The 57,346-nt window shown below is 45.9% G+C and carries 57 protein-coding genes and 2 pseudogenes (2 of these 59 only partly in view); 19 read left to right on the forward strand and 40 right to left on the reverse strand.

Features of this window, described 5'->3' with window-relative positions:
• Together ODZ53_RS01585 and ODZ53_RS01590 are read right to left on the reverse strand one after the other, a co-directional pair.
• Positions 1–327, reverse strand: partial view of a DUF4129 domain-containing protein gene (locus tag ODZ53_RS01585; RefSeq protein ID WP_372675684.1) — the 5' portion only. The gene continues 300 nt to the left of window position 1, outside the view; the window shows 327 of its 627 coding nt (coding positions 1–327); the start codon lies at positions 325–327; the stop codon falls past the left edge of the window.
• Positions 320–1,357, reverse strand: a complete 1,038-nt coding sequence (locus ODZ53_RS01590; protein WP_173624864.1) for a DUF7847 domain-containing protein — start codon at positions 1,355–1,357, stop codon at positions 320–322. The genes ODZ53_RS01585 and ODZ53_RS01590 overlap by 8 nt, the downstream gene beginning before the upstream one ends.
• A gap of 176 nt (positions 1,358–1,533) precedes the next feature.
• Between ODZ53_RS01590 and ODZ53_RS01595 the strand changes: the two genes are divergently transcribed.
• Entirely contained in the window at positions 1,534–2,085 is a 552-nt protein-coding gene (locus tag ODZ53_RS01595) for a hypothetical protein (RefSeq protein WP_372675685.1), read from the forward strand.
• A 247-nt stretch (positions 2,086–2,332) separates the two neighbouring features.
• Here ODZ53_RS01595 and ODZ53_RS01600 read toward each other — a convergent pair whose 3' ends face one another.
• The 4 genes from ODZ53_RS01600 to ODZ53_RS01615 all read right to left on the reverse strand — a co-directional run bounded on the left by ODZ53_RS01600 (position 2,333) and on the right by ODZ53_RS01615 (position 9,136).
• Positions 2,333–3,481: a glycosyltransferase family 4 protein gene (locus tag ODZ53_RS01600; protein WP_372675686.1), complete on the reverse strand. Its 1,149-nt coding sequence runs from the start codon at positions 3,479–3,481 to the stop codon at positions 2,333–2,335.
• A 33-nt stretch (positions 3,482–3,514) separates the two neighbouring features.
• Positions 3,515–5,359, reverse strand: coding sequence for a CotS family spore coat protein (locus tag ODZ53_RS01605; RefSeq protein WP_372675687.1), 1,845 nt, complete (start codon positions 5,357–5,359; stop codon positions 3,515–3,517).
• Positions 5,360–5,541: 182 nt separating this feature from the next.
• Positions 5,542–8,814: a DEAD/DEAH box helicase gene (locus tag ODZ53_RS01610; protein WP_372675688.1), complete on the reverse strand. Its 3,273-nt coding sequence runs from the start codon at positions 8,812–8,814 to the stop codon at positions 5,542–5,544.
• Positions 8,815–8,914: 100 nt separating this feature from the next.
• The gene (locus tag ODZ53_RS01615) at positions 8,915–9,136 is read right to left on the reverse strand and encodes a DNA primase (RefSeq protein WP_372675689.1); all 222 of its coding nucleotides are present in this window, start codon (positions 9,134–9,136) and stop codon (positions 8,915–8,917) included.
• 281 nt (positions 9,137–9,417) lie between these two features.
• Here ODZ53_RS01615 and pdaA point away from each other — a divergent pair, with 281 nt between their 5' ends.
• A complete protein-coding gene (pdaA, locus tag ODZ53_RS01620) occupies positions 9,418–10,203 on the forward strand; it encodes a delta-lactam-biosynthetic de-N-acetylase (protein ID WP_015891959.1) in 786 nt (261 codons plus the stop codon).
• Positions 10,204–10,272: 69 nt separating this feature from the next.
• Here pdaA and aspA read toward each other — a convergent pair whose 3' ends face one another.
• Entirely contained in the window at positions 10,273–11,697 is a 1,425-nt protein-coding gene (gene aspA, locus ODZ53_RS01625) for an aspartate ammonia-lyase (protein ID WP_015891960.1), read from the reverse strand.
• Between the two features lie 159 nt (positions 11,698–11,856).
• Here aspA and ODZ53_RS01630 point away from each other — a divergent pair, with 159 nt between their 5' ends.
• Positions 11,857–12,363 (forward strand): Gmad2 immunoglobulin-like domain-containing protein, encoded by a 507-nt coding sequence (locus ODZ53_RS01630; RefSeq protein WP_372675690.1) that lies wholly within the window; start codon positions 11,857–11,859, stop codon positions 12,361–12,363.
• A 361-nt stretch (positions 12,364–12,724) separates the two neighbouring features.
• Positions 12,725–13,471: a YwaF family protein gene (locus tag ODZ53_RS01635; RefSeq protein WP_372675691.1), complete on the forward strand. Its 747-nt coding sequence runs from the start codon at positions 12,725–12,727 to the stop codon at positions 13,469–13,471.
• Position 13,472: 1 nt separating this feature from the next.
• Here the strand turns inward: ODZ53_RS01635 and ODZ53_RS01640 are convergent, their stop codons facing one another.
• Positions 13,473–14,351, reverse strand: coding sequence for a LysR family transcriptional regulator (locus ODZ53_RS01640; protein WP_372675692.1), 879 nt, complete (start codon positions 14,349–14,351; stop codon positions 13,473–13,475).
• A 145-nt stretch (positions 14,352–14,496) separates the two neighbouring features.
• On the opposite strand from ODZ53_RS01640, the gene ODZ53_RS01645 reads away from it, so the two are divergent.
• Positions 14,497–15,393 carry a DMT family transporter gene (locus ODZ53_RS01645; RefSeq protein ID WP_372675693.1) on the forward strand — a complete coding sequence of 299 codons (897 nt, stop codon included), beginning with the start codon at positions 14,497–14,499 and terminating at the stop codon, positions 15,391–15,393.
• A 124-nt stretch (positions 15,394–15,517) separates the two neighbouring features.
• A complete protein-coding gene (locus ODZ53_RS01650; protein ID WP_372675694.1) occupies positions 15,518–15,991 on the forward strand; it encodes an SRPBCC family protein in 474 nt (157 codons plus the stop codon).
• Positions 15,992–16,078: 87 nt separating this feature from the next.
• Here ODZ53_RS01650 and ODZ53_RS01655 read toward each other — a convergent pair whose 3' ends face one another.
• Positions 16,079–17,677: an amidohydrolase gene (locus ODZ53_RS01655; RefSeq protein WP_372675695.1), complete on the reverse strand. Its 1,599-nt coding sequence runs from the start codon at positions 17,675–17,677 to the stop codon at positions 16,079–16,081.
• 222 nt (positions 17,678–17,899) lie between these two features.
• Between ODZ53_RS01655 and ODZ53_RS01660 the strand changes: the two genes are divergently transcribed.
• Complete coding sequence (locus ODZ53_RS01660; RefSeq protein ID WP_372675696.1) at positions 17,900–19,210, forward strand: MFS transporter; 1,311 nt, start codon at positions 17,900–17,902, stop codon at positions 19,208–19,210.
• 173 nt (positions 19,211–19,383) lie between these two features.
• On the opposite strand, the gene ODZ53_RS01665 is transcribed toward ODZ53_RS01660, so the two are convergent.
• The 4 genes from ODZ53_RS01665 to ODZ53_RS01680 form a co-directional block, all read right to left on the reverse strand.
• On the reverse strand, positions 19,384–19,665 hold the full coding sequence (locus tag ODZ53_RS01665) for a hypothetical protein (RefSeq protein WP_015891969.1): 282 nt from the start codon (positions 19,663–19,665) through the stop codon (positions 19,384–19,386).
• A gap of 281 nt (positions 19,666–19,946) precedes the next feature.
• Complete coding sequence (locus ODZ53_RS01670) at positions 19,947–20,297, reverse strand: YolD-like family protein (RefSeq protein WP_015891970.1); 351 nt, start codon at positions 20,295–20,297, stop codon at positions 19,947–19,949.
• Positions 20,294–20,665: a YhjD family protein gene (locus tag ODZ53_RS01675; RefSeq protein ID WP_041749518.1), complete on the reverse strand. Its 372-nt coding sequence runs from the start codon at positions 20,663–20,665 to the stop codon at positions 20,294–20,296. Before ODZ53_RS01675 ends, ODZ53_RS01670 begins: the two co-directional genes overlap by 4 nt.
• Positions 20,662–21,903 carry a DNA polymerase IV gene (locus ODZ53_RS01680; protein WP_372675697.1) on the reverse strand — a complete coding sequence of 414 codons (1,242 nt, stop codon included), beginning with the start codon at positions 21,901–21,903 and terminating at the stop codon, positions 20,662–20,664. Before ODZ53_RS01680 ends, ODZ53_RS01675 begins: the two co-directional genes overlap by 4 nt.
• Positions 21,904–22,251: 348 nt before the next feature.
• Here ODZ53_RS01680 and ODZ53_RS01685 point away from each other — a divergent pair, with 348 nt between their 5' ends.
• From ODZ53_RS01685 to ODZ53_RS01695, 3 genes and pseudogenes are all read left to right on the forward strand, one after another.
• Entirely contained in the window at positions 22,252–22,785 is a 534-nt protein-coding gene (locus ODZ53_RS01685; RefSeq protein WP_372675698.1) for a hypothetical protein, read from the forward strand.
• Positions 22,786–22,899: 114 nt separating this feature from the next.
• A pseudogene (polYB, locus tag ODZ53_RS01690) lies at positions 22,900–23,076 on the forward strand (DNA polymerase IV); the annotation flags it as partial.
• A 41-nt stretch (positions 23,077–23,117) separates the two neighbouring features.
• Complete coding sequence (locus ODZ53_RS01695; protein ID WP_372675699.1) at positions 23,118–23,555, forward strand: YhjD family protein; 438 nt, start codon at positions 23,118–23,120, stop codon at positions 23,553–23,555.
• Between the two features lie 148 nt (positions 23,556–23,703).
• Here the strand turns inward: ODZ53_RS01695 and ODZ53_RS01700 are convergent, their stop codons facing one another.
• The 4 genes from ODZ53_RS01700 to ODZ53_RS01715 all read right to left on the reverse strand — a co-directional run bounded on the left by ODZ53_RS01700 (position 23,704) and on the right by ODZ53_RS01715 (position 28,252).
• Complete coding sequence (locus ODZ53_RS01700) at positions 23,704–23,928, reverse strand: hypothetical protein (protein WP_372675700.1); 225 nt, start codon at positions 23,926–23,928, stop codon at positions 23,704–23,706.
• A 661-nt stretch (positions 23,929–24,589) separates the two neighbouring features.
• Entirely contained in the window at positions 24,590–25,711 is a 1,122-nt protein-coding gene (locus ODZ53_RS01705; RefSeq protein ID WP_372675701.1) for a Ger(x)C family spore germination protein, read from the reverse strand.
• A complete protein-coding gene (locus ODZ53_RS01710) occupies positions 25,708–26,805 on the reverse strand; it encodes a GerAB/ArcD/ProY family transporter (protein WP_372675702.1) in 1,098 nt (365 codons plus the stop codon). Before ODZ53_RS01710 ends, ODZ53_RS01705 begins: the two co-directional genes overlap by 4 nt.
• Positions 26,783–28,252, reverse strand: coding sequence for a spore germination protein (locus ODZ53_RS01715; protein ID WP_372675974.1), 1,470 nt, complete (start codon positions 28,250–28,252; stop codon positions 26,783–26,785). The genes ODZ53_RS01710 and ODZ53_RS01715 overlap by 23 nt, the downstream gene beginning before the upstream one ends.
• 443 nt (positions 28,253–28,695) lie before the next feature.
• Between ODZ53_RS01715 and ODZ53_RS01720 the strand changes: the two genes are divergently transcribed.
• Together ODZ53_RS01720 and ODZ53_RS01725 are read left to right on the forward strand one after the other, a co-directional pair.
• Positions 28,696–30,129 (forward strand): FAD-binding protein, encoded by a 1,434-nt coding sequence (locus tag ODZ53_RS01720; protein WP_372675703.1) that lies wholly within the window; start codon positions 28,696–28,698, stop codon positions 30,127–30,129.
• A gap of 3 nt (positions 30,130–30,132) precedes the next feature.
• Positions 30,133–30,699 carry an MFS transporter gene (locus tag ODZ53_RS01725; RefSeq protein ID WP_173624880.1) on the forward strand — a complete coding sequence of 189 codons (567 nt, stop codon included), beginning with the start codon at positions 30,133–30,135 and terminating at the stop codon, positions 30,697–30,699.
• A 416-nt stretch (positions 30,700–31,115) separates the two neighbouring features.
• Here the strand turns inward: ODZ53_RS01725 and ODZ53_RS01730 are convergent, their stop codons facing one another.
• Positions 31,116–32,828, reverse strand: a complete 1,713-nt coding sequence (locus ODZ53_RS01730) for a methyl-accepting chemotaxis protein (protein WP_372675704.1) — start codon at positions 32,826–32,828, stop codon at positions 31,116–31,118.
• A 124-nt stretch (positions 32,829–32,952) separates the two neighbouring features.
• On the opposite strand from ODZ53_RS01730, the gene ODZ53_RS01735 reads away from it, so the two are divergent.
• Complete coding sequence (locus ODZ53_RS01735) at positions 32,953–33,090, forward strand: hypothetical protein (protein WP_372675975.1); 138 nt, start codon at positions 32,953–32,955, stop codon at positions 33,088–33,090.
• 117 nt (positions 33,091–33,207) lie between these two features.
• Here the strand turns inward: ODZ53_RS01735 and ODZ53_RS01740 are convergent, their stop codons facing one another.
• From ODZ53_RS01740 to ODZ53_RS01760, 5 genes are all read right to left on the reverse strand, one after another.
• Positions 33,208–33,726 (reverse strand): hypothetical protein, encoded by a 519-nt coding sequence (locus tag ODZ53_RS01740; protein ID WP_372675705.1) that lies wholly within the window; start codon positions 33,724–33,726, stop codon positions 33,208–33,210.
• A 249-nt stretch (positions 33,727–33,975) separates the two neighbouring features.
• Positions 33,976–34,161 (reverse strand): SGNH/GDSL hydrolase family protein, encoded by a 186-nt coding sequence (locus ODZ53_RS01745; protein ID WP_372675706.1) that lies wholly within the window; start codon positions 34,159–34,161, stop codon positions 33,976–33,978.
• A 351-nt stretch (positions 34,162–34,512) separates the two neighbouring features.
• Positions 34,513–36,252, reverse strand: a complete 1,740-nt coding sequence (locus tag ODZ53_RS01750) for an amidohydrolase (protein WP_372675707.1) — start codon at positions 36,250–36,252, stop codon at positions 34,513–34,515.
• Between the two features lie 103 nt (positions 36,253–36,355).
• Positions 36,356–38,170, reverse strand: a complete 1,815-nt coding sequence (locus ODZ53_RS01755) for a PucR family transcriptional regulator (protein ID WP_372675708.1) — start codon at positions 38,168–38,170, stop codon at positions 36,356–36,358.
• A gap of 254 nt (positions 38,171–38,424) precedes the next feature.
• On the reverse strand, positions 38,425–39,249 hold the full coding sequence (locus ODZ53_RS01760) for a MerR family transcriptional regulator (protein ID WP_372675709.1): 825 nt from the start codon (positions 39,247–39,249) through the stop codon (positions 38,425–38,427).
• An 82-nt stretch (positions 39,250–39,331) separates the two neighbouring features.
• On the opposite strand from ODZ53_RS01760, the gene ODZ53_RS01765 reads away from it, so the two are divergent.
• On the forward strand, positions 39,332–39,793 hold the full coding sequence (locus ODZ53_RS01765; RefSeq protein ID WP_372675710.1) for a GNAT family N-acetyltransferase: 462 nt from the start codon (positions 39,332–39,334) through the stop codon (positions 39,791–39,793).
• 3 nt (positions 39,794–39,796) lie between these two features.
• Here ODZ53_RS01765 and ODZ53_RS01770 read toward each other — a convergent pair.
• Both ODZ53_RS01770 and ODZ53_RS01775 read right to left on the reverse strand, forming a co-directional pair.
• Positions 39,797–40,048, reverse strand: a pseudogene (locus ODZ53_RS01770) (Y-family DNA polymerase); the annotation flags it as partial.
• A gap of 46 nt (positions 40,049–40,094) precedes the next feature.
• A complete protein-coding gene (locus tag ODZ53_RS01775; protein WP_372675711.1) occupies positions 40,095–40,964 on the reverse strand; it encodes an AraC family transcriptional regulator in 870 nt (289 codons plus the stop codon).
• Between the two features lie 120 nt (positions 40,965–41,084).
• On the opposite strand from ODZ53_RS01775, the gene ODZ53_RS01780 reads away from it, so the two are divergent.
• Both ODZ53_RS01780 and ODZ53_RS01785 read left to right on the forward strand, forming a co-directional pair.
• Positions 41,085–41,447: a VOC family protein gene (locus ODZ53_RS01780; protein ID WP_173604727.1), complete on the forward strand. Its 363-nt coding sequence runs from the start codon at positions 41,085–41,087 to the stop codon at positions 41,445–41,447.
• A 5-nt stretch (positions 41,448–41,452) separates the two neighbouring features.
• The gene (locus ODZ53_RS01785; RefSeq protein ID WP_372675976.1) at positions 41,453–41,965 is read left to right on the forward strand and encodes a GNAT family N-acetyltransferase; all 513 of its coding nucleotides are present in this window, start codon (positions 41,453–41,455) and stop codon (positions 41,963–41,965) included.
• Here the strand turns inward: ODZ53_RS01785 and ODZ53_RS01790 are convergent.
• The 8 genes from ODZ53_RS01790 to ODZ53_RS01825 form a co-directional block, all read right to left on the reverse strand.
• A complete protein-coding gene (locus ODZ53_RS01790; protein ID WP_372675977.1) occupies positions 41,937–43,436 on the reverse strand; it encodes a hypothetical protein in 1,500 nt (499 codons plus the stop codon). The genes ODZ53_RS01785 and ODZ53_RS01790 overlap by 29 nt on opposite strands.
• 155 nt (positions 43,437–43,591) lie before the next feature.
• Positions 43,592–45,646 carry an ATP-dependent DNA helicase RecG gene (recG, locus tag ODZ53_RS01795; RefSeq protein WP_372675712.1) on the reverse strand — a complete coding sequence of 685 codons (2,055 nt, stop codon included), beginning with the start codon at positions 45,644–45,646 and terminating at the stop codon, positions 43,592–43,594.
• 1 nt (position 45,647) lies between these two features.
• Complete coding sequence (gene sdaAA / locus ODZ53_RS01800; protein WP_007728344.1) at positions 45,648–46,532, reverse strand: L-serine ammonia-lyase, iron-sulfur-dependent, subunit alpha; 885 nt, start codon at positions 46,530–46,532, stop codon at positions 45,648–45,650.
• 38 nt (positions 46,533–46,570) lie between these two features.
• Positions 46,571–47,236: an L-serine ammonia-lyase, iron-sulfur-dependent subunit beta gene (sdaAB, locus tag ODZ53_RS01805; RefSeq protein ID WP_372675713.1), complete on the reverse strand. Its 666-nt coding sequence runs from the start codon at positions 47,234–47,236 to the stop codon at positions 46,571–46,573.
• Positions 47,237–47,425: 189 nt separating this feature from the next.
• Positions 47,426–47,917 (reverse strand): hypothetical protein, encoded by a 492-nt coding sequence (locus ODZ53_RS01810; RefSeq protein ID WP_372675714.1) that lies wholly within the window; start codon positions 47,915–47,917, stop codon positions 47,426–47,428.
• Positions 47,918–48,000: 83 nt separating this feature from the next.
• Positions 48,001–48,858, reverse strand: a complete 858-nt coding sequence (locus tag ODZ53_RS01815) for a DegV family protein (protein ID WP_015891979.1) — start codon at positions 48,856–48,858, stop codon at positions 48,001–48,003.
• A gap of 47 nt (positions 48,859–48,905) precedes the next feature.
• A complete protein-coding gene (locus ODZ53_RS01820; RefSeq protein WP_372675715.1) occupies positions 48,906–50,612 on the reverse strand; it encodes a DAK2 domain-containing protein in 1,707 nt (568 codons plus the stop codon).
• A gap of 13 nt (positions 50,613–50,625) precedes the next feature.
• Complete coding sequence (locus tag ODZ53_RS01825; RefSeq protein ID WP_007728362.1) at positions 50,626–50,991, reverse strand: Asp23/Gls24 family envelope stress response protein; 366 nt, start codon at positions 50,989–50,991, stop codon at positions 50,626–50,628.
• 249 nt (positions 50,992–51,240) lie between these two features.
• On the opposite strand from ODZ53_RS01825, the gene rpmB reads away from it, so the two are divergent.
• Complete coding sequence (rpmB, locus tag ODZ53_RS01830) at positions 51,241–51,429, forward strand: 50S ribosomal protein L28 (RefSeq protein ID WP_005831020.1); 189 nt, start codon at positions 51,241–51,243, stop codon at positions 51,427–51,429.
• 99 nt (positions 51,430–51,528) lie between these two features.
• On the opposite strand, the gene spoVM is transcribed toward rpmB, so the two are convergent.
• The 6 genes from spoVM to ODZ53_RS01860 form a co-directional block, all read right to left on the reverse strand.
• Positions 51,529–51,612 carry a stage V sporulation protein SpoVM gene (gene spoVM / locus ODZ53_RS01835; RefSeq protein ID WP_005831022.1) on the reverse strand — a complete coding sequence of 28 codons (84 nt, stop codon included), beginning with the start codon at positions 51,610–51,612 and terminating at the stop codon, positions 51,529–51,531.
• Positions 51,613–51,635: 23 nt separating this feature from the next.
• Positions 51,636–51,809, reverse strand: coding sequence for a hypothetical protein (locus ODZ53_RS01840; protein WP_007728365.1), 174 nt, complete (start codon positions 51,807–51,809; stop codon positions 51,636–51,638).
• Between the two features lie 188 nt (positions 51,810–51,997).
• A complete protein-coding gene (gene thiT / locus ODZ53_RS01845; RefSeq protein ID WP_015891981.1) occupies positions 51,998–52,558 on the reverse strand; it encodes an energy-coupled thiamine transporter ThiT in 561 nt (186 codons plus the stop codon).
• Between the two features lie 314 nt (positions 52,559–52,872).
• Positions 52,873–53,595: an amino acid ABC transporter ATP-binding protein gene (locus ODZ53_RS01850; protein ID WP_372675716.1), complete on the reverse strand. Its 723-nt coding sequence runs from the start codon at positions 53,593–53,595 to the stop codon at positions 52,873–52,875.
• A complete protein-coding gene (locus ODZ53_RS01855; protein ID WP_372675717.1) occupies positions 53,588–54,247 on the reverse strand; it encodes an amino acid ABC transporter permease in 660 nt (219 codons plus the stop codon). The genes ODZ53_RS01850 and ODZ53_RS01855 overlap by 8 nt, the downstream gene beginning before the upstream one ends.
• A gap of 51 nt (positions 54,248–54,298) precedes the next feature.
• The gene (locus ODZ53_RS01860) at positions 54,299–55,105 is read right to left on the reverse strand and encodes a transporter substrate-binding domain-containing protein (protein ID WP_372675718.1); all 807 of its coding nucleotides are present in this window, start codon (positions 55,103–55,105) and stop codon (positions 54,299–54,301) included.
• 243 nt (positions 55,106–55,348) lie between these two features.
• Between ODZ53_RS01860 and ODZ53_RS01865 the strand changes: the two genes are divergently transcribed.
• A complete protein-coding gene (locus tag ODZ53_RS01865) occupies positions 55,349–56,482 on the forward strand; it encodes a M20 family metallopeptidase (RefSeq protein ID WP_372675719.1) in 1,134 nt (377 codons plus the stop codon).
• 127 nt (positions 56,483–56,609) lie between these two features.
• Positions 56,610–57,032: an RDD family protein gene (locus ODZ53_RS01870; RefSeq protein ID WP_372675720.1), complete on the forward strand. Its 423-nt coding sequence runs from the start codon at positions 56,610–56,612 to the stop codon at positions 57,030–57,032.
• Between the two features lie 189 nt (positions 57,033–57,221).
• Here ODZ53_RS01870 and ODZ53_RS01875 read toward each other — a convergent pair whose 3' ends face one another.
• Positions 57,222–57,346, reverse strand: partial view of a protease complex subunit PrcB family protein gene (locus tag ODZ53_RS01875; protein ID WP_372675721.1) — the final stretch only. It continues 340 nt past the right edge of the window; the window shows 125 of its 465 coding nt (coding positions 341–465); its start codon lies beyond the right edge, outside the window — the gene reads right to left on this strand; its stop codon occupies positions 57,222–57,224.

Genomic DNA, 57,346 nt, shown 5'->3' on the forward strand with positions numbered 1-57,346 from the left:
CAAATAGTCTGCATGAGAACGTATTTTTTCTCCGTCCATAAACAGCGGTCGATGCTTCTTCTGTTCCCAAATCATTCTGCGGAACAACCAGTAAATGATGCCGACCAGTCCCAGTACTGCCAGAATGAGCACGAGTGTAGATACGGTATTAGCCGCACCCGATGGAATGTGGGTCCACTGAAATAGCTCGGCGATCAACTCGATCACATACTCCACCGCTCTTTGAATCCAGTTCTCTCCACTTCCTTGGGGCAAATTGAACTCGTCTCTGGCTAGAATCTCTTGTAAATGCTCCTTGTCATCTACCCAAGGACTCGTGCTAATCATGTGTAACTCCCGGCTCTTGTGCAGGGGTAGGATTTGCTGGTTCTACTGGTGCGGATGTAGCAAGCTGACGGCTTACTAGCTCTTGTAAATCTGTCCCTTCTTTTCTCACACGTAGATCAAAGTAAGCCAAAGCGTAAACAATGGCCATCCAAGGGGTCAAGAGGCAGGTAAGTACAACCAGAATCAATTGCGTAAGGATCGATGTACCCAAGACGCCAGTGAGTACTAATTGGATGCCGCTAGAGAACATCGAGTAGATCACACTCAGAACAACAAAAATACCGAATAAGCGCCAAAAGTTTCCTTTTGTCATATTCCAGCTCTGACCAATTCCGACACCATCGCGTTCGAACAGAACGAGCGGCATATAAAAACCCCAACGAATTAAGAAAAAGCCTGGTACGAGCATCATCCCAGCAATTAAAAATAAATAGCCAAATAAAACCAGAATGATCATAAGCACAATGCTGCCTTCCTCTGACGGATTAAACATGGTTTCCAATGTCATTCCACCAGCGAAGGCGATCAGAAAGAAAATCAATCCATATACGATGACAAATGCTGTTGATACTGCAAATGCGATGACTCCATATAGGAAAGTACTACCCGCGAGCGGCCAAAATCGGCGAAGTGCCCCCTTCAACGCATCTTTTAAGCTCAAGATCTCTCCCTCGAGGGCAGCCTTCGTCAGTAAAATCGAACCGGAAATCATTTGCGGATAGGCGATAATCCAAAGGATCGGTGCGACAAGGAAGAAGAATATGAGCAACATAGGCAGGCTTTGTGTCATAAATTCTTCTTGTCCGGCAAATCTTGCGCCTAACGATTCTGCAAAGTCCAGACCTTCTGTATCTTGTGCGAGCAAAGGCACTCTGGTAAAGTCAACCAGAAGCAGTTGCTGCAGGAGTAATAATGGACCGAACCAAATTAAAGCCAACAAAAAGAATGCTCCAAAATGCTGGCGATACACTGAAAAGCTCTTGTCCAACAGCTTCCCCACTCCCATGGGGGCAATCGGCGTACGATTCATGAGAAACCTCCATCTTTCTTTTTGAGATTACCTGATAAGTATACACGATTTTCCTGTTTTTTTAAAAAAATCATCTAATTTTGCTAATGTTTCCCTGCCTGATTTTGTCAAATCAGGTGTTAGTCCAATGCGGTCATCCCCCTGTTGAATATGATATTGCATGCATAGTTAGGAGGGTGTTGCCTTTGAAAGCATTGAGAAAGAAGAAGCAAAAAGCAAAGCAAGCCCGTTGCCGCTGCAAGAAGCGATCTACCAAACGCAAATCCAATAGTCTGCTCAGGAAACTACGCCGTTTTGTGCGTATCCACGTTCGCGCACCTCAAGTGAATGTGACCACCCCCACACCTCAAGTAGAAGCGCCTGTCGTGCAAGTAGAAGCACCTGTTGTACAAGTAGAATCGCCTGTTGTACAAGTAGAGGCACCTTATGTACAAGTAGAAGCTCCGAAGCCAATCGTCATCCCGGCACCATTAGTGAAGGTTGCTGTCGAAAAGGAAGAATCAGCGGATCAAGCATCTATAGAGGGGCTTCGCCAAGAGCTCAGCAAATGCATGAGAAACGATCAACGTGTGGAGGTCTTACTGACGACAGAATGGGGACCCGAGAGTCGTTCTTACCGAGTCGGCAAGCTTCTTAGAGTGGAAGAAGGAATCATTGAATTACAGACCTCTTCACGATCAATCGTTATTCCTATCACCCATATCGTCGCGATTATTCCAAATGCATAAATCCAATTGAACAAGCTTATATTCTGCGAGGCTTTAGGATGGCCTAAAGATGCGGGGAATCTGTGCGCAGTAGATTCCCCGCATCTCCCTCCATTTCGTTCAAACACATGCGGGACTAGCCCTTATGTTCAGACAGGCCAGTCCACTCTGGCGGCATTGCATGACTCTTCGTCCTTAAGGTATGAATAAACGCCCACTTCTCCGTTCTCTCTTTAGGGAAGTGGGCTGTAGCATTCACTTTTTGGTTTTACCTACCTCTGTTATTCCATACGTCTAACACATCTCTTGCGACTCGATCCCATGTAAATCTCTGTTCGGCGAGCTGGCGTCCACTTCTCCCCATTTGACGTTGGAGGTCGCGGCTAGACAATAGTTGTTTCAGTTGTACTGCAAACGCTAGAGGGTCTTCCGGCTGCTCGACCAACAGACCATTGTCTCCGATGATCACCTCAGCATTTCCACCCCGCTTGGTCGTGACAAAGGGCAGTCCGGCAGCCATTGCTTCATAATGAACACGTGCCAGTGGTTCCTCCCATTGCGATGGACAGACAAAAACGTCCCCCGCCCAGAACCAGTGGTGAATCTGATCTGCTGGAACAAATCCCGTTGTAATAACCGGAACAGGCGAACGATTCGCTAAAGAGCGTACATATGCTGCATAGTCACTGATTTTATTTTCTCCGTACCAGGACCCTCCAACCAAGACGAGGGCGATGTTGGAATGATAGGAGCGGAGTTCATTCATCGCACGAACCAGAATGTCGGCCCCTTTTTTCGGTGTCAGTCGTCCTACAAACAAGATCACTTGTTTGTTGCCAAGATTGTGCGTCGCCCGCAGTTCCTGCCGTATCTTTTGCGCCGTCTTGGACCCTTCCACCGGAACGAACGTTTCCAAGTTCACACCTGAATAAATCGTGCGAAGTTTATTTGCGGCTTCAGGATACAACGAGGCAATGACCCGACCGACATAATCACTAATGGTGATGATCTGTTCTGTTTCAGCAACGGCTCTAGCAGCTTCTGCCTGCCCAATTTTTACTGGATCAAACATATCATTGTGCATACTTAGAATGATACGTGCGTTCGGGCATACCTCACGAATGATGGGAACCATCCGCGGTCGGTTAAAAACATGGATGACATCATAGTTGTTCGCACTCAGAAAAGCGGCTACTTCGCGCGCATAGATCTCGAACACCCCTTGACCATCTACCCGGACATAACGCGCATTGCGAACCATTTCATCCTTCGGTAGCGTGGGATCCGACGTTCCCAGGATAGTTAGCTCATGATGCCTCCCTAGAATATCTGCAATCCCCGCAATATATGTCTGAATCGCTCCCCCTCGTATAGGAGGGACTGGCAATTTTTCTGTACAGACCATAATAACTTTCATCCGTATTCTCCTTTCCCGTACCGACCTCTCACATTAGTTGCCTTTCGATTTCTTTGATTTTTGACGCTGCTTCTTTATCGGCGTATTTCGGATTGGTTTCGCTGTCTTGGCAACCTTCTTGCTTTTATTGGAAGTGACGGTCCGGGACTGCTGTTTAGATGTCCACACAGTTTCTTTTTTGTTTTTTCCAGCTTGACTAGCGGGTTTTACTTTTGGTGATTTGTTCTTTACTTCAATAGTGACCCGAACTTTGCTTAGAGGCTTACTTGACTTTTTGCTGCTTTTTGAGACAGCAGAGCTCATTACCCGCTTCTTGCTTTGACGGACGAGTTTTCGTACGTTACTTGGAGCAAATGGTGCTGACGGTGTAAACGGAGCACTTCCCGAAAATGAGATCGGACCTCTGCGGGTTGTGCTGCTATTTTCCGCCCCTGCCCCTTCTTGCTGGCTTTCTTGCGGTTTATTTAGCGCTTTCTCGGAAGTCGGACGGGAACTGGCTACCTTGTCACTTACAGGCTTTTTGTCTTTGGACTCCTTGAGTTTTGGCTCTTTGAGTTTGGGCTCTTTGAGTTTGGACTCTTTGTCTTTGGATCCCTTGACCTTTGACTCTTTATCCTTAGACACTTTGATCTTCGTAGACTTTTTGTCTTTCGGCTCTTCGACCAAAGCCTCTGTTGTTGGTTTGGACAACGCAACTGGTAACAATTCCTTGATATCGGATGCCAACCTTTGCGGTTCAACCACTTCCGTTATTTGATCATAGTTGCCTGGTTCGTATTTATTGATGTCTTTCGCGAGCTCTGCCAATGCCGCATCTTTTGTTTGATCCCCCGTCAGTACTCGTTGCAGGATGCCTTCCGCTTCTGTCGACAAGAAGGTGGCTGGATCATAAAACATTTCTTTGAGATGCTTATAAAATTCGTTTGGCACTGCCATGTCATTCAAGAGCACTTCGAACGATTCTCGATCCAGTGGATTTGCCTTATGATAGGCTTCAATCATGCCACGCATCCAGGTAACATCCCAGACGCCCATATCATCCATTGTACTGGTGATGAGCTTGCGCAAATCCCGAAATGGCAAATCGTACGACACGCCATCCAGGTCGATGACCCAAAGTCCTCCAGGTCCATTTTGACCATTTGACCAGCCGTAATCTTGGTGTACCAAACCCCAGTGCGCCTCTCCCATTTTGATCATTTTCGGATAGGCAGACGCTTTTAATTTCTCTAAGGCTGCCCATGCTCGCTGTTCATAGTGATCGACGACGGCCAAAATGGATTTACTTGTTGGGGTTTCACTGTAGGCTTTTGCTATTTCCCGCATCCACCCGATTTTTTTGGCAATCTTTTGATAATGATTGGGCCAACGATATAAACGGGAGGAGTTCTTGGCTCCAGCGGGCGGAACATAGCCTTTCGAATGGCGATGAAATTCACCAAGACCGTAGCAAAGCTCTTGCGCGCCTACCAAATCTACTTTTGTCGCAGGCTGCAAGGCAATCCAATCGGTAACAATCCATAGTTTCCCGCCCTTTTCCACATAGAGACTTCCATTTCGGGCTGGAATCAGTGCTGGGACCCTTGCCCCCTGTTTGACAACGTATTCTTGGAAAGCCACACTATAGAGACTCCGTTCAGGCGTACGGTGCAGTACCTTTAGGCTACGCGGACCTTTATCTGTCTCAATGCGCCAAATAGCCCCGCCTTTATCTGGCTTGGAAGTAATGAGTGTACGACTTTTTACCGACATGTCATACTCTTTGATCACTTGTTCTGCGATCACATCTACTTCTGGTGGCACTGTCAAATCCCAGTTAGCCGGCGTTTCCACATTCCCTTCTCGGGTATCCCATGGCTTAATCACATATTGTTCCATTCCATTCCCCCCACACTTCTGTGGTGATGCTTCGTCCTTCTCCATAAGCTATTCGCTATGTCCTGATCTCGAACCGGACAAATATCATTGGGAGTCTGCCAATTCGTTATTCGCACAGGGATAAGGTCTCGCAAAAAAACAGCTTGACCCCTCGCTTGGTAGCGACAGTCAAGCTGTTTATGTTAAATCATCAGCAATTCGCGTATTTCTTGTTCGGTTAAAGAAGAGATTGCCTCTTGTCCCGGTGTAATAATTTCCTCGATCAAGTTTTTCTTTTTTTGTTGCAGCTCGTACATCTTCTCTTCAACCGTCCCCTCTGCAACAAGCCTAATCACTTGAACGACGTTCTTTTGTCCAATACGATGGGCACGATCAGCTGCTTGTTGTTCGACGGCGGGATTCCACCACAGATCATACAAGATCACGGTGTCCGCCCCCGTCACATTCAATCCTGTTCCCCCCGCTTTCAATGACATGAGGAACAAATCACGCTCTCCCTCGTTAAACCGGTTGCACAAATCCAACCTCTCTGCTACTGGTGTCTGTCCATCCAAATAGAAAAACGGGACACCATGATAGCCCAACTCACGTCCGATCATCCCCAACATCTCCGTGAATTGAGAAAAGAGTAACACGCGCTTTCCAGCGTTTTTGCATTCACCGAGGATCTCAAATAGCTGTTCGAGCTTTGCTGACCCTCCGTCATACTCTTTGACGAACAGTGCTGGGTGGCAACATATCTGGCGCAGTCTGGTCAAGCCTGCGAGAATTTTGATCCGATTTTTTTGAAAGCCTTTATTGTACAGATGCTTCACTGTTTCCTGTTGGAGCTGTGCCAAATAGGCGACATACAGCTTTTTCTGCTCGGGCAACAGACTTGCGCTTTGCAGTGTTTCAATTTTTGCTGGCAATTCCTTCAGTACCTCCGTCTTGAGCCTACGCAATAAAAATGGACGCGTTCGCTTTGCAATCGTATCTCTCGGCAAGTCGAGGAATTCCTTTCGTGCCGGAAAAAGCTCTGGGAAAACAGCATCGTAGATGGACCACAGCTCCTCTATCCTGTTTTCCACAGGCGTTCCCGTAAGCGCAAAGCGATGCTTGGCTTTTATCCGTTTGACTGTCTGAGCGGTTTGGGTGACATAGTTTTTGAAGGTCTGTGCTTCATCCAAGATCAAGGTGTGGAAGGAGTGCTCCTCGAACTGGGCATGGTCACGACGCAAGAGTGGATACGATGTAATAAGCACATCGATTTCTGACTGCTCGTTTACGATTTGAGTCCGCTCTTCCTTCGTGCCATCCACAATAACGCTACGAATCATTGGCGCAAACTTTTTGATTTCGCTGTGCCAATTGTATAAAAGAGAGGCAGGAGCCACAATAATCGCTGGTAGCTTTTGTTCTCGGATTTCGGGCAGAACAGAGAGGAGGAAGGTAATGCTTTGCAATGTCTTCCCCAGACCCATGTCATCTGCGAGAATTCCCCCAAAGCCGTAGTGTGCCAGTGTTTTCATCCACTGATAGCCGTACTTCTGGTAATCGCGAAGTGTCCCCTGCAAAGATTCGGGTACAGGAAAGTCCAGATTATCAGGGTTTCGCATATTCTCCAAAAACTGACGCAGCGATTTTCCTAACTGAACAGACCGTCCCTGCATGGGTATATCAAGCAAGCGCAGTCCGTAAATAGCAGGCAGTTGAAAGCCACTTCCCATTTGATCAGCGTATTGCATGCCCATCTCGTCCAAGAAACGATTGATTTGCTCAAATTCTTTTGTTTCAAGCGGCAGAAGCGCTCCATTCGACAGCCGATGATATCTGCGTTTTTCTTCTACCGATTGGATGATGCCTCGAATTTCAGACTCGGGTATGCCATCCATATCAAAGCGAAAATCCAACCAATTTGTTCGCTCATTCACATCCACTTTGACTTTAGGGGGGATGTGGAGAGGCTGAATCCTGATTTTTACGGAGGTTGTCGCGTATACCTTTAACAGCTTTTCCAGCTTAGGGACGACGTGATAAAGGAAGTCATACTCAGCCTCCTCATCATCTAGAAAATACCCCTCTTCCGTGCGGGTAAAGGCACTTTCCTCCATCAGCTCTAAAATCTGCCGCTCCTTCTCCCCGTCACGCATCAAAATCAGCTCACTGCCACGTTGCCCTCCCCCTTCATGGCCTTCCAGCGGATTGATGACGATATCACCGTATTGAAACTCCAGTCCCGCCAGCAGTCTGTCTCTTACTCGGTCCAGATACAGCTTGGCTTTTAACTGGAATTGCACGACCCGTTCGGAGACAGCTTTTGCAATATGCACGTTCCCCAGTTTCATCAAGGCCGGAACAATCTGCACCATGAATGGTTCGATTTTTTCAGCGGGAATGTGAATCCTCTCACTACTATGGGATTCCAACAAGTGTTTGAGCTCCGCCAGACTGTGGCATTGTTCCTTGGGCAGTCTGTGCCATTTACCATCTACGAGCAGCAGGCCGTAAGCTTCCAAGACAGTAATGTGCTTGAAGCCCTGCACTTCCAGCTGATATTGATCTGTTTTTGTCTGATCAAATTCGAAGTGGAGTGGCGGTCGATCATCTAGACATACGAACGTTGGATATATTTGCTCATGATCCTGAATGTGAACAGACGGAGCACTGAGTAGCAAGGCAAATAACCGCTCCCAGGTAAACGGCGGAACGAGAAGAATCCGTTCCCCACCCACATGCTTCTGTTCCTGATAACGATCGCTCGCTGTCTCCCGATATAGTTTCTCCGCTCTGTAAATTTGCAGGAGTTCGCGAAGGATAGCTTCGTGCTCTGGCAAAAAACGATGCAAATTCGGATCATAGGTAAATTGGCTGGAGAATTGATACACTTGCTGCTTATCCACCCGGTCCAAAAACGCGCGAATGTCCTTTACGATGTACAACCTCTTTGGCCCTAGCTTCAGCTCTATTCCGATCATGCTTTTGCGAAATCCATACCGAACGATTTTACATATGATTTCCAAGGCAAGCGTTGTTCGTGAATCCAGCAATACACGATGATGGCTCGTCCGAAGCGGGCGGTCCACAAACAAACCGAACAATCCCTCTGTTAGCTGGGAATCAAGCTGATCTGTCATGCCTGCTTGTTTCGTTATAATGGAAGTGGAATAGCTGCCAGGATGCTCGTCTACTAGTAGATCACGCATGGTTAACAACGAGGCTGCGATATGTTGGCAGTACTGATCGTACGACGCCAAAGTCGGGCAGCTGCACACTGCTGCCATACCAGACTCGTCCAGTTCAATAGTGACCTGATAATTATTTTTTCCAGCGTTCACTGTCGTTCTGATCCACGCAGGTTCCGGTTGAAAATGCTCCACAAGCACGTTCCCAGAACGGTAAAAAGTCTTTCCTCTCTCATAAGAAAGGCGACCACACCATTCTTTTATCATTTGATGGCTCACTTGAAAGCTCATTTTCTGTTCCATCCTCATTTTGAAATATGTTTAATATTACAGAATGCAACTGAAAAAAGATACGCATGAAAGCGTATCTTTTTCCCCATATAACAATCAATTAGGCGTCATCCGAATCTTCGTCGTCAGAATCTTCTTCATCGGAATCGTCAGCATCAGACTCTTCTCCGGCATTGTCTTCTTCATCTTCTTCATCGTCATCGTCGTCATTATTGCCGAAGTATAATTTTTTCGTAGTGCCATCTTCGTATTCGATTTTTACTTCCATTTCTTCTGCACCTTCACCAAGTGCCTCACGTAATTGCTCTAACCATTCGTTCATGTTACTACACCTCCTGGTTATAGATGGTCTCTTGGCAGCATTTGCCAACAGGTTTACTGTCGACATTGATACTATATGAACAGTTCCTTTTTCATGTATGGACACCTGTCCCCATCCTCACAGTAGACTTTTACACAGCTTGCCCTTGCAAGTAACGCATGTACTTAACAAGCTACTGTTTCATACGTACCGGGTACATATTTGGAAGTAGACTGGACAAACTTTTGATGGAATCCACTTCAATACATCACGACTTTCACAACAGAAGGGAGAGTTCATTGTTGAGCAGACGATGGATCAAAAGCTTGTTGGTCGGGATTAGCTTGTTGCTTACAAGTGCCTTGCCAGTTGACTCGATTATGGCCTCACCAGATCACCCGTACCATTTTGGATTTAAAAAGAGCAAGAATGGTCAGTTACCCTCTATCAACGAGGAGGGCTTTAAAAGTATTGTGGATCGTCACGGTGCGGTTTTTTTAGGGGATACCACGAAAAAAGAGCTTTATTTGACGTTTGATAACGGTTATGAGAATGGCTTTACACCAAAGATTTTAGATACCCTTCTCGCGAAAAAAGTTCCTGCCATTTTCTTTGTGACAGGGCACTTTGTGAAGGAACAGCCCGAGTTGTTAAAGCGAATGGCAAAAGAAGGGCATCTGATCGGTAATCATTCCTGGAGCCACCCCGATATGACAACCGTACCGAATCAGAAAATCAAAGACGAACTGACGAAAGTAAGTGATGCCGTCCAGCAAGTGATCGGACAAGCGAACATGCGTTACTTGCGACCTCCCAGAGGAATTTTCAGCGATCGCACACTTGCTGTAACCAAAGATTTGGGCTATACCAATGTTTTTTGGTCGGTTGCCTATAGGGATTGGGATACCAAAGTCCAACGTGGGGCAAAATACGCTTATGATAATGTGATGGCCCAATTGCATCCCGGTGCTGTTATTCTGCTCCATTCTGTCTCCAAAGACAATGCAGAGGCTCTCGGGACGATAATCGATGAAGCACGCAAGCAGGGCTATGAATTCAAGAGCTTGGATCAGCTTCCGAAAAAGTAGCGCAAGCCTCCCTTTTGCAAGCAAAAACTCCCGCTGCTTCGCATGTGCAAAGCGCGGGAGTTTTTGGGTTTAGTCGCGATCCAGCAAGGATGCTCCAGCAATACCTGGATGCGTCATTTCAAATGGATCGAGAATCAGATCCAGTTCTTCTTCTGTCAGTACATTGTGTTGCAAGCACAGCTCACGTACAGACTTTCCTGTCAAAATAGCTTCGCGGGCAATGCGTGCAGCAGTCTCATAACCGAGATGAGGATTTACCGCTGTGATGACGCCTACGCTTTTTTCCACGTATTCTTTCATACGCTCGCGGTTTGCCTCGATTCCTTCCAAGCAGTGACGCGTAAAGACATCGAATGCATTGTCCATAATGCTGATCGATTGCAGCAAGTTGAAGACAAGTACTGGTTCCATCACGTTCAGTTCTAGCTGACCTGCCTCGGATGCCAAACAAATCGTATGGTCATTTCCGATGACCTGAAACGCTACTTGGTTGATGAGCTCTGCCATGACCGGATTGACTTTTCCTGGCATGATCGAGGAACCAGGCTGACGTGCTGGCAAGGAGATTTCCCCCAGTCCAGCTCGAGGTCCGGATGCCATCAAACGCAAGTCATTCGCGATTTTAGACATATTCATCATGCAAACTTTCAGTGCTGCTGATACTTCTGTATACGCATCCGTGTTTTGTGTAGCATCCACGAGATGCTCTGCACCTGTCAGCGGGAAGCCTGTAATATCGGCAAGATGCTTGACTACTGTTGTAATGTAACGAGGGTCAGCATTCAAACCCGTTCCTACCGCAGTCGCTCCCATATTTACTTCGTATAAATGCTGACGAGATTGCTTAATACGCTTGATGTCGCGTTCAAGCACTCGACGGTATGCTTCAAATTCTTGGCCCAAGCGAATCGGAACCGCATCCTGCAAATGCGTTCTGCCCATTTTAATGACATCATCGAATTCTTTTGCTTTTTGGCCAAATGCATCATGCATCTTATCCATCGTTACGAGCAGCTTTTCCAACAGGGTGAGTGTTGCGATATGAATTGCTGTTGGGAACGCATCGTTGGTAGACTGAGACATGTTGACATGTGTATTTGGGCTTAAGTGGAAATAATCTCCTTTTTTCTCACCAAGCATCTCAAGACCACGGTTCGCGATCACTTCGTTGGCATTCATATTAATCGAAGTACCGGCTCCACCCTGGATCGGATCGACGATAAATTGATCATGCCATTTTCCTTGCATGATTTCTTCCGCCGCAGCAACAATCGCATTTCCTAACCGCGGATTCAATCTGGAAACTTCCATATTTGCCATTGCAGCTGCTTTTTTTACCATTGCCATTGCATTGATGAGGGAAAAATGAAGACGGTACCCGGTGATTGGGAAGTTTTCCGTTGCTCGCATCGTTTGCACGCCATAATAAGCATCTACTGGAATTTGCTTCTCGCCAAGAAAGTCTTTTTCCACTCGAAACGTCTGTTGTTCCATTGTTATCAGACCAGCCTTCTAGGAATAATGGTTGCTACTTCCCCTCCATTCTACCACAGTTTCATGCAGGAAGACTCATCCACCTGAAACTCTATTATTCCTTTTTACGTCTTACTATTTGTAGGTACTATTTCATACCAGACAGAATCGAGGGATACCATGAAAAAAATGCTTTTGCTGCTGTTGACGATCGGCTTGCTGCAAGGATGCACGAGTGGCACAGATAGCCCTTCCACTCCAACAGAACAACAGAAGCCACCTGTTGCAACGAAGCCCGAGACACCTACTTCTGAGCCACCCGCAACCACCCAACCTACAACTCCTGAGAAGCCACCAACGACGCAAACAGGTCAACAGGAGACTGTCTATGGCAATGATATTTTCCGCAATGTCACTGTGAAGAAAACCGCCCAAGACACGTATGAAATCAAAGGACAGGCGAGCGTGTTCGAAGCTGTACTCAATTATGTCGTAGAAGATGGGCACAACGAGCTGGCGCAAGGTTCCGTGCAGGCTTCTACTGCTGCTCCTGACTGGGGAGATTTTACCCATACACTGAAAGTGAAAAAAGCAGAACCGAACAGCACACTAACACTCATCTTGTTTGAAACAAGCATGAAAGACGGCAGCCGAAGAATGGAACTCATCATTCCTCTCCCGGAATAAGGCGTGCAAAAAATCAGACCCTCTCTATGAAAAGAGAGGGTCTGATTGAAAGGGTCTATTATTAGATAGCAGTAGACAGTCAGTTGCCGTATGCCTTGCTGTTACTTTTACTCGCCTTGTTCTTCCTTGAAGCATTCCATGCAGAGTGCACCATTGTTATCGATTTCATACTCGGTCAAGCGAGCTTGACAAGACTTGCACGTTTTTTCCGTGAGCACTAAGTTCAAGACTATATCTCCTCTCAATGATGTAAACTAGTCTATTTATATTATAACCAAAGATTTATATCAGAAAAACTTCTATCTGTTAAAATTTCGTGAATTTTCAAATATAAAAAATAATAAACAAAGAGGAGCCCATCATGACCTCACCCTATTTTTCACTTTTCCTGACAGGAGAGCCGTTTCGGCTGTTTTCCTCTTCTCACGTTATTACCTTGATTCTTGTGCTCTGTCTGGTCATGCTCACCTATTTATTTCGGCAAAAGCTCCAAGCCCCGACACATCGACTCACTACCCGTTACGTACTTGCAGGTGTCTTGCTTTTATCAGAGGTTTGTTATCAGCTTTGGCATGTTTATACCGACAGCTGGACGGCTGCTTACACATTACCCTTACAGCTATGTAGCGTGACTCTCCTGCTTTCTGCCGTGATGCTGATGATGAGAAGCTACCGACTGTTTGAGATTACGTTTTTTGCCGGGATTGGCGGCGCGATGCAGGCATTGCTTACCCCCGAGTTGTTTTATCCATTTCCGCATTTTCGCTTTGTGCATTTTTTTGTAGCCCACGCGGGAATCGTCCTTGCTTGCTTGTACATGACATGGGTAGAAGGCTACCGCCCGACAGTCCGTTCGATCTGGAAAACGATGGGCTTTTTAAACCTGCTTTTGCTCGTCGCACTTTTCGTCAACCAATGGACCGGTGGAAATTACTTATTTGTCTCGCGCAAACCGGACAATCCCAGTCTGATTGACTTTTTGGGCCCGTATCCGTGGTACATCGTTTCGTTGGAAGGAGTAGCCCTCGTGTTGTTTTTCTTGTTGTACCTGCCCTTTGTCCGAAAGCAGCCGCTGGCGAAGGAAGTCAAGAGCGATTTGTCTGTCTGAATTACGCTTGCTGCTCGTTCACCCAATCGGTTACACACTGCAAGAAGCGTTTGGCAGCCGGTGACTGCTTGGAAAAAGAGGTTGCTGCCACCCCCAGCGAACGGTAATGCTCCCCTTCCAGCGGGATCATCCGAATATTGGCTGGCAAGCGAAACAAAATCATTTCCGGGAGAATGCTGATCCCAAGCCCATTTTGCACCATGGCAATAATTGCGTGATCATCCCCTACTTCATATTTGATTCGCGGCTCAATCTGATACTGCGCCAACAAACGCTGTATATCATTGTCACAGCCCGTCTTCGGCATGATAAATGTCTCTTCGGCCAGTCGGCTCACATGCACCCGTTCCTCTTTGTAGAGCGGGTGTTCCTCTGTTACCAGCAAAAACATCTGATCCTTTTTTAAAGGAATCCATTCCAAATCCTCTGTTGTTGGTAAGGAGACGAAGCCAAAATCAATTTCTCCGGTTTGAATCCAGCTCTCAATTCCATCGTAATACCCTTCCATCAGCTTAATCTCGATCGCCGGATACTGGTCTTGGAACCGCTTGAGGATTCCTGGAAGCCATTGTGTGGATACACTCGTGAAGGTTCCAATTCTCACCGTCCCGACCTCCAACCCATTGATCGCAAACACCTCTTGTTTCATCCGCTCATGACAGCGCAAGGTCTCACGCATGTACGGAAGCAGTCGCTCCCCATTACTCGTGAGGCTAATACCTGACCGTCCTCTGGTCAAAAGCGAAAACCCAAATTCCCGTTCCAGACTCGCAATCGCATGGCTGATCGCTGATTGTGTTAGACCTAGTATTTCTCCAGCTTTAGTTAAGCTCCCTGACTCAATAACGGTGATCACTACCTCAAACTTGTTTAAACTCACCCTTCTTCGTCCCCTTTACATGAATCCGATTCATGAAAATCATCACAAACATTCATTTTTCTTATTTAAACGATACTCGTATACTGTTTATGGCGCAACACTGATTAAGACCCGCTTTTTCCCGGGCAAGGAGGCTTATTGCATCATGAAACCGCAAGTGAAAGCCGATTTGGCTATGATTTTGGTCACCCTGTTCTGGGGAACCTCGTATGTGTTTATGCAAATGGGATTAAAGGATTTGGAGACTTTCAATCTGATTGGTATCCGCTTTGGCATTGCTTTTCTACTGGCAGCCGCCTTGTTTCATAAACGATTACGTGGCACGAATCGAAAAACAATGCTTCATGCATTCATACTCGGCGCGCTCCTTTTCGGGGTTTTTGCCACCATCACGAACGGAGTGAAATCAACGACAGCTTCCCAAGCAGGTTTTCTCGTTAGCTTGACCGTTATCTTTGTTCCGCTCTTATCTATTCTTTTGCGAAACCGTCCGAAAAAAAGAGTCTTTGTCGGCGCTGGACTGGCCATGATCGGTATTGGCCTGCTCACACTAAGCGCTGAATTTCGCATCAGCCAAGGAGACCTGCTGTGCATCGCTGGGGCCCTCTTTTACGCTACACACATTACCGTAACCGGTCGATGGGCCAATCAATCGGATACGATCCAGTTGGGGATTTACCAGCTTGGCTTTACGGCGCTGCTGGGCATTGTCTTTTCATTTACACTGGAGACCCCGACATTACCGCAGACTACAGAGGCTTGGATCGCCGTGCTCGCCCTTAGCGTACTGTGCAGCGCAATTGGCTTTGTCGTTCAAACGGTGGCCCAAAAATATACGACCGCTACGCACACGGGTGTTATTTTTTCCTTGGAGCCAGTCTTCGCTGCCTTGTTTGCCTTCCTGGTCACAGGCGAAACACTGTCTCTACGCGGGTACATAGGCGCAGGTCTCGTTTTGATCAGTGTGCTGATTGCAGAAATCGATGTGAAGAGCTTGCTGCGCCCAAAGCAGCTGACAAAAAACCCGACTCACTTATCCTGAGTCGGGTTTTGCGTATGGGTCATACAAGAGAGCAATCTGAAAGAAATCCATGCCTGATTTATTTGCTATGATGGAAAAAATGAGTTGTATCCATGACGACACTACTTAGTATGGAGGGATGGACATGAATCAAAACAATGAAGCAAATAAAATCGCAACGCAAGTAGGCGAATGCGAGATTGTGATCACCCGCGTGTTGGATGCTCCACGCGATCTCGTGTTTAATGCTTGGACGAAAGAAGAGAACTTGTCGAAGTGGTGGGGGCCTCTGGGTTTTACGATGACTTCAGAGAAGTTTGATCTAAAACCGGGCGGTACATGGCAGTTTATCATGCACGGTCCTGATGGCGTTGATTTTCCCAACACCAACGTCTTTGTCGAGGTCGTTCAACTTGAGCGAATCGTTTTCAAACATACTGTATTTCCTCATTTTCTAGCGACAGCCATCTTTGAGGATCTGGATGGCAAGACCAAACTTACTTATCGCACCGTTTTTGAAGAAACTACGGTTGTATTCGATAAGGTGAAAACATACGCCGTCCCAGGTGCCGAACAGTCCATGGATCGTCTTGAGGAGCATCTAGCAAGTATGTCTTAACAGTAGATCGTTCCATAAAACAGCGACAGTCCAGGACTTTCCTTTCTTGTCCAAGGCTGCCGCTGCTCCGATTTTCGGGTTATGTTTTCAAGCTGTGTAGCAAACTTTTCCATCAATGATGGTCATCATGACCTTTGTCGAAAGCAGCTCGTCTGGATCGATGGTAAACAGGTCTTTGGAATAGACGGTCATATCCGCATATTTTCCTCGAGACAGCGTGCCTTTGACATGATCCTCGTTGGTCACCTGTGCACTGCCCAATGTAAACAGATGAATGGCTTCCTCCATCGTCAGTTTTTCTTGCGGGAAATATCCATCGTGCGTGTCTCCCGGTGCTTTGCGCGTGACGGCTGCGTGTATCCCCAACAGCGGATCGATTGGTTCTACCGGTGTATCCGAGCCCGCCGCGCAAATGATTCCATAATCCATCATCGTTTTCCAGATGTACGAGTGTTGAATCCGCTCCTGTCCTACCCGATCCATTACCCACGGGAAGTCTCCTGCGAGAAAACGCGGTTGGATATCTGCGATCCGATGAGGATGCTTCAAGCGATCCAGCAGGTCCGGCCGCAGGATTTGTGTGTGTATAAGGCGATCCCGATAGGCGACTGCCGGAAACTGATCCAAGCTGTCCAGCACCATTTCCAGTGCTTTGTCGCCAATGGTGTGTACAGCAATAGGCATCCCGAGTCCACGTGCTTGTCGAACCAGCTCTGTCAGCTCGCCTTGCTCATGCACAGGATAACCGCTGGTACTCGGATCATCAGCGTATGGAGCTGACAGGTAAGCCGTCCTGCGTCCTAATGCTCCATCTGCAAAAATTTTCACCGCACCGATTTGCACATGAGCGTTGCCGTAACCTGCCGTCATCTTTAAGTCGCGCAGCTCATGCATATGTGGATAGAAGACAAGCAGGTTACTGCGCAGCGCAAGCTCCTCACCATTAATGAGCTCATCATAGAGCCGATACGTTTGCGCAAGTCCGCCCAGTTCACGCAAATCCTCCGTATGTGCCCCTGTCAATCCATGCGCCATTGCATAGCGAATCGAGCTGCGCAGGCTTTGCTTCAACTGATCGTAGCCAGGTCTTGGAATATGCTTCGTAATCAGGTTAGAGGCCGTTTCCAACAACATGCCCGTTGGCTTTCCACTCACAGGATCATGTACAATGACTCCCCCCGCTGGTACCTCCATATCACGATGATAGCCACATAGCTCCAATGCCTTGCTGTTGACCAAATTCGCATGTCCACATATTCGTGCCAGAAGAATCGGGCAATGTGGTGCAGCTTGATCAAGCTCGTCGATAGTAGGAATGCCGCCACCATCCGCGAATAAATTCTCATCCCAGCCGTAGCCTTGTATCCACGCATTTTCAGGTGTGGCTTGTGCTTTTTCTTTCAAGAGAAGCAGCATCTCGTCCTTGGAACGAGCTTTACTTAAATCCAGCTGCAAAAAGGTGAGACCGAGCCATCCCAAGTGCAGATGGCTGTCAATCAATCCCGGAGTAGCAGTATATCCTTGCAGATCTATGACGGTTGCATCACTACCTCCGTATTGAAGAAGCATGTCCGCATCGCTGCCCAAGTCATGCACAATTCCATCTCGAACAACTAATGCTTGTACGAACAAATGCCGGGAATCTCCTGTGTAAATGCGTCCATTTCTGAAAATGGTTGTCGTCATCTCGTGACCTCTTTTCTGTTCGCTTCTGTATTTTTCGTATGCCTATCCCCTCTTAATTTGTTTGCTGCTAGTCTTTTTCCTCCCTAAAATGAAATAACGTTCAAAAAATTGCGACCTTCGTTTTTTCATTTGGGAAAACATGGTGTTTCCTCACTTCCCTGTTGAAAGCAGCAATGGTAGGGCACGTTATGTTCATGTCCTATTTTTACGCGGAGGGAACGTATGCAACAAAAAACAAAAAAACGCCTTCCATCCTTCCTTCAAATGCAGGAGTCCACTGGTCTAAAAATGTCGCGCCATGAGCCTTCTGTGCAAAAGCCATCCGGTCGGCTGGACAATCAAGCCAAGCTGCTGCTCCTGGTCAACGCTGTATTTATTGCCGCCGGCTCCCTTTCTGGCACGTTTGTAAACGTCTATTTGTGGAAGGTAAAAAGTCAATTTGCACCGATCGCTTGGTTTACTTTTGCCGCCCATCTTGCGGGTGCTCTGACCTTTTGGCTTGCGGGCTGGTACGTGAAGCGTCTGAACAAAATGAATGTCCTGCGTGCCGGAATGGCCGTTTCTGCCCTTTTTTATTTGCTTGTTCTTCTGGCAGGTCCCAAAGCTGTCTCTTATGCCGTACCGCTTGGGCTCGTTCAGGGTATAGCGAGTGGGTTTTTCTGGCTTTCGTTTAATGTGGTGTACTTCGAAATCACGAATGCCGATAACCGCGACCTTTTCAACGGTTGGGCAGGGTTGCTTGCTTCCTTTGGCGGCATGCTCGCTCCATGGATATCGGGCTTGCTCATTACGCGGCTTCCGGGCAACAGCGGCTACTCCCTTATTTTCGGTATCTCTCTTGCCCTATTTGTCGTCGGTGTGTTCATCAGCTTTTTTCTAAAAAAACGTCAATCGGAAGGGACCTATTCCTGGAGCTTTTCCTTACGTTGTTTGCGAGAGGAGCCCGAGTGGCGCTGGGCGGCAGGGGCTTTGGCTGGTCAAGGACTGCGTGAAGGTGTATTCGGCTTTGTGATCGGTCTACTCGTCTACATTTCCACGAGAAGCGAGATGACTCTCGGCAACTACTGGTTGACTACATCTGCTGTCGGACTTGTGAGCTACTTTCTGATCGCCAAATGGTTCGCTCCTCGCTATCGCAAGTGGGGAATGCTAACTGGCTCTGTCATCATGTGGGGGATTCTCTTCGTATTTTTTTGGCAGGTGAGCTTTACGACTCTGCTTATTTTTGGGATTGCGGTGTCCATCGCTTATCCGCTGTTTTCTGTGCCCATGCTCTCCACGATTTTTGATCTGATTGGCACGAACGAAGAGAGCGCGCGCAATCGGGTCGAGTATGTCGTGCTCCGAGAGTTTGCTCTAGACGTTGGTCGGCTGGTCGGGATTTTGATCTTTCTGCTAGTAACGTCCTTGAGCGTCTCTCCTCTTACACTGAACTGGTTGATTCTGTGTATCGGAATTGGCCCACTCATCGCGTGGGTGTGCATGGCCAAGCTATTCCGTCACGTCCCTGTGACTAAAAAAGCAGACAACTGAACGAAGTTTGCGCCCATACCTAAACAAAACCCGCTTCGGCTGACTTTCCTAGCGGGTTTTGTCACTAATGCTGATGTCCATCTTTATGAAAAACGTCGAGACGTTTTTCACACAAAAAACCTTTCCGACTTAGAAGCTTGCTCCTACAGGAAAGGTTGCGTTGTTTTTTCCGATTATGGTTGGACTACTTTTTCTTTCGCTTTCGTTACGATGTGGTGACCGAGCGGCAAGCCACGCTGCTCCAGCTCATTAGCTGTCACAATATGGAGCGTCTCACTTTTACACGGCATGGGCATCAATCCGCCCAATGGACTCATCACTCTTCCGATCGTGTCTGTCTCAATGAGCACGTACAGGCCTTTTTCCTCCAATTGTTGCATGAATTCTCCCCAACGCTTGGAAGTAATCTGATCGGCGTGCTTGGTGAATATGACACCCATTTCTTGTGCTAGCATGTAAAATCTCCTTTGTTCTATCCGTCAAATATATGCTTCAAAAGATAATCTAACAATACAGGGAAACCTCCCTTCTGGCAAAATCCGTGTAAGCCAAAAAAACACGAAAAACGGCTGTTTTTGACCGCTTTTCGTTTCAGGAATCTCACATCTTCCTCGCACACACCGTTTCAACGCGGCACGCTGTTTTTTACCGCTTGCTTTTGAAAAAGGGGCCTATTTTTGCCGATTTCTTGAGTAATTCTCATGTCTTGCCCATCATGTACCTGCATTTCCTCGATTTAGAAACTCGCTGCCAGCTCCACATGTAGCAGTCGGGCAAACGGAACCCAGTGAATATCGGAGCCTGCCCGAAGCTTGAGGCGTCTCGCCGCTTGATCAATATGGATAATGTGGGCAGACAGGCGGCGCGGCTCTCGCCCGTCATAATAGGTCAACGTCAGGATGCTCTCTGTCTGGAACGCCTGCCATACCAGTTCGCTCAAGGCGCTGAGCTGCTCCTGATCCAGCTCGGGTGGTACATAGCGGCGCTCTTCTTCCTTGATGCGCAAATACATTTCCCGATGCTCCGGCAGCACAAACCGACTGGCCACGAATACATTTTCCTTTTTGGACACGCGTTTTTCCCTCATTGCTTGCTCTCTCCTCGCTGTTCATATCGGGTCCACAAATGGACGAGCTCCTGACACTCTGCCCGCAATACCTCAATCGTATAGATCGCTTCTCGCGCATACCCGCGTTGTCGATAGTGGACGACATACATATGTCCCTGACGTCGTGAACTGACGACCGTGCACCCTCTCTGCCGCAAGATGCGACGTAGCTGGTGATGCTGCCGCTCCGCCCACCGCGAGAGCTCATCGAACATCATCTGATAAGAAAACTTCAACGGCACAATCCGCATCTGCCCCAGATCGGCCATGACTGCCCGAAACAAAATGCCAAATAAAATATACTGGCGTATCAATTCCTGCTCGTCAGACACCATCGGCTCCGTCACTTGTAGTGTCCTCCGATCTTACGCGCGCGCTCTTTCGCCTGTCCCGCTTCCAACACAGAGGCGGCGCGCAGGATGGCGTCCTGACCGTATCGGCTCCGGATATCATCCATGGCTTGTGCCAACGAACGCCGCTTGTGATTGTCCGTAAACAGATTGAGTTGCACCACGTTGTCAGGGACAAGCTGCCCCAGATTGACCCCGATACTGCGGACGGGCGTTTCCTGCCAATGACGGTCAAACAGAAAGCAGGCCGCTTCGTACAAAGTCATGGCATCATTCGTCTGTTCCGTGAGCTTCATCTGCCGTCCAAAGCCCGTTCTAGCAGCCAAATCGGCCCCACGACAGCCCACAGACAGTACGGAGCCCATCAGCTCCTTTTTCCGCGCCCGACGGCACACTTCTTCGCACAGCTCTAAAAGCACCACTTTGATTTCCCCTGCTGTATGGTAATCCCGCGGCAACGTCATGTGATGACCGATCCCTTTTTGCGAATCATAGGAATCCAAAGCCACGGGTGAATCGTCGATTCCGTGAGCCGTGCGCCACAGCACTTCCCCGTTCACTCCCCAATGTCGGGTGAGGATGGCTGGCCTCATATCTGCAAGCTGCCCGATCTGATAGACGCCCATTCGATGAAAATGACGCTTCATGCGTGAGCCTACTCCGAACAGCTTTTCAATCGGAAGCTTCCAGAGCGTATCCGCTAACGTTTCCCGCTTGAGCCAAAAAACGCCTTCTTCCCGTTTCTTGGCGAAATTGTCGCAGGCCATCTTGGCCAGTACCTTGTTCTCTCCGATGCCTACCCGACAGTTGATTCCCGTCTCCATCCAAACGCGCTGCCGAATCTGTGCAGCCATCTGCAACGGATCACCAAACAGGTGGACGCTGCCTGTCACGTCGAGAAACTGCTCATCGATCGAGTACGGCTCCACCTTGTCAGTAAATGCCTCGAATATGCGAGTGATTTGCATGGAGATGCGAATGTACATCTCCATACGCGGACGAACAACGACGAGCTGGCGACACTTTTGCTGCGCCTGCCACAGCGCTTCGGCCGCGACCACTCCGTATGACTTGGCAATCGGACACGCTGCCAGCACGACTCCGCTACGCCGCTCTGGATCACCCGCGACGACAATCGGTTTGTTTCGCAGCTCTGGATTGGCCCCTTTCTCGATACTGGCATAAAAGCTCTGCATGTCGATCAAAAACACGATCCGCTTGTTCGCATTGGACACACAATCATCCCCTAAATAAGAACTTATGTTCTCTTGTTGCTTTGTTCTTATTATAGCAAACAAACGTTCGCTTTTATGCCTGTCTCGCGCAAAAAAAAGTTGGTAATTATTTCTTTCCAGATAAGCACACGTCGGTAGGTGTTCCGCAAACGAGAGCGAATTCAATTAGGGGTTACTTTTTCACGACACCCGGTGGTGCGTCGTTTACACTTACTCCAAGCATGACAGAGAAAAGTTGGCAAGTCTGGGATGATGGTGCATTACAGTGGTAGTATTGTAATAAGAAAATAAAAAAAGCATTCGGTAATCCGAATGCTTTTTTAACTTATGAAAGGAAGAAAACACCTCATGAAGAGATTTTCTATAATATTCGGTTTATCTCTCATTTTGGTTTCATGCAGCACAACATCATCGGAACCTACGCATAATCAATTCGAAATTACTTTGACCGATGTATTCAAACATCAACACTCCTCCTCGGTCTACCAGTTTGAACTAATTACGAAAGAACTCTCCAATGTAAAAGACAAAGAGAGGTTGGCTTATCTATCAGGAATGATTGATAGCTATTTGATTCCCAACCCCCTTTTCCTTCCATCTATTATCTTTACCAATGGAGAAACAAAACAGATTATATCCGATGAACAGTTACAATCCGAAATCGTAACCTTGTACCAAAATAAAAAAGAATATCTTAAAAAGATTCAGTCATTAATAAATGAGAATAACCTTAAGGAGATCCAAGGGAAACAAGATGAACTCAAGAAACTAAGTCAACTTATGGAGAGAATAAATGATGATAGGCTTTTCAGTAAAGATAAGCATAAGGTTGATTCATATAAGAAAGATCTAGAAACCTTTATTCAGGCATTCCCAAACTAAACTTGACCATGAGCTGGCTCGCCAAAACAATGACATTAGGCGGAGCGCTCTGGTATCACATGCACAGCGTATTCTCCAGAATTGGTGCGATTTGCTTGATCCAATTAAGACGAGGATGATGAATACCAACTTTCCTTCTTCGGTAATAGAGAAAGGTACAAAAGGCTAGAACGCACCACTGATCAAATAAAGTATCGCTACGGAAGCACAGCGATTTTGCGCGCATCTTCTTTATTGGGAGCAGCACAAGCTCAAGAGCGTAGTGCGAAAATAGGAGGGCACTATAGATGAGTAAAAAACTTTAGAATAATGGACGATGGGAATCCAGTCGCATGATGCTTCCAGAGCATCGGGAACAATACTTAAGCAGAAAGAATCAGCAACAAGAGCCGGTCAAACCAGAGTTGCCCAGCAAAGAAGAACTTGAATTAATAAGGGATTCTGTTCTTCTGCCGATGATCTTAACGATAGTCGATAAAAACAGTACAGAAATCGGCCTCTCATCCTATTCATTGAAAAATCTTTACCTCAAAGCTTCCCAAGTATTGATGGCACAAATCCATCTGGATCTAAGTGAGGTCAGGAAAAAACTGAAGGCAAAAAATATTAAAGTATTTCAAGAAGAACGCATAGATAGCGCGCTGTACTATCGGTTTGTGTGTCGAGGTTATGAGGATACCTTCGCTATAGTGCGTGATGTAGCACGAGCAGAAATAAGTATACGAATTTCAAAATATGTCTCTGATATGTTCAGAAATAGCGACAAGTAGACCAGCGGCTGCGAAAAGTGGTCGGTTTAAGACCACTTTTTTAAAGCAGTCTAATCAGCATTTTGGCATCAAAAGCGCACTACGAAGGATTTCGAACAGTGACAGCAAGGAGAGTCGAAACGGTGAGTGCAAGTTCTTGACCGCTCTTTTAGCATTCTTTTGTTTTGGGATTGTAATTTTCCTCTGGCGACAGGGTAGCCGTATATTCGGCTGCGTTATGGAGCTCATTTTCTGTTTTGTGGGCGCAATCGTCCTGATATAAACGATTGGCGATGAGTCTATTTGGTGTATTAATCAGCTCTGACCAAGTGACCTCGGCGTTCGTTCGTAAAAATTTCTCAAGTCTGTCCAATCGTTCTTGGTAGCTTTTCATAGTGTAAGTCACCCTGCACACTCAATACAACTTCAGGCAAACGGAAAAGTCTTCTTCAGCAAACTATTGTCATTTTGCTATGCCGTATTACCTTTCCAGTTAGCAGTTGCCATCGAGTCCATTTGTCCCTCCCTCCATTTAAATTAAATATTAAATAATAATTCTTATAATTAATTTATATATCAGTCAACAATATAAATCAACATTTTTTGTTATTTCCCTTACATTCATAATCTATTTTCTTAAGGATTTATAGACCTGAGTGGTTTGCAGTGTATCGAGGGGCGGTCAATATTCCACGTCCCGGTGGGCTCAGCGGGGAATCGGTTTTAGAGTAGGTAGGATTGCTAGCGGGGTTACAAACTTTTCAAGCGGCAAAGCGTATATTAGTAACAGGGACAAAGCATACCTTTCGACCACTGTGTTACAGTCTATTTCTGAATAGGAGGAAAGTGCACCGTACAGAAGTCTAACAAGAAGTCTAACACTCTGCTTGGAATGAACAGAGGCGATTTACAGCCGTTTACTTTTCTTGGTTACATCCGAGATATACTCGTATAGCGGATGTAACCAAGAAAAGTAAACGGGCTTCGTTCCATCGGGGTGAACTTGAATAAATCTCTTTATTTGTTGTTTATTAGGAAAGTGATAGTTCACATGGCTAGTTTATAATCCCTTTTTTCCTAATTTCCACCTGAATGTTAGGATCAAACTTCACTCGTTGATAATGGCTCCCCCAATTTTCTTTTTGTTTTTTCCAAATATCAGGATGGAACGCCATGAGCTGCCTGGCGATACCTAATCCATCGCAGCGGGCATTTTGCATTTTTTTTAGTGTTTTTTTAGCTAAATCAGTCATTTCTTTGGATAGTAGCTGGTTTAACTGTGCAATCATTGTTTTACCATCTAACTGATCTTTAGGATATTCCTCGACACTCACTTTCCAATTTAAATCCAGCTTAACCGAAATTTGACCGTCCGGTTGAATAGACACTTCCATCTCTCGCTTTGATTTATCTACGTTAAAGCTTATAAATTCATTGATGTTTGACTTCCCATTCTGAGCATTTATTTTTTGTGTGAATCTCGCCAGCTTCCCCTTGCTGTCTTGTAATAATAAACACATGGTTGATTCATCTGGGCTCAGTACCCCTGTCAATCGCTGATCATGAAACATAGCAATCCGAGAAACGTCCACTCGGTTCCCTTTATGCATGAGGTAGGGAAGAACAAAATCTTCTCCAGGATCTAGCATCACTGGATAAATTGTTTCAAGAGTTACTTTGGGAACGGTTGTCGTCTCTTCATTACTCTTGATTAATTCATCAATTTCTTCTGCGATTAACACATTCCCTACTCTTTTAAGGGAAAGCATGTCGGTCGCCTTCCCTTGCGTCACCCCAATCCTCGCATTTAAGGCACTCTTGGGATCACGGTAAAAAATATCGAGGATCGGAAAAATATCTTGTTTCGCCAACTCTTCCCCGAGGAGAATAACCCGATTTCTATAGGTACGAAGCAGCCGGGATATCTGATCGTCTGCTTTATTGCGGGCTTCCCTTGGCGTACTGCCAACTGCGTAGATAATTTCGTTTTTCGGACGATGTTGTTCGCTCTCGGGCATGTCCCGTATGACAAAGGTCGTTAACAGCTTTCCATTAGGAGCGAGATCGAACCCTCCTCCATAAAGCAAACGAGCATTTTTTAAAAGGTCTTGGTCCCAGCACCCGGTTATCATAAGGAAAACAGCAAGAACCGCGCTCATCATACCGATTTTTTTCATCTGGCCAACTTCCTCCTTTTCCTTGACAGATACGAGAGTATGAGTAGCATCAAAGGAAGTACAATCACAAACGTATAATGAGAAATCTTAATTATTTGATCGTAGAAGTCGGTGATCGACGGATCTTGAGATATCAGAGCGAGCATAAAAACAATGAAAGTGGCATAGAATACCGCCTTTTTATGTTTATCATGGTGAAAATAGTGACCTAAGCCTGCCGGTGCCATATATAGCCACGAGACAATAGCAGTGGTAACGATAAAAATCCATATAGATAAAAAGATTAAATCGATCCGTTGAATAATCTGGAAAGAGAATCCTTTTAGCATATAGATAGTAGGTTCCGAAACGGCTGGCATAATCGCAGGACTAAAAATGACTAAACTGGTAAATACCTCGAATGTATAAAAAAGTGTAATCAGCATATTCCCTAAAGAAGCTGCTTTTAATTTCCCCTCGCTTTTCCCTTCAACAAAAGGAAAAATCACCAATATCACTTCGTACCCGACTAGCGGAAACAATGCCTCATTCGCAGCTTTGATAATATTCCACCAACCCGCTTCTGTTATAGGGAGGAGATAAGTAAAATTCGCATGAGCATAACCGAACAAAGATAGTACCACCATGACAACGATGGTAAACGAAGAGATGACAAACAGTCGTGCAATCACGCGAAGAGGCTCGATAACCAAATAGCTACAAGTGAGAAGGGTGAGAAGCAATAATGCCCATCTCGGTGTAAATTGGAGCACCCACTTTCCTACAACATCGGCAAACACGCCTAAAATCGTTCCCGCAGTTAACAAAAAATAGCCAATATAAGCAAATCCAAGCAGATTTCCAATTACCTTTCCGGTGATTTTTGGCAAGAAACTGTAAATATTATCGGATGGAAAACGTCTGCAAAGGCCCCAAAGAATTAAAATCACCACTTGTACAACAAAACCGGCGATTAAGGTAGAGATCCATCCTCCTCCCTTGGCGGCTGCCTGCATTTTATGAGGAAGAGTTAGAATTCCAACGCCCACTTGAGATTGTACAACAAAAAACATCAGCTGCCCCTGAGTAATACTATTTTGTGCCGGGGTCATCATGTTTCCACCCCCTTGAATATCTTTCTTGACGTACTCTTTTTGGATGCGGGTCTTGGGGACGCTGATCCAAGCTCCAGATTGGAAAGCGTGTAAACGTATCCTTCAGGTCTTTGATTCGAAGGGGCATAACAGGTGCAAAATAAGGTGTTCCAAATGACTCTAATTTACATAAATGAATCAAGATAAAAAGCAATCCAAACATAATCCCGATTAAACCGAACATCGCGGCTAAAATCATAAGCGGGAAGCCTAGAATACGAGATACCGTACTGATTTCATTGGATGGGGCTACAAATGAAGAAATAGCGGTTAAAGCCACAACAATAACCATAGGATATGAAACTAATCCAGCTCGAACGACGGATTCACCGATGACCAACCCGCCAACAATACCGATGGTTTGACCTACTCGGCTCGGCAAACGAATCCCTGCTTCACGCAGCACCTCTAATGTAATCTGCATCAGAAAGGCCTCCACGATCGGTGGAAATGGAACTCTGTCTACGCTGCCTTTTACGGTATAAATCAAATTAGAAGGAAGAATTTCAGGATGGAAGGCAACTACGGCAATATATAATGCAGGTACCAGGAAAGAAGTGATAAAACTAAACAAACGAATCAATCGTAGGAACGATCCAACTATCCACCTGCTGTGATAATCGTCAGGGGTTTGATAAAAAGCAAAGAAAGTGACAGGTAAAATCAACGCAGATGGATCTTCATCAGATAAAATTACGACACGGCCTTCCATGAGATGAGCTACCGCACGATCTGGCCTTTCTGTAAATAAGATTTGGGGGAAAAGAGAAAATGGATTGTCTTCAATCAATTCAGCAATGAATCCAGGTGAGAGGGTGGTGTCCATTACAATAGCACCAAGTCTGGAATCCACTTCTCTAATCAAATCTGGATTGGCCAGATCCTGCATATAGAGAAGAGCCAATTTTGTTTTGGCTTCGTTTCCCACCTGGTAGTAGCGAACGACCAGGTTTGGATTTTCTATACGCTTTCGTACCAGATACAAGTTCGTGATGAGGTGCTCTATAAAACCATCATGTGCGCCGCGAATAACACCTTCGTTCACCGGCTCTGATATACTCCGTTTATAATCTGCCCCAACTCCGACAACAAAAGCTTCTGCGGAACCTTCAAATAACAATATGCCTTTTCCTTGCACTAAAACCGTAGGTAACTGGCTGAGATCCGATTTTATCCCAATTTCCACGGAAGTAATGATATCTTCCACGATTCCTACTTTCTTTTCTTCTATAGGCAGAATGATCTCTTTTTGGATTCTCTGTTGATCAGTAAGAGATTCCAAATATACAATGTATCCCTCCACTTGATTCAATGAAATGCTCCGCCACTTCAGATCACCTGAATGAAACAGCTTGTTTTGAATGTATTCTATATTTTCCTGCAGGGAAGAAAACATGCCTATTTTCATGCTCTGACCTATTTCAGCACGGTTTTTCGAAATCAATTTCCTTAAATGATCCCTCAATGTTCTTCACCTAGGTTCAATCCAATTTTCATTAATGTAACCAGTAGCATGAGTATTATTCCAACAAACCCCTGTTCCTCAGGAAATTGAAAACAAAAATAATCATTGGTGAAGTGACCCCAGAAATGTAACCTTGACGTTTGTTTTCCTCATTTAAAATGGAACGCTTTATCGGCCAGGGATCGATCAACGTTTCCAGTTCCACGCGATTTGACATGGTTTGACTGTCCCTTTATCTCCCACCTAAATCAGCCAATCAGACGAGGTACTAAAAAAAGATGGTACTGTCTTGATCTCGGTTCCTTTGATATGTTTAACACCGTGCTCGTTATGAGACGACTGTTTGAAAGATGATTAGTCCAGTAAAGCAAAAGGTTGGAGATTCCATGAAAAAAAGTATTACATTATTGTTGCTTGTTGCGTTATGTCTTGTTAATTACAGATTGCTGGATACGATAGATCAGGATCCCTTTCTAATCACAGACTATAGCAGGCTGCATCCCGTAAAAGTCGAGCGAGTGGTGGATGGTAAAGAACAAGAGCAATTAATTCATTTACTAAAAGAAGCAAGAGATAAAAACCTGACCGTCTCCATAGCCGGACAGCGGCACAGTCAAGGCGGCCACACTTATTACAAGGACGGCATTGTCGTTGACATGACTCATTTCAACAAAATCGTATCGTTTGACCCGGCAGCGAAAGTCATTCGCGTTCAAGCAGGGGCAACTTGGAAAGATATTCAGGACAAGGTAAATCCCTACGGGTTGTCGGTGAAGACGATGCAATCACAAAATATTTTTACCGTGGGTGGCTCGATTAGCATTAACGCTCACGGTAGGGATATCCGTAACGGCTCGCTGATCAAAAGCGTAGAGTCCTTTCGGCTGTTGACTTCAAAGGGTGAGATTAAGCAAGTCAGCCGAACGGAGAATGCTGACTTATTTCCACTTGTCCTCGGAGGATATGGGTTATTCGGGATTATTTTAGATGTAACCTTGACACTTACAGAAGATGAAATCTACAGGACGACGTCTGAGGCCATGACGGTTGACGAGTACAGCAACTATTTCTTGAGCCAGGTCAAATCAAATCCGGATATTCACATGCATTACGCACGAATATCAGTGGCGCCCGATCATTTTCTTACAGACATGTATGCCATTAACTATACGGTGGACAAGACCGTCCCCCTGATAGAGCACAATACGTTAAAAGCGACAGAGGATTTGGTCATTCCTACTAAGCTTTTATTTCATCTCAATCGTTCTTTCGATTGGGGAAAAAATATGTTCTGGAATCTCCAGCAAAAATTCTTCCAGGTACAGCAAGGTAACGTAATCAGTCGTAATAACGCTATGCGTTCAGAAACAGAATTTATGGAGTACAGAGGGATTGGCAAGAACGACCTTCTTCAGGAATATTTCATTCCTGTCGACCAGTTCGCTGATTTTGTACATCACCTGAAAACGATTTTGCCACAGGAAAATTTAAATCTACTAAACATTACGGTTCGTTACGTGAATCAGGACGAGGAAGCGACCTTGTCGTATGCGCGTGAGGATATGTTTGCGCTCGTATGCTTGTTTAACGCTCCTTTGGAGGAGCAAGGGCAGAGCTCATTTAAAAAGGGAATCCAACGAATTATCGACGAAGCTATCAGACATCGCGGAACCTATTATTTGCCCTACGCTGCTTATCCGAGCTTAGAGCAGTTCCAAGCCGCATATCCGCGGTATAGAGAGTTTTTTGTGAAGAAGGATCAATATGATCCGGAACATTTGTTCATGAACTATTTTTATGAACAATATAAGGGGGAATAGGGCATGACGGTAAAATGGCTCATTCGGTCACAAAGCGTCGTTACGCTGGCCGCGGGTATGGTATACCCGTACTATTTGCTATTTCTGAAGAATCTAGGTAACAGTTATTCCAAGTACGGACTAGCTTTTGCCGTCTTTACGATAAGCTCTGCGGCCATTTCCCAATGGCTTGCTCCACGATTGGACAGGCATGGCATTCAAATCCTCATGATTAGTTCTCTAGGTATGATGTTAGCGATGCTTGCTTTTCCATGGGTGACGTCATATGTGTGGGTGCTAGTTCTCCAGTTTGTTATGGGAAGCTGTAGTGCCATGCAAAAAATGAGCGAACGGCTATTGCTAGCAGATCACACGGAAAACGGAGCCCGCGGAACAATCATCGGTTCTTATCATTTTTGGACTTCGGTCTCATCTGGCTTTGCAGTGATTCTTGGGGGCTACCTAATCGATTGGCTAACAATCAATGCGTTGTTTTATACGAGCGCGCTATTGTATGGCTTCAGTGCGTGGGCGTGTTGGCGAATACGAAAAGCCAATTCAGACATGAACAAAGAAACGAACGTAAACTAAATACGTTGAATGAGTTGCACGAAACCGTTCATGGTTATAAAACCAACTGTATTTTTCAATGGCTTGAATGAGATTTTCTTCTGTCTCACACTCAGCAAGTTTTTACGTAGCTGGTTTATGATCGTAAACCGAGTTTTAGCTATTGCTCTATAACTCATCTCTCCTTGTTCGTACATGTCTACTGCCCTCAGCTTAAACTCCTCGGAATATCGCTTGAATGTTTGACCTTTTTTAGCCATGAGAAAATCCCCTCCAAGTAGGGTGTACCACCCAGCGTTAGGTGGGCTTTTTACACTGTCTACTCAAAGGGGATGATATCAATTATTCATCGATTTTAACACCAGGGTGCTTTTCCAATGTCTACATTAAGGGGTGCACTACATTACCCAAGAGGTTTTTGACTATTTCCTGTACTTTTATGCTTTGAACTTAGTTATGGATTGTTGCAATTCTTCCGCCATTCTGCTTACTACTTCAATAGCAGAAGCGATTTCTTCCATCGATGAATACTGTTCCTGCGCTGCTGCAGACACATTTTGTGTATGAGTCATAGATTGCTGTGAAGTATCTGCAAGCCCTCTTATCATTTTCACCACATGCTGCGAACTCGCCGTTACTTCTTCTACAATCGCAGACACTTCCTGTGATTGTACCGAAACATGTTCCACCATATTCGTAATATCATGAAACGCTTCACCTGCCTGCTGAACCATCTCAATCCCTTTATGAACAGCAGACGTTCCTTCTCCCATCGAAAGCACTGCATGCCCTGCTTCTGTCTGAATTTCAGAAATCAACTGCCCGATTTCCTCAGATGCCTGTCCTGACTGCTCCGCCAGCTTTCGCACTTCATCTGCTACAACCGCAAACCCTTTTCCATGCTCGCCTGCTCTTGCTGCTTCGATCGCTGCATTTAAGGCAAGCAAGTTCGTTTGATTAGAGATTTCGGTAATCAGCGTAACAATCCGCCCAATTTCTTTCGACTTCTCACCAAGCGTATCAACAACTGACGCTGTCGTATTCACTTTTTGCTGGACAAGCTCAATCTGGGCTACTGTTTCTGTAACAACCCGATTCCCTGTCGCCGCCTTATGATTTGCCGTTACTGTCAGATCGGCAACAGCCTGCATAGAAGATGCGGCTTGCTCCATTCCTTTAGAAATTTCTACAGCGGCTTGATTTACTTGATCAGCACCGGACAGCTGATACTCTGCACTTCCTGCCACTTCTTGAATTGTTGTTGAAATCTGACTTGCCGCGTATTTTACCTGTTCACCCGTTGCCAATAACTCCTCACAACTTGCGGATAATTCCATTGCATTTGTGTTTACCTGCTGCACGACACTACGTACACTGCGCATCATGTTGTTAAATAATTGGGTTAGCATCCCTATCTCATCTCTTGCTTGATAATCTCCTTGTACGGTTAAATCGCCTTGCTCCGCTTTTATCATTAATTCTTTCATCATGTGAAGCGGACGCGTAATGATGCGACCAATGACTAAAGTGAGAAGCGCACATAATACAATCGCAACCACTGTAATGATAACTGTCCAAGTAATCGCGCCCTTTGCATAAGCGCTATTTGTCTTATAGAGTTCTTCCGCTCTTTCCTGATTGTAATCCGCCAGTTTCTCCAGCTTACCACTCAACTGCGCACGAGTCTCTCTAACATCTTGTACATAATATTGGTAAGCTTGATCATTTTTATTGACCATCGCCAGAGCAATTACTTTTTCTACATTTCCCCAGTACGTATTGCGCAACTCTTTATATTGACGAAATAACTCTTTCTCATGCTCATCCATTTTTGTTCTTTCATAGCTTTTTATCAACTGTGCCGTGGCAAGCTTCCTGTCGTTCATTGTTTTCTTCATTTCTTCATTCTCTTTTGGGTCTTTCGTTAGTAATAAGCCTAATGTATTTACCTCAACGACACGATTATTCAATCGGATTTCAGAAAGCCATCTTACTGAATTCATCCGATCTTCATACATTTCAGTTGAATTTTCCGCCATACTTTTGATGTATGTAACCCCCACGAACCCTACCATGGTTAAAAATACAACTGCCATTATCATAAGCAATAATATTTTTTTGCTTACTTTTATATCCCTTATCCACTGCATTTCATTTTTGCTCCTTTATGTACAAATTGTCAGGAAGTGAGCAGATAGCCACTTTTCCGGAAAAGCCGTTCATTCTTGTCTCAGAGGACCTAACACCTTCGGAACCGTTGCATTTGTACGCGGTATCTCTACGGCAAAAGACGGTTCCACTTCCCACACGGCGATTTTGGCCCGTAATCGGGAAAATGTGGCACAGACCGAAACGGAGCGTCAAACCTATGAAGCCTTGAAGCACATGGCTACCCAAACCTCGTCGCCATAGTGTGCACTTGATGGCAAGATGGCTGTTTGGAGGAGACGGATGCGCTCGTAGCGTCCAATGTAGAGAAAATTGGTTTGTTCCGTTCTGAGTTTCAGAGTACAACAAATAATAACAGTCTTATTTTAGAAGTGCGAAAGATTCATTTATATTCAAATCACCGTATAGTTGGTCAAACAGCTTACCGTCTTCTGACTCGGAATCAAACGGATTGGACTGTGGAGTTGTATACACATACACCATGTCATTTGATTCTGCAATGGATGTCCCAACAGGTGGACCTGCTTCGCTAGAGAGGCGGGTCCAATCCGTTTTCGTAAAAACGGAGATCATCAGAAGCGTTTCAGAATCTTTTCCATCCTTTGTCGCATAATCGAACTGCACTACATGTTTGGCAGATGGCAGAATTTTGTCTGCATCTGCACCTTCGTATTGGTTCACCTTATAATTTCCGTTCCAAGAAGTTGGAGGTTTAAAGCTGAATTTTGCTTGAGGGTTAGTGTAAAGGTTTGTTTTTCCGCTTTCCTGTGCAACATGCTGTGCTGGGTGTTCTACTTTGTCATAGTTAATAGCGAGTAAGATGCCGATCACTACGCCGGATGTCAGTATGGTGCCGACGATGATTTTTTTGAAATTCATGTTGGGTTCCTCTCTCTTCTATAAGGTGTGTCGATGTTTATGAGGGTATTATAAACAAGCGATATAATAAAGATAGTTGCATATAAGTGACACTTTATTTCATAAAACGTTTTGGCATTGGGACATCTGCCGGAATGAAATGTTCGTTCCCATAGCCATAAATGTAGCCATTAAAATTGTTGTTTCTTCCTGGTTAGCGGTACCCCATATAGAATATGTAACTGACTTTCCTTTTGTCTCGGCATCACATTAACGGACGGTTACAGTTGTACCGCTTCGGGTATCGCCGTTTTGTTGCGGTTTGATCGCTTCGACTATCAGAGAAGCATATACTTTGGCGCCTTCCTCGACAAGATGCACGCCGTCCCGTGCGAAATACGAATCCTTGTTGGCGCTGGCCGCGTACCAGTCGACCTTTACGTGTTGATTTTTCATTTTTTTACCTCTATTTATCATTTGCTTGCCTTACAGATGAAGCAGTATGAGATACCCTAAAAAGTTTGTTTTTCGATTAATCACTGAAAGACACCCGGCTAATTCCATTTTTATTACATGCGATGGAGAATGGAAATCCAACTCATTTAAATCGCAGTAATTTTAGGTTTTTGACTCGCTCACCAATATTTTTTGCACTCATTATGTACACCCTTGTACGAGACATCGTATGCCCGAATGCGGCACTTGGTAGGGAATTAAATATCCCGTTCCACCCTAGAGTGTGAAACGGGATGTTTTTTGGGATTTTGTCATTCGGATTACCCTTTTAGGACAGCCCCAAGTAGTTCATTATTTTAACGTGGCATCCCTGAAGGTTTCTTCTCCTGCTTCCATCGTCAACAATACTTTTGCACTACCAATTTCTGTCGAAGGAATCTTAAAGAGATTCTTATCGATCACAACAAGGTCTGCTTCCTTCCCTTGTTCAATGGAACCAGTGATTTTATCTGAAAAGCTGGCATAGGCACCGTTAATCGTGAAGCTAGCAATCAAATCAGCAACCGATGCTTTTTCTTCAGGTCCGAGCACTAACTTAGGATCGGTATTTCCGAGCTCCTCTCTGGTGACACCTACTTGTATTCCGTATAATGGATCAAATTTCCACGTTATCGGATAGTCACTGGCAGAGGCCACTTTCACTCCGTTATTGATCAGACTCTTCATCGGATACTCACGACTCGCCCGTTCCTCTCCGAGATAAGGCAGTTCAATGTTTTCATAATAGCCTGGTGATTTAATAAACCAATATGGATTGGCAACAGCCACAACATTCAATTTTTCCATGCGCTGAATATCACTTGGCTGAACAATTTGAAGATGAGTCATCTGATGGCGAGAATCTCTTTTTCCATTCTTCTTTACCGCGTATTCAAAACCATTCAAGGTTTCTTTGGTGGCAGCATCTCCGACAGAATGAACATGCATGGCAAAACCTGCTTTATCTAAGGCAGCAGCTGTTTCGTTAAAGACTCGAGGGTCCCATTGCGGTTTTGCATTGTGCTTATCCATATATGGTTCAATTAGTGCAGCTGTTCCTCCCTCGATTACACCATCCATGAATACCTTCACCGAGTTTACCTGGACATCGGGTCCGTTTAGTTTCGCCCGTTCTTCTACCAACGATTTTACTTGTGACGAACCCTTGGAAGGATCAGTGGCCAAGGAAACACGATATTTTAGATGAAGTTTGTTTTCTGCTTCAAGAGCCTTTAATGCTTTTAGGGCATTACTACCTGGAACAGCTAACGCGAGATGGACAGAAGTAATCCCTTTTTCTGCTGCCATCTGCTCATACGCTAAAATCCCTTCCTTATACTCTTCTTCAGAGTAATCCGGAATAATCCCCAAAACCAGATCTTGAGCGGTCTCCCGAAGAGTACCAGTAGGTTCCCCCGTAACATCGTCTCGCTCAATTACGCCGCCTTCTGGATTCTTGGTATCCTTGGTAATACCGGCCAGTTTAAGAGCTTTAGAGTTCACCCACACCGAGTGATGGTCTCCTGAGGTTAAGACAACAGGTATATCCTTTACGATTTGATCAAGATCCTCTTTTTTCGGGCCCTTTCCGGGGAAGACAGGGTTTTCCCAGCCAAATCCCTTCAAGCCTTTAAGATTAGGGTTCTTTTGAACAAATTCTTTAATTGTATGGAGATAATCCTCCCGCGATTCTTTTCCAACCAGATTCACTGAAAAGATTGTTTCAACGGCTGCAGTCACATGAGTGTGGCTATCAATAAAACCAGGAAGAACCATCTTTCCGCCAAGATCAACCACTTTGGTCTTTGAGTTTTGATAAGGTTTTACTCCTTGATTGGTGCCAACATATATAATTTTCCCATCACTGATCGCTATGGCTTCAGCAAAATCACGCTTTGCATTAACGGTGTAAACAGTACCGTTTTGCAATATGACATCTGCCTTTTTACTGATGGGGTTCGTTGCATTTGTTTTGGCCTGTGCAAATCCTGAGAAAAGTGTACTCATTAAGAGAGATACAAGAGCAACATTCAACGTCTTCTTTAGCTTCATACAATCACCTTTCCTAGCGTGTCTACAATTCACTCCAGGAAAAATGATATATAAAATATAGGTAGAGAAATATGTTCATAGCAGACGAAAAATGAATACTTTTTCATCCACGGTGGAGGTTTCTTTGTTCGAATAAATCGTACAGCTTAAAGGCTAACATGAGATTAAACCGCTCTTCCGGATCATTCAGCTCCAGCTGTAATAAGTCTGTTATCTTTTCTAATCTATACTTCAGTGAACTTCGATGGATAAAAAGATATTCTGCAGTTTCTTTTATATTTCCGTTCATGCTTAAATACACCCGCAAAGTATCAAACAGGTCTTTTCCTTTTTCATTTCCGTAGTTTAATAACGGGTCCAGATATTTCTTGATGAACAACTTTGTCGCAAAACTTTCTTCAAGATCAAATAAAATAGAAAGAGAGCCAAGATTGTCAAAGTTTTGTATATGTTTGTTTGAAACGCGGTTACTTACGATTTTCAAAGCTTGATGAGCTTGGCGATAACAAATGTGGTAGTCTTCTATGGTTTGTGTCCTAGAACTTATTCCTAAAAAAATTTCAATTCCTTGTATCATTGGTGAAACAACATCCCTAATTTGTTTATGAATCAGCTTCCAATAGAGGTTGCTGTCTTTTTCTTTTTGGTCAGGAACAATCAGAACATAGCGCCCCTCTTTTTGCGTTACGATAATATTTCGATCAAAGAGGTATAATGCTGTTCTGATTTTTTCCCATATCCAAGTCATCTTGAGCTCAATTGATTGTAAATCCGCTTCTCTATGATTACATTCGATAGATAATACACCAATTCTATTAGGTTCAAACAGATTGAGATTAAACAGATTGGCATATCCGATCATTTTTTCTTTATCTTCAATCTTTTCCAGAAAAAGTTGATGGATAAAACCGTCCTTAACCTGTTCTTTTGCATCTGCCACAAGTTTTTGCTTTCTGATCTGAATCGCATATACATCCAAAGCGTACTTCAGTGTCATTCGCATTTCCAGATCGAACTCCTGTTTACTTGCTTTCACACCTACATACCCGGATAGCTCACTGCCACAAACTACCTTCCATATTCCAAGATGATTGTCTTCCCCATATTGGAGCCACTGCTCTCGATCAGGAATATTCATGATTTCCCATGCTTTTACATTCAGTTGTCTTACGATTTCCTCCAGCTCCTCATTCTGTTCTCCCATGAAAAAGCTGGAGATCGGATGCAGGAAACGATCAAATAGAAAAACTGTTTTTCCAATCAAATGTGAGAAGGTTTTGGTAACCTCAAAGTAACCGTCACCTACCAAAGCCTGTGTTACTAATTCTTTATAGTGAATCATTCGTTTTTCCAAGCGATTTTTGTCTTCGAGTTCTGCCTTCAATTTCTGCTTTTCTTTCTCTTTGTTTTTTACCATTTCCATTACGATTGCGAAATCTTTCCCATATTCCTCAAAGGACTTGTCCGCTTGGATATTCAAGGGAGCCGCCTCCCGATACCCAACAACACAGACATCAAAACTGGTGGAGTCGCTTTCCTTCATTGGGAAGGTAAACCAGGTAACAAAACCTTCATTCTCAAATTCTCTAAGCAGATCACAACTCTTCCATACCTCGATATCATCCATAGAACAATGTGGTTTAGATAAACAGCATTCCAAACAAGACGAACACGATAATGGAAACTTCTTCTCAAAACTCTGTGAGTCTCCTCTTCTTATTTTAATGCTCAAGACATCCTCTGATTTTTGAATAATCGCAACGTAGTCACAGACAAACTCATCGCAAAATGACTCTACTAGAAACAGCAGTGCTTCATCAACGGTTTCTAGTTTATGCAAGTTTCTCGCAGCATTACGTAAGTGTATATCGATATCTTCAATACTATTCTGCCCCCAAATCCTTTCCCATTTGTCCATTATAACCCTCATTTCTATAGTTAATTATGAAAGGAACCCAACCAGCAGTATTGCCACAAACATCATAATTGAAATTCGTTCAAAACGCTGCCACTTAATTCAACAATCTTCCTACATCACTATAAAAAAGCGCCAGACTCTTATCGATCTGACGCATTTCAACAATATCTGATTCTTCTATGTCCTATTTCAACAGACGCATGAGTTGATTCTTAACAATCGGGACAAAACCATTTCCCAATACGCGAAAAAAGTTATTTTCGAACCTCTATCATTATTTTTGTCACATACTCTTCGCTAGTATTTTTGGTTACCGCATCTAGTACGTATTCTTCATACGAGTATTCCCCGATTTGAAGTTCGTGGACTTTTATAAATGCGAGCATTTCTTCATAAGTTGCAGTAATCCTCTCACTCTTTCCAATATGATAGCCAACCACATACAACCCCTTTGGCTTTGTATAGCAAGTTATCGCTTCATGATTTTCTGTTTGTTTCATATATAAATTCGAATAGTTTTCGTAATCTGCTGACAATAGTTGATTACGTGAAACCATCGCTCCAATTGGATAACCCGTATCGAGCCGATGCGTAAGGAGCGCATTGATAAAATCAGAAACAGCCCGTACGAAGTCTCGGTCCGTACAATCTAGAATGACATCACTGGTAAATAATTTTTCCTCCGAAAGTTCTTCTATATGAATACGTGAAAAATCGGTTTTGATGGCTTCCTTGGTCAAGCTAAGCTTCGTTTCAATCATTTGTTGGATTTGCTGCAGGTTTTGAATTTTGCGCTGAATTGTAGACGCTTTATCTTCTAAAAGGCTAACAAAGTTTTCTGGTGTTTTGTTTTCCAGAAAGGGCTTTATTTCTTTTAAGGGCATCCCGACCTCTTTTAATAATTCAATCACGTTAAATAGCTCAAACTGTCGATACGAATAGAATCGATAGCCCTTCTCATTTTTAATATCTGGTGACATTAACCCGATGTCATCATAATAAAACAATGTTTGCTTATTGACTCGACATAGCCTCGCAAATTCCCCTGTCGTGAAATATTTATGTGTCCCCTCTGACATACAACCCTCCCTCTCTTGACTATATAGTTACTATATAGTGTACATTTCTTACTATAAATTTAAGGGAAAGGGTTTGATAGTCATGAATATCATTATTCGTGACATAACGCCAGAAAATGTTCAAGAAATCCTGCAATTACGTGTCAAAAAGGACCAAACCTCATTTATCGAGACACCTCAAAAATGTTTACAAGATGCGAAAGCATGCAGCTATTATCAGCCAGTAGGGCTATATACTGACAAAGATTTAGTTGGATTTGCGATGTACGGGGAATTCCCGGGTGAAGATGAAATAGAGGATAAACGTGTTTGGTTGGATCGCTACTTTATTGACCACCGTTATCAAGGATATGGCATAGGTAAGCAATCATTGGAAGCCCTTATTCAGCATCTTGTCAAACAGTATAACTGTGAAAAAATTTACTTAAGTGTATTTAAGGACAATGTCCAGGCCATTCGTATGTATCAAAAATATGGATTCAAGTTCAATGGAGAAATTGATATTAACGGTGAAAAAGTCATGGTGAAGGAAATCAATGTATAAATAGGTCTCCATCCAAACGCGCTGCCGAATTTGTGCAGCCATCTGCAACGGATCACCAAACAGGTGGACGCTGCCTGTCACGTCGAGAAACTGCTCATCGATCGAGTAAGGCTCCACCTTGTCAATAAATGCCTCGAATATGCGAGTGATTTGCATGGAGATGCGAATGTACATCTCCATGCGCGGACGAACAACGACGAGCTGGTGGCACTTTTGCTGTGCCTGCCACAGCACTTCGGCCGCGACCACTCCAGCACGCCTCGGCAGGTGTTCCGCAAACAAGAGCGAATCCAATAAGGGGTTACTTTTTCACGACAGGAATCCAAATTTCGCTTCGAAATGTTGGTGATGAAGTGTCTTTGCTTTCGTTCCACAAAATCTCAGGACCCTCAGCCTGTTCATAACCGGAGGATAAAAACCATTCCGAATAAATCCGGGCCCAGATATCTTGCAGCGTATCAGGAAAAGGACCCACTGCTTCGAAAACCGCCCAGGTGGAAGCAGGAACTTCAAGTACTGCCAAATTGTCTGGATAAGCTTTTGTAGTAGCTACGCCGATATAGTGATCGAGCTCGCCATATTCCAGCCGACCTTCTGAAAAGTTCGTGGACGCACTGATCAGTCCGATTGGTTCGACATCGGATAGCGATTTTAGTTGCTGAATCATCTCCATACCTAATGAAGCCCACATGGTCGCAATCTCTGGATTGACTCCACGATAAATCAACGGAACTCTTTTTTTCAGACCCACAATGCGAAATGCCTCTTTTTCTTCCATACGGTAGTTCATGGCACTGCCTCCTTTAATGGATAGATGAAAGGTCATTCGCGGATAAGCCTTCAAGGAATGGCCGATGTGTCTGGCTTCTGTCGGAGTGACTCCATGCACATTCTGAAAAGCTCTGGCAAAGGAATCAGCCGATCCGTATCCGTATTTGATCGCAATGTCAATGACACGCTCGTTGCTGTCCGCAAGCTCAAAAGCTGCAAGCGTAATGCGTCGGCGCCGGATGTACTCGGATAGCGGAACACCAGCGAGAAAAGAAAACAGCCTTTTGAAGTGATACTCGGAGCAGCAAGCCACCTGGGCGATTTCTTTATAGTCAATCTCGCTTGTCAAATGGTCTTCGATGTAGTCCAGAGCCTCATTCAGCTTCACAAGCAAATCCATGGTAATGACCTCCCTTTCTCCCTCAGAATAGCAGATGCGAAATCGGACGATCCGACATTTCGTGCACGATTATGACGGGTCGACCTTGTATAAACGACTATGGAAAGGAGCTTTATCCCAATGACAACGACTTCCCCTCTACTCCCCCAAATCGGAGCTATTTTTGTAGCCGTCAGCGACATCGAGCGCGCACGCGACTGGTACTGCCGTCTCTTGGGCATTCCCGCAGACGGTGAAATTATGTTCGGGCATATATACTGCATTCCTTTACAAAGCGGATTGACGCTCGTTCTGGATAGCAAAATCTTTCCGAAGCGCATCACAGATGATGCCCCCTTGTTTCATTTCAACACACAGGATATCGAAGCCTCTTATGCATTTCTCAAAGAGAGCGGAGTTGAAGTCGTCACTCCTATCCAGCATGGCCACTGGTTCAACTTCCGCGATCCCGACGGCAATCTGATCATGGTAAGCCAATGTTAAAGGGCATGACCATCCACTTGCGCCGCACGACACCGGCAGATATTCCATTCGTATGCGAAGTAGAAAATGCGCCAGAGAATACCCCGTTCATTATTCCGTGGAGCGAAGATCGGCACCACAACGCTCTTGGTGACCCGGACATCCTCCATATGATTGCCGAAAGAAAAGAAACAGGCCACCCCGTCGGCTACGTTATCATCGCCGGGCTGACCAATCCTCATCAAAGTATTGAGCTTATGCGTATTACAATCGCGGTGAAGGGAGAGGGCTACGGACGCAACATCCTGCGTCAGATCAAGCATTGGGCATTCATCGAACAAAAAGCCCATCGACTCTGGCTGGATGTAAAAGAAACGAACGACTGTGCCCGTAGCCTTTACCTATCGGAAGGGTTTCACATAGAGGGCACCTTGCGCGATTGCCTGAAATCGGGCGATACTTACGAATCCCTGATCATTTTATCAATGCTGGCAACGGAATATGACGCGCCTAAGGGGCAAATGCGTCCGGAGTCGTGACATACAGCCATTTGCCGTCGTTGCTCGCTCCCAAAATCGATACACTTGCTGGCAGTCCCTTCACCAGCACAGCTTGTTGCTTACGATCGGCATCGAACAGGAAGAGCGACGACACAGACTCTGTTCCTTGCTCAGCTTTTTCCCAATCGATATAAACCAAATGGTGAGTGCCTGGAATCCATATCGCTTCTGGCTTCATTTCCATCAGTTTGACGTCGCCTTTAAACACCCCTGCGTTCCAATACATTTGATAAGCGCCATCTGTCGACTGGATATAGCCAGACCAAGCTTCTTTGGGAACGGGTGGATTCCAGCTGATCACTTTGCCTGACAACCAATCGTAGCGTTGACGAAGCTCTTCAAAGCTATCTTCCTCTGTTCTCATTTCAAACGTCGCGTAACGTCCATCATCCATAAAACGGACGGGCTGGACTTGCCCATTCATCTCGTCTGTTGGAACCCATCCTTTGATAACCCCTGGGAGGCGCCGTTCTTTCCCAGTCGCCAAATCGTACACGACCAGATCGAGATCTTTTTTCTGTTCAGTCTTGCCTACTGCCATCAATACATGCTTGCGATCATGGCTAAAGCTGGCTCCATGTACGTATCCATCTACCTTGACACGAATGGCAAACTCGCTTTTCGGTACGTCTGTCCCTTTCGGTGGATGAGCGAAAAAGAAGCCGCGACGATCTGCCATGAAGTCGCCTGCACCGCTATAATTGTCAGTGAGCTCCAATGGATAAGCAGTCAGCTCTTTTGTCTGTGTGTCATAAATCGAATACAGCATGGGGAAACGGGCATCGCACTCACAATATTCTGTAAATCGCTCCAGCAACACATACCGTTCCAGAGGGTCGATAAACTCCATGGGAGTCCTGACGGCAAAGTCCGTCATTTTTTCTTTCACCTTGCCATCGACTGAGACTCGCCAAATCTGAGCGGGAGCAAACACCACCGCTGAGAAATTGTTCGTATCGTCAAACACGGTTCCCTTTACCGTCTTCGCTCCTGCTACGTTTACAACATACTCCGTCCAGCTTCTGTCTTTGGCAAGCGTATCAGGAAGGGTAGCCAGCAATTGCAGTTGGCGATCGTGCACCCAGTGAAACGTAAAAATCGGCTCCACGAATCCCAAGTTCTCTTTTTTGGTCTCTTCCTGGGCATTTTTGCGGATAGCTGCTTCGACTGTTCCACGGTTCACGGCTTCTTTAAAAAAGAGGGTGTACGCCTGTGGTGCAGGTCCCACGACCGTTCTTCGAGGAGAGTGGAGCTGTGGAGCATCGTTTAGCTGAATGACCACGTCTTCTTTCATCGCGGCGTAGTCGTAAGGCAGTTCCTTTTGCTTCCATTCCTTTGTCGTTTGGCTGGTCGTATGGGATGGGCCAGTCTGAGCAATCCGACTGTCCGTGGAAGTTGCTTGCGCGAAGTCGGATCCTGTCAAAATAATCAATGCGAACACAATGGACATACTCATTCCCCGAATTTTTCGCAAAGACAAAAAACTCGCCTCGCTTCCTTGAAAAATTTACCTTACAGAGGATAGACGTCGAATGCCAGCTTAAGGTTTCACCCCATTATAGAAAAAGCCTCCCCACACGCTTGAAGTGGGAAGGCCTGCCTTTCTTAATCGAAGACGACACCGTCCAGTACGCCCTCATTCTTTAAATAGTCACGCAGCCAGCGATACTTTTCGTCCCGCCAGAAAGAATCCTCTGCTACCAGCTTGACAGTCTCCTGTCTCGCTACCTCCAGCGCTTTGTAATCACTTAATAAATCAGCGACTTTAAACTCTGGCAAGCCGCTCTGCTTGGTTCCAAAAAAATCACCCGGTCCGCGCAATTCCAAATCGCGCTGCGACAGCTCAAATCCATCCGTCGTCTCGCACATGACACGCATCCGCTCTTTTCCGATCTCGGATTTCGGGTCAGCGATCAGCACACAATACGACTGTTCAGAGCCACGTCCTACGCGCCCACGCAATTGGTGAAGCTGAGCAAGACCAAACCGCTCTGCATCATAAATCACCATATAGGTGGCATTCGGAACATTCACACCGACCTCTACGACCGTTGTACTGACCAGGACAGCGTGCTCTGCGGCAAGGAAGGCTTGCATGACGGCATCCTTTTCCTTCGCTGGCAGTCGCCCATGCATCAAGCCTACGCCGAATTCAGGGAAAATGTGTGTGAGCTGAGCATGTACATCAATTGCATTTTGCACGTCGAGCTTTTCAGATTCCTCAATAAGCGGACAAATAACGTAGGCCTGTCGTCCTTTGCGCAGCTCATCCCGCATTTGCTCGAGCACAGCCGGAAACTGATCATGCTTTTTCCATGTCGTCTCAATCGGTTTGCGACCCGCAGGCATTTGATCAATCGTCGAGACGTCCATGTCGCCAAATGCCGTAATGGCCAGTGTTCTCGGAATTGGCGTTGCAGTCATAAACAAGACATCAGGCGACAAGCCTTTATTCCGTAAAATTCGCCGTTGCTCCACACCAAATCGGTGCTGCTCGTCCGTAATCACGAGGCCAAGACGGGAGAAAAACACATCCTCCTGAATGAGCGCATGGGTACCAACTACGACATCGATTAACCCCATTTGCAGAGAGCCGATGACTTCGCGTCTACGTTTCGCCGTCAGTGAGCCTGACAAGAGCGCGACCTGAATGCCGTAATCGGACAAGAGCTTCGTCAACGACTGCACATGCTGCTCGGCGAGAATCTCCGTCGGTACCATTAGCGCTCCCTGATAACCTGCTTTCACCGCAGCAATCAGCGCAATAGCAGCTACGACGGTTTTCCCCGAGCCTACGTCCCCTTGCAGCAAACGATTCATCGCATGAGGTGCCCGCATGTCATCCAAAATTTCTTTTACGACTCGTTTCTGGGCATCTGTTAACGGGAACGGTAAGCCTTTGACAAATTCCCGTACCTCTTCCATCGGAATCGCCAAAGCAACGCCTTCCGTTTGCTGCCGATTAATCCTGCGCAATGTTTGCATTTTCAACTGGAATAAGAAAAGCTCCTCAAACATAATCCGTCGCCGCGCTTGACGACCATCTTCCGCATTTTCAGGAAAATGAATCGAATGAAAGGCATGAATCCGCGGCATCAGTCGGTAGCGCTCCACGATATCCGCAGGAAGGATTTCAGGAATTTCCTTTCCGTACTGGCTCAACGCCAGTTGAATGGTTTTGCGCAGCAGTGTATGCGTCACATCGCCGCCAAGTGGATAGACAGGGGCGAGCTCGCCTCGTTTTGTCGCACGTTCGGAGTCTACCTCTGTCATTTCGCTCACAGTTATCTGCAGCTTGTGCTTGTCCCATTTTCCTGTGACGAGTATTTCCTTGCCTGGCGAGAGCCTGCTTTTGACAAACGTCTGATTGAACCAGACAGCCGTCACTACGACACGGTCCATGACAACCTTGACGGACAATCGTGATTTTCTTTTTCCATAAAAACGAACAGAGGGTTCGCCGTACACCGTACCTGCCAGCGTGACCCTCTCTCCGTCTTTTACTTCTGTCAAATCACGCACACGGTAATCTTCATAGCGAGACGGGAAATACTCCAGCAAATCACCAATGTTGTTGATTCCCAGTCCTGCAAATGCCTTCGCCCGCTCTTCCCCTACCCCGTGCAAAAGGGAGACGGGCGATTGATATGCACCAGCCATCTTACTTCTCCATCCGTACGCCGAACACTTTGGCTTCGATCATACGGCCCGTTTGCGTAGCAGCAAGACCACCCTGTGCGGTTTCCTTCAGTGTAGTCGGCATGGCGCAGCCGATTCGGTACATGGCCTCGATGACTTCATCTGTCGGGATCACACTCTTGATGCCTGCCATTGCCATATCTGCGGCAACCGTCGCAATCGCTGCTCCCATCGCATTTCGTTTCACACATGGTACTTCAACCAGTCCGGCTACGGGGTCACAGACCAGACCGAGCATATTTTTCAATGCGATCGCCACTGCTTGGGCAGATTCCTCAGGCGTACCGCCAGCCATTTCTACAATCGCCGCCGCAGCCATGGCTGTTGCAGAGCCTACCTCTGCCTGGCAACCACCTGCAGCACCCGAAATGAACGCGTTATTGGCAATGCAATACCCGATAGCACCTGCCGTGAACAAATAGTTGACCATTTCCTCACGGGTCGGCTGTAGCTTGTCAGATACGGCAAACAACGTCCCTGGTACAATACCGCATGCTCCTGCTGTGGGCGTTGCGACAATCGTACCCATTGCTGCGTTTACTTCGTTCACCGCCACAGACATCGAGACGGCATTCAAAAGTGTGGGACCGGACAAAAATGTCTTGGTCTCCATATATGTTTGCAGCTTCTTCGCATCGCCACCCGTCAACCCGCTATGCGAGCGAATATCTTCGGTAAGCCCGCGACGCACTGCTTTTTCCATCACATCGAGGTTGGCGTACATATCTTGCATAATGGCATCCCGACTGCGCTGGGAAACTTCCATTTCTGCTTCAATCATCACCTCGGAGATCTTCTTCCCCTGGGATTCGGCCAACTCAACTAGTTCAGCCACATTACGAAACATCTGGTTGTTCACTCCTCTAATCCTGCTCGTCCTTTTGCTTAGTTCAATGCGAGCAGGGATACGTCAAAGATATGGGGGATTTGACGAATTTCCTCCAGGACTTCCGGAGAGATCGTCGAATCTGTTTCGATTGCCATCAAAGCACGCGAACCGCGTGTGTGTCGAGACACTTCCATGAGTCCCACATTAATGTTGTGCTGCGTCAGTACCTTTGCCACAGCCGCAATCATCCCAAAGCGATCTTCATGTAAAACCAAGAGCGTCGGTGTATCGAAGCCCAACTGAAAGGAAAACCCGTTCACTTCCAACACTTCGATCTTCCCGCCACCAATGGAAACACCCACGATTTCGATCTGATGCTCATCATCAGACAGCTTGATCCGCGCCGTGTTCGGGTGCTCTGTCAAAACATCAGAAGTGGACAACTTCACTTCCATGCCAGCTTTTTCTGCAATCACCAGCGAATTTTTCAGACGCAAATCCGACGTGTCAAAGTCAAGAATTCCTGCCACTGTCGCCACATCAGAACCATGTCCTTGATACGTTTTTGCAAATGAGCCGTAAAAAACAATTTCTGCTCGCAAAGGCATTCTGCCAAACAGCTTGCGAGCTACACGACCGATACGAGCTGCACCAGCCGTATGGGAGCTAGATGGCCCAACCATGATTGGACCGATAATATCAAATACGCTTTTGTACTTCAACCGGTTCTCCTCCTGAATCACAAGGGGTTCAACAAGATTTACTTTCATTGTATCCTACAGCCTTTGAAAGCGCTACAGAGGAAACTGTACGTAAGGCAATCATAATCGATTTACGTAGACAACATGCGGACAAATCAGGATAAATGAAAAAACTCCCAGTGAAAAAAGGGATCCCACGACCAGCATGTTCTATTTCTTTGGAAGTGAAGTTAGGAATACCTTTACGGGATCTGGTTCTCGGACGAAATCTACTTGAACATCATTTCCTTCGTTTGCTGTTTCTCCTATTGGAATTCCATCATGATAAGGGAAGTGAATAAACTCGTTAATGATTGGTTCAAGCTCATCAAGGATTTCAATTTTTCCGCTAAAAGGGAGTCTTTCATGAATCTGAGAGATAAGATTAAATCTTAGTTGTGAAGCCTGCCAATCGAACCAAACATATAACAGCATTCCATGATCACTATTTGATTTTAAAATTTGCTGTTGTCTATTGGCTATTACTTTACGAAAAAAGTTCATGAAATCAAAAACTGTGAACTGACTAGCTAACTGCATACTTAAAGAAATAGACCACCTATTAGCAGAAATTTCTTTATTCAAATCATCTTTATGGCCCCCAATAAATAGAGAGTCATACACAATATCCTCCAACTCAATAAGGAATTCATCCTTATTCACCAAAACCTCTCCCTTATTTTTCATGACTATGAAAAAAAGAAGCCCCCTGCCTCAGGGAAGCTCCTCTCCATACCATATATGCCTTACTGATTTTTTACCATGACGATCCCGAGTAGACCTGGACCTGTATGCGTACCGATCACGGGACCAATCTCTTCCAACCAAGAGTCCGTTACCGAAAACTCTTGCTTGAGTCGCTCCAAGAGCTCAGCCGCTTGATCTGGAACACTGCTGTGCAGTACAGCGATTTTCACAGGCTCACCTTGCGCGTATTCCTGCAACGCTTCAAATACGCGATTCAGAGCTTTCTTCGTCCCTCGTACCTTGTCAAAAGCAGACACATACCCGGCAGGATCCAGCGTCAAAATCGGCTTGATATTCAAGAGCGAACCGATGACGGCAGATGCTTTGCCAATTCGACCGCCTTTTTGCAGGAACTCCAGCGTATCCACAATAAAGTATACCTGCACCTCATCCAAATAACGATCAATCTGATCCAGAATTTGTTCCTTGTTCTTGCCTGCTTGAGCGGCTTTGGCAGCCTCCACACAGATCATCCCATGAACAAACGAAGCTTTGCGAGAATCGATCACCGTAATGTCGATATTTTCGTCCAACATCGACTTGGCGATCATCGCTGATTGATACGTCCCCGATAAGGAACCAGATAAAAGTATGGCAATGATTTGCACGTCCTTGCCATATTTCTCATGGATCGCTTTGTACGCTTCTGCAAATTCAAGCGGAGACGGCTGCGAGGTCGTCGGCATCACGCTCGATTGCTTCAGCTTATCGAAAAACTCCGAAGACGAGATAGTGACTGCGTCCACATACGTTTCCGCCCCAAACATGATTTTCAACGGGACGGCCACGATCCCCAATGACTGCCTGACAGCTGCATCGATATCAGACGCGCTGTCGGTAAGAATCACAATTGGCATTCTCGATCGCTCCTCTCCCTATTCATTCGTGTTCAAAAAATTGGCTTTTACTCGACAGAAAAAATGAATGGATACAACGGTTGACCGCCTGCCTGGATCTCAACTTCCACATCCGGGAATGGATCGGACAATGCTTTTTCCAAAGCATGAGCCTGATCTTCTGTCGCATCTTCTCCTAAGAATATCGTAATGATTTCGGAGTCTTCATCCACCATTCCCAAGAGCAGCGTCGTGGCGCAAGCTAACAAGTCAGGACCTGCTGTGACGATTTCTTTCTCAGCCATGCCGATAAAATCGCCTTCTTTGATTTGTACCTCACCCATTTGTGTGTCGCGAACCGCGTGGGTCACCATCCCTGTTTTCACCTGAGCAATCGCCTTGGTCATCGCTTGCACGTTCACTTCTGGTTCAACATCTACGCGGAAGCTGATCAGTGCTGCCAATCCCTGCGGAATGCTCTTCGTCGGTATGACAGAAACAGGAACTTCAGCGAGCTCGGAAGCCTGCTGTGCTGCCATGATGATATTGCTGTTGTTTGGCAGGATGATGATGTGCTCTGCACGGAGCCCCTCGATGGCCTTCATGAAGTCCTCTGTGCTCGGGTTCATCGTTTGGCCGCCCTCTACTACCACATGCACACCCATGCTGCGCAGAATCGTAGCGATCCCCTCACCAGCAGCTACCGCGATCAATCCGTAAGGAAGCAGGTCTGCAACAGGTTGAGCAGCTGTTTCTGGCTTCGCCTGTCCTTTGCTCTCTTCCGCTTTGAGAATGTTCGCATGCTGCTCGCGCATGTTTTCTATCTTCAATCGATGCAGGCTACCGAATTGCTGAGCGTATTGCAGGACGCTTCCCGGATGCTCTGCATGAATATGTACCTTGACCACTTCATCATCAGAGACGACGAGCAGTGAATCGCCCATCGTATCCAGATGGTTGCGGAACAGCGCTTCTGAGAACGTTTTTTTGTTCGGCTCGGTGCTATGCGCGACATGAACCATAAACTCCGTACAGTACCCGTACGTGATGTCTTCCGTTTTCATGTGGATTTGCGCATTATGCTGCTCGGAAATGAGCTTGTCCAGCTCTTGCTGACCGATTTTGGGTACTGAACGCTCACGATCAGCAGATAGCTCCTCCCCGCGCAATGCTCGCAAAAACCCTTCATAAATAAACAAGAGACCTTGTCCACCTGAGTCGACTACGCCCACTTCTTTTAGAACAGGCAGCATTTCCGGCGTACGCAATAGCGTAGTTTGTGCCTGCTCGTATGTTTTTTCCATGACAGAGATAATATCATCTGACGTGCGCGCTGCACGCACAGCCATCTCCGCCGCTTCACGGGCAACAGTCAAAATCGTGCCTTCTACCGGCTTCATCACTGCTTGATACGCAGAGTCAACACCAGCTTTCAAGGCATCGGCAAACTGACGGGCGTTAACCTCATCTTTTCCATTGACTGATTTGCTGAAGCCACGGAATAACTGGGACAAAATCACGCCGGAGTTACCGCGCGCGCCCATTAACAGACCTTTTGCCAAAGCAGCTGCCGATTCAGTGATTCGGGGGGATTCTTTTCGAGTTAGCTCCTCCACACCGGAAGAGAAAGTCAAATTCATGTTTGTCCCCGTATCGCCATCCGGCACAGGAAAGACGTTTAATCCATCCACTACTCTGACGTTGTCGGATAAAAGGTTCGCCCCCAGGTAAACCATCCGGCTAAACAGCACGCCATCTAGACGCGTATGTACCAACTGATGTTCCTCCTTACATATCCCTGTCTGTACGAACTCCCTGCACAAAAATATTAACAGCAGTCACATCAATGCCTACCGTTTGCTCCAAGGTATATCGAACACGGCGTTGAACGTTGCCTGCCACCTCGGAAATTTTCACGCCATAGCTGACGATAATGTGCATGTCCAAAACTACTTCGCCATTTGTGTTATGAACGACGACACCTTTGCTCAGGTTGTCTCTTCCTAACAACTCAGCGATTCCATCTTTCAACGCTTTGCGAGAAGCCATGCCCACAAGTCCAAAAACTTCCATGGCCGCGCCTCCAGCAATCCGTGCGATCACGTCTTCGGTAACATCGATCTTTCCTAGCGATGTATTCATTTCCACTGTCATGCAAGGACTCCTCCTCTGTTAAAACAGCTTGACCGTCATAGGTAAGCGTAACCATGCTTCCTTACAATTCTACACTAACACTTAATAGAAATGAAGCGTTTTGTCGATCCTATCAACCCTACGAGAAAGACGGGGGAAATCATCTTGTCAAGTATTGCAATTGACAGCAATGTTGTGCTAATATAGTCGAGTATTTGTATTTCCCACAAAGGAAATCCCGTTTAGATGTAACAAGGGAGGTGGATCTTAATGGCACGTCGTTGCTTTGTAACAGGTAAATCTGCTAAAGCTGGAAACGCTCGCTCCCACTCCATGCGCGCAACTCGCCGCACCTGGGGTGTCAACGTACAAAAAGTGCGCATTCTCGTAAATGGAAAACCGAAGCGCGTTTATGTAAGTACTCGAGCACTGAAATCCGGTCTCGTAACTCGCGTATAGTTGATTTCAGCTATGCGAAAAAAAGCACCCTCGAGGTGCTTTTTTGCATTTCTCCCGTTTCTCCACTCTTCTCCCAAAGGGAGGCTCGGGGCCGAAGCTTCACTTTTTCTTGTTGAACGCCTCGATGATGCCCCGAATCATGCCACCCAGGAACTTCGGCAACTTGATGGTGTAAAACCGCATGCTACCCCTCCTCACCGAAATTACTACACACGATACAAATACACGCCGGCCCCTATGAGTGCTAATGCCAATAGGCTATACCAAACCCACGGAGGTGCCCAATACAGGAAGATGGTGATTCCCCCGACAGCCAACGCAACCCCGAGAACACGTCGCAAGGCGCCCCCCTGTCGCAGGCGATAGGAGCGCAATCCCATTTCGCGTAAGCACCTCCTTTAGGTGTTCTCAAAAACGTGCATATTACATCATATTCTGCTGTCGGATAAACATGTATCCTGCCACATGAAAAAAGTAGATGTCTAAGCAATAAAAAATCAGGCAACGGAACTCGCTGCCTGATTACATTATGTGGATAGTTTGTACATGATACCGATTTTTTCCTTTTTTATACAACTCGATCGCGTGCGGGGAGCAGCAGCTGTGATGCACTACTAAGCACAACTGTCAGAACGACTCCCGCGATAATCATTTCTGGCAGCAGATACGTGATGTTATAAATGAGGGAATATTGCCAGACTGGTACACCTTCTGGCGCATAGCTGCCAAACCAGATAATCCCCGATAGAAAATGGCAGACAAATCGCGCAATCACGCCGATGAACAAGCCGCTCCACAGTACCATGATTCGTTGCTTCGTTCCTTCGTAGCCAGACAGACGAAACAGCCCAGCGAGACCCAGCGCACCAAAAGCAAGCGGATAATCCAGCAACAGCTGAACCGGATGAACAACTGTACTGCCCAAGAGCAATTGAAGAAATCCGACAACAAGCCCTGTCACGACACCAGCAGCGAGTCCACGGCGAACAGCGATCAATGCGATTGGCACCATCACAAGGGACACAGAGCCACCCTGTGGCATTTCGAAAACCTTGATCTGACTAAACACAATTGCAAGAGCCGCCATCATCGCCATTTCCAACAAAATGACCAACCGTTGACGATCCAATATAGTCACTCCTCAAAATAGAATAAATAAAAATTTTTTTACACTTCAAATGGATGTTCAAAAACTTGACTTTTCAGCACCGAGAAAGTGGCGAGAACCTGAAAAAGGAGGAGCGGAATGTAGGGAACCTACATGAGCACCGGACTTTGAAGGTGAACGCCTCTTTCGATGCCGAAGGTGCCCGCATGGACTACTCCGTGATCAAAAGTCAAGTTTTTGAACTACCTCTCCTAAACTGTTTCTGATTCTAGCCCAAGTCTATGCTCGTGTCAAAGAAAAAAGCCGCTGCCTGATCGGCACTGCGGCTAGTTGTATTACCGAACTTTCTCCAAAAACTGCTGGGCACGTTCACTTCTTGGCTTTTGGAAAAACTCTTTTGGTGGCGTATCCTCCAAGAGACGACCATCATCGAGGAACAAAATACGGTCTGACACCTCTTCGGCAAAGCGCATTTCATGCGTGACGATTGCCATAGTCATCCCGCTATCAGCCAGCCCCTTCATAACCTCCAAAACCTCCTTGACCATCTCAGGGTCAAGAGCAGAGGTCGGCTCGTCAAAGAGCATGATTTGCGGCTCCATCACAAGCGAACGGGCAATGGCTACACGCTGCTTTTGACCGCCTGACAAACGCGAAGGAAAGGCATCCGCTTTATCTGCCAGCCCTACACGTGCCAATAGCTCGCGTGCCTTCTTTTCCGCTTCAGCCGCAGACATGCCTTTTACTTTCATCGGAGCATAGGTCAAGTTTTTCAACACCGTCATATGCGGAAACAGGTGAAAATGCTGGAAAACCATCCCGATTTGTTGGCGAATGCCCATCACGTCCGCTTTTGGCGCGGTGATTTCCTGGCCGTTGATCGTAATAGTACCCGTCGTTGGTGTCTCCATCAGGTTAATGCAGCGCAATAGCGTTGACTTACCCGATCCAGATGGACCAATGATGGCGACAACCTCCCCTTTCCCGATGTTCGTGGAGATGCCCTTCAACACATTCAGTTGTCCAAATGACTTCGTAATGTTATCGATCTTAATCACTGCGTCTCATCCTCCGTTCCACTACGCGGGCTACCCAAGTCAACAGCATGACCATCACATAGTACAGGGTACCAGCGATCAAGTATGGCTCAAAATACTTGTAGATGGCGCCCTTGACCACGTTCGCGTTCTGCATGATGTCTGCAAGACCAATCGTGGAGACGAGTGCAGATTCCTTTAACAGTGCAATCGTTTCATTAACAAGTGCAGGCAAGATATTTTTGACAGCCTGCGGCAAAATAATGTCCAGCATCATCCGGTGATAAGGCACGCCAAGTGCTTTTGCCGCTTCCCACTGCCCTTTATCCACCGCCAAAATTCCACCGCGAATTGTCTCGGAAATATAAGCACCCGAGTTCAGTGTGAATGTTAGCACTGCTGCTTCCAATTGCGAAATTGTGTAGCCGGTAAGCTGTGGCGTAGCATAATACACAAAAGTAAGCTGCAAAATCAAAGGTGTTCCGCGAAAAACAGACGTATACGCAACTGCGAGCCAGTTGAGAATCCTCACATTCGATATTTTAATGAGTGCGAGGATTGAGCCCCAGAAAAATCCCAATACAACCGAAATCAACGTAACAAGTAACGTGCCCTGTATCCCTTTCAATATAAAAGGAATATAGGGCACGACTTGTGTGAAATCCAAATTCATGCCCGTTCTCCCCTCTTGCTGCTCACACAGTTATTCTTCGTTGATTGGAGATTATTGACCGAACCATTTTTGGATCAGCTTGTCCATTTCCCCGTTTTCTTGCATCTTTTTAATCACTTCATTAAATTTCTGTACGTGCGGCGACCCTTTCGGGAAAGCAACAGCAGAGCCATTTTTTTCATTTTCTTCCATTGTCGTGAATTGCAAGGAGTCATTGTTTTCCACGAAGCCTTTCGCTACTGTATCCTCGATAATGGCAGCATCTACACGACCCGTCTTTACTTCTTCCACGATCTCAGGCAGCTTGTTCAGCGAAGTGATCTGCAATCCGGAAACAGTATTTGCAAGTTCTTTTGCTGCCCCTTCCTGAATAGAACCGAGCTGTACCGCCACTTTTTTGCCAGCCAATTGCTCAGGCTTGGTCAGATTGCTGTCTTTCTTTGCTACGATCGTATTTTTCGCATCGTAATAGATGGTGGAGAAATCAGCGTTCTTCTCACGCTCAGGTGTTGCTGTCATGCCAGCCATAACGAAGTCCGCGCGATTCGTTTGCAGCGCAGGAACCAGTCCGTCAAAGTTCATGTCGTTGATTTGCAGTTCGTAGCCAAGCTCTTTTGCAATGTATTTCGCGATATCAATGTCAAAGCCGACAATCTCGTCTTTTCCGCTGCTCAGATCGTGATATTCATACGGCTTATAGTCAGCAGAAGTAGCCATGACCAATGTTTTCTTGTCGCCAGCAGAAGACGCAGGTGCTTGTCCTGTTGCGGTTTGATTGCCTGTACCGCATCCAGCGATCACGACTGCCGCAAGCATAGAAGTAAGTGCCAGAGAAATAAATGATTTTGTTTTCTTCATGATGAACCCCCGTTGTTATGATTTTTACGCATAAAGCAGTCTATTTGCAGTATTAATTTGCATGAAAACTTATATTTATGCATTACAATGATTATTTTACTCATAATCTGAACAATTTCAATCATTTTTTACTCACATTTTAAATACAGAATATACGGAATTTTATGCATAACTCATTATTTTTGTGGCAGAAAAGCAAACAAGGCTTTATAGTGCTAGTAAAAGGAATTACAGGAGGCTGACATGGAGAAAAACTGGACGTCCTATTTTCAGCAGCAGCTCCCAGAAATTATCGAGGAACTGCGTACATATGTAGAGATGGAAACACCCACCCATAACAAGCAAGCTGTCGATCGATTAGGCAGCCTGATTGCAGAACGCTTTCGCCAATTGGGGTGTCGGGTGGAAAGCTTGCCACAAGAGCAATACGGAAATCAGCTGCGAATGGAGTATGGAGACGGCGACGAACAAATCCTCATTCTCGGTCACTTCGATACCGTAAAAGAGGTTGGAACATTAGCCGTTGAGCCTTGTCGCGAGGAAAATGGCCGACTCTATGGGCCTGGTACATATGACATGAAAGCGGGAATCGTTTTTAGCTACTTCGCCCTGCGCGCCATGATGGAACATAATCTTTCGCCCAAAAATAAGCTCGTCTTTTTTTGGAATACCGACGAAGAGATTGGCAGTGTTTCCTCCGAAATGCTCATTAGAGAGGAAGCAAAAAGGAGTAAATATGCATTGGTACTGGAGCCCGCCGCTGGAGATGGCTCTTTGAAAACAAGCCGTAAAGGCGGAGGAGACTTCATTTTAAAAGTAACGGGCCGCGCTGCGCATGCAGGCAATGATCACGCCAAGGGGGTCAATGCGATTGCTGAGCTGGCTCATCACGTCCTCGCTATTCAATCATTTACGAATTATGAAGCGGGCACAACCTTATCTGTCGGTACCATTACGGGCGGAAGTGCATCGAACGTCGTGCCTGACTTTGCCATGACGGAAATTGATGTGCGTATCCAGAGTCGCGAGGAAAGCGAGCGTATTACCCGATTGATGAGTCAGCTGACCCCTGTTCATCCGGAAGCCAAGCTGTTCGTGGAAGGCGGAATCACCAAGCCTCCTATGGAACGAACTGCTGGTACTGAGCAACTATTCTTGCATGCACAGGAGCAAGCACGTCTGGAAGGTTTTAAATTGACGGAGCAAGGTGTCGGTGGAACTAGCGACGGAAACTTCGCCGCAGATGCAGGAACACCAACGCTTGACGGTTTGGGACCTGTTGGTGATGGAGCCCACGCTTCCCATGAGCATATCGTCATTGACGCCATACCTGGCAGGATTGCCGTCATGCTTCGGATGTTTTTAACCTTGTCATAATAAATTTACAGGTGTATAATTTTATGGAAATTTAAGGCTCCGTCTACTTAACGACGGAGCCTTATCTGCACTATTTTCGAATGGGCAGACATATATATACCTATTCGAATAACAAGGAGAGGGAACCATGGAATCAAACTTCACATCGCCAAGCAATCCTGTTGGATTTTGGCGCCGGCTCGGTGCCGGTCTGCTAGATGCAATCATTATTGGATTACCGCTACTACTAATCACCTATATCATTACAGGCAATACAGAAGACAATCTTGTTACCAATATCATCTCCTCGCTCTACAGTCTCCTCGTGCCTGTATTTTGGCATGGCTATACGGTGGGCAAACGAATTGCCGGTATTCGCATCGCCCGAATCGATGGAGATCCTGTAGGAATCGGAACCATGCTGTTACGCAATTTGATCGGAGGGATCGTGTACGTCATTACACTCGGTATTGGTATAATCGTCAGTGCCATCATGGTTGCTGTTCGTCAGGATAAACGCTCGCTCCATGATTTGATCGCCGGTACGTATGTAACATCGGATCAACCTTAAATTACTACTCATCTTACACAAAAAATAGTTGCTCTGCGATGAGCCCCCTTAGATTTATTGGAAAAACCACCCGTTTTCCGACGAATCTAAGGGGGTATTTTTATCAGATTGGCGCCTACAACAGCATGTTCCGACTAAAGAAGACCGGATATACTCATCCGGTCTTCTTTACTTTATCCATCTAGCAGTTTATTGGAACAGTACCTTATCTGTTTTTGCATCCATAAACATCATTGTTGTGTATGGCGGCAGGCTTGCACGCACAATGATATAAGGTGTGTGCAACGCTGGCATTGTAATATCTTCTGGAGCAG

It is taken from the genome of Brevibacillus sp. BD137 (assembly GCF_041644655.1).
Lineage (GTDB): Bacteria > Bacillota > Bacilli > Brevibacillales > Brevibacillaceae > Brevibacillus > Brevibacillus brevis_D.

What these genes read in the sequence shown, in the direction of transcription:
- ODZ53_RS01645 (WP_372675693.1), top strand. Translation starts at nt 14,497, where the DNA reads ATGAAACCGCAAGTGAAAGCCGATTTGGCTATGATTTTGGTCACCCTG.
- ODZ53_RS01870 (WP_372675720.1), top strand. Translation starts at nt 56,610, where the DNA reads ATGGAATCAAACTTCACATCGCCAAGCAATCCTGTTGGATTTTGGCGC.
- ODZ53_RS01720 (WP_372675703.1), top strand. Translation starts at nt 28,696, where the DNA reads ATGAAAAAAAGTATTACATTATTGTTGCTTGTTGCGTTATGTCTTGTT.
- ODZ53_RS01815 (WP_015891979.1), bottom strand. Translation starts at nt 48,858, where the DNA reads ATGCCAATTGTGATTCTTACCGACAGCGCGTCTGATATCGATGCAGCT.
- ODZ53_RS01730 (WP_372675704.1), bottom strand. Translation starts at nt 32,828, where the DNA reads ATGCAGTGGATAAGGGATATAAAAGTAAGCAAAAAAATATTATTGCTT.
- ODZ53_RS01765 (WP_372675710.1), top strand. Translation starts at nt 39,332, where the DNA reads ATGAATATCATTATTCGTGACATAACGCCAGAAAATGTTCAAGAAATC.
- ODZ53_RS01695 (WP_372675699.1), top strand. Translation starts at nt 23,118, where the DNA reads ATGATGCTTCCAGAGCATCGGGAACAATACTTAAGCAGAAAGAATCAG.
- ODZ53_RS01865 (WP_372675719.1), top strand. Translation starts at nt 55,349, where the DNA reads ATGGAGAAAAACTGGACGTCCTATTTTCAGCAGCAGCTCCCAGAAATT.
- ODZ53_RS01745 (WP_372675706.1), bottom strand. Translation starts at nt 34,161, where the DNA reads ATGAAAAATCAACACGTAAAGGTCGACTGGTACGCGGCCAGCGCCAAC.
- ODZ53_RS01685 (WP_372675698.1), top strand. Translation starts at nt 22,252, where the DNA reads ATGAAGAGATTTTCTATAATATTCGGTTTATCTCTCATTTTGGTTTCA.
- ODZ53_RS01755 (WP_372675708.1), bottom strand. Translation starts at nt 38,170, where the DNA reads ATGGACAAATGGGAAAGGATTTGGGGGCAGAATAGTATTGAAGATATC.
- ODZ53_RS01760 (WP_372675709.1), bottom strand. Translation starts at nt 39,249, where the DNA reads ATGTCAGAGGGGACACATAAATATTTCACGACAGGGGAATTTGCGAGG.
- ODZ53_RS01655 (WP_372675695.1), bottom strand. Translation starts at nt 17,677, where the DNA reads ATGACGACAACCATTTTCAGAAATGGACGCATTTACACAGGAGATTCC.
- ODZ53_RS01785 (WP_372675976.1), top strand. Translation starts at nt 41,453, where the DNA reads ATGACCATCCACTTGCGCCGCACGACACCGGCAGATATTCCATTCGTA.
- ODZ53_RS01650 (WP_372675694.1), top strand. Translation starts at nt 15,518, where the DNA reads ATGAATCAAAACAATGAAGCAAATAAAATCGCAACGCAAGTAGGCGAA.
- spoVM (WP_005831022.1), bottom strand. Translation starts at nt 51,612, where the DNA reads ATGCGGTTTTACACCATCAAGTTGCCGAAGTTCCTGGGTGGCATGATT.
- ODZ53_RS01610 (WP_372675688.1), bottom strand. Translation starts at nt 8,814, where the DNA reads ATGAGCTTTCAAGTGAGCCATCAAATGATAAAAGAATGGTGTGGTCGC.
- ODZ53_RS01725 (WP_173624880.1), top strand. Translation starts at nt 30,133, where the DNA reads ATGACGGTAAAATGGCTCATTCGGTCACAAAGCGTCGTTACGCTGGCC.
- ODZ53_RS01665 (WP_015891969.1), bottom strand. Translation starts at nt 19,665, where the DNA reads ATGCTAGCACAAGAAATGGGTGTCATATTCACCAAGCACGCCGATCAG.
- ODZ53_RS01710 (WP_372675702.1), bottom strand. Translation starts at nt 26,805, where the DNA reads ATGATGACCCCGGCACAAAATAGTATTACTCAGGGGCAGCTGATGTTT.
- ODZ53_RS01780 (WP_173604727.1), top strand. Translation starts at nt 41,085, where the DNA reads ATGACAACGACTTCCCCTCTACTCCCCCAAATCGGAGCTATTTTTGTA.
- ODZ53_RS01705 (WP_372675701.1), bottom strand. Translation starts at nt 25,711, where the DNA reads ATGAAAAAAATCGGTATGATGAGCGCGGTTCTTGCTGTTTTCCTTATG.
- ODZ53_RS01630 (WP_372675690.1), top strand. Translation starts at nt 11,857, where the DNA reads ATGAAAAAAATGCTTTTGCTGCTGTTGACGATCGGCTTGCTGCAAGGA.
- ODZ53_RS01750 (WP_372675707.1), bottom strand. Translation starts at nt 36,252, where the DNA reads ATGAAGCTAAAGAAGACGTTGAATGTTGCTCTTGTATCTCTCTTAATG.
- sdaAA (WP_007728344.1), bottom strand. Translation starts at nt 46,532, where the DNA reads ATGTTTCGTAATGTGGCTGAACTAGTTGAGTTGGCCGAATCCCAGGGG.
- ODZ53_RS01825 (WP_007728362.1), bottom strand. Translation starts at nt 50,991, where the DNA reads ATGACAGTGGAAATGAATACATCGCTAGGAAAGATCGATGTTACCGAA.
- ODZ53_RS01860 (WP_372675718.1), bottom strand. Translation starts at nt 55,105, where the DNA reads ATGAAGAAAACAAAATCATTTATTTCTCTGGCACTTACTTCTATGCTT.
- ODZ53_RS01615 (WP_372675689.1), bottom strand. Translation starts at nt 9,136, where the DNA reads ATGAACGAATGGTTAGAGCAATTACGTGAGGCACTTGGTGAAGGTGCA.
- ODZ53_RS01715 (WP_372675974.1), bottom strand. Translation starts at nt 28,252, where the DNA reads ATGAAAATAGGCATGTTTTCTTCCCTGCAGGAAAATATAGAATACATT.
- ODZ53_RS01660 (WP_372675696.1), top strand. Translation starts at nt 17,900, where the DNA reads ATGCAACAAAAAACAAAAAAACGCCTTCCATCCTTCCTTCAAATGCAG.
- ODZ53_RS01740 (WP_372675705.1), bottom strand. Translation starts at nt 33,726, where the DNA reads ATGAATTTCAAAAAAATCATCGTCGGCACCATACTGACATCCGGCGTA.
- ODZ53_RS01700 (WP_372675700.1), bottom strand. Translation starts at nt 23,928, where the DNA reads ATGAAAAGCTACCAAGAACGATTGGACAGACTTGAGAAATTTTTACGA.
- rpmB (WP_005831020.1), top strand. Translation starts at nt 51,241, where the DNA reads ATGGCACGTCGTTGCTTTGTAACAGGTAAATCTGCTAAAGCTGGAAAC.
- ODZ53_RS01590 (WP_173624864.1), bottom strand. Translation starts at nt 1,357, where the DNA reads ATGAATCGTACGCCGATTGCCCCCATGGGAGTGGGGAAGCTGTTGGAC.
- aspA (WP_015891960.1), bottom strand. Translation starts at nt 11,697, where the DNA reads ATGGAACAACAGACGTTTCGAGTGGAAAAAGACTTTCTTGGCGAGAAG.
- ODZ53_RS01670 (WP_015891970.1), bottom strand. Translation starts at nt 20,297, where the DNA reads ATGAGGGAAAAACGCGTGTCCAAAAAGGAAAATGTATTCGTGGCCAGT.
- ODZ53_RS01855 (WP_372675717.1), bottom strand. Translation starts at nt 54,247, where the DNA reads ATGAATTTGGATTTCACACAAGTCGTGCCCTATATTCCTTTTATATTG.
- ODZ53_RS01790 (WP_372675977.1), bottom strand. Translation starts at nt 43,436, where the DNA reads ATGTCCATTGTGTTCGCATTGATTATTTTGACAGGATCCGACTTCGCG.
- ODZ53_RS01775 (WP_372675711.1), bottom strand. Translation starts at nt 40,964, where the DNA reads ATGGATTTGCTTGTGAAGCTGAATGAGGCTCTGGACTACATCGAAGAC.
- ODZ53_RS01600 (WP_372675686.1), bottom strand. Translation starts at nt 3,481, where the DNA reads ATGAAAGTTATTATGGTCTGTACAGAAAAATTGCCAGTCCCTCCTATA.
- ODZ53_RS01605 (WP_372675687.1), bottom strand. Translation starts at nt 5,359, where the DNA reads ATGGAACAATATGTGATTAAGCCATGGGATACCCGAGAAGGGAATGTG.
- ODZ53_RS01635 (WP_372675691.1), top strand. Translation starts at nt 12,725, where the DNA reads ATGACCTCACCCTATTTTTCACTTTTCCTGACAGGAGAGCCGTTTCGG.
- recG (WP_372675712.1), bottom strand. Translation starts at nt 45,646, where the DNA reads ATGGCTGGTGCATATCAATCGCCCGTCTCCCTTTTGCACGGGGTAGGG.
- ODZ53_RS01840 (WP_007728365.1), bottom strand. Translation starts at nt 51,809, where the DNA reads ATGGGATTGCGCTCCTATCGCCTGCGACAGGGGGGCGCCTTGCGACGT.